The following is a 55,243-nucleotide window of genomic DNA, read 5'->3' on the forward strand; positions in this document are numbered from 1 at the left end:
CCGCGGACTCCAGACCGATGGAGATGCCGGCGAGGACGACGGTCGCGGGGCCGGTCAGCGAGGTCTTGCCGATGTCGCGGACCGGCCGGCGGTTGGTCTCCGTGAAATAGCCGGTCAACTGCTGGATGAGCGCGGCGAGCACGATGCCGATGGCCACCGCGACCAGCGCGAAGATCCGCGGGTCGCCGTCGTGGGCCCGGATGGCGTCGTCCCCGATGCCCTTCAATTCCGCGAAGCTCGACGGCAGGTAGGCGAAGACCGCGACGGCCACCAGGGCGAGCGAGATGACGGCCGAGACGAAGAAGCCACGGTTGATCGCGGTCATACCGCTGCGGTCGGCGCGGCGGGGGGCGACGGCGAAGATGCCGATCATCGCCGTGAGCACCCCGATGGCCGGGACGAGCAGCGGGAAGGCCAGGCCCGCGTCGCCGAAGGCGGCCTTTCCCAGGATCAGCGCGGCGACCAGGGTCACCGCGTAGGACTCGAAGAGGTCGGCGGCCATGCCCGCGCAGTCGCCGACGTTGTCGCCCACGTTGTCGGCGATGGTGGCGGCGTTCCGCGGATCGTCCTCCGGGATGCCCTGCTCCACCTTGCCGACCAGGTCGGCGCCGACGTCGGCGGCCTTGGTGAAGATGCCGCCGCCGACCCTCATGAACATCGCGATCAGCGCCGCGCCGAGGCCGAAGCCCTCCAGCACCTTGGGCGCGTCGGCCGCGTAGACCAGCACCACGCAGGAGGCGCCCAGCAGGCCGAGGCCGACCGTACACATCCCGACGACGCCACCCGTACGAAACGCGATCTTCATGGCCCGGTGGGAGACGGCCGTCAGGTCCTTCTCGGCCTCCCCCTCGACCGGCGTCGCCTCCCGCGCGGCCGCCGCGACCCGCACATTGCTGCGGACCGCGAGCCACATGCCGATATAACCGGTGGCGGCGGAGAAGAGCGCGCCGATCAGGAAGAAGACCGAACGCCCGGCACGCTGCGACCAGTTGTCCGCCGGCAACAGCATGAGCAGGAAGAACACCACCACGGCGAATATGCCGAGGGTGCGCAACTGCCGGGCGAGATAGGCGTTCGCGCCTTCCTGCACCGCCGCGGCGATCTTTCGCATGCTGTCCGTGCCCTCGCCGGCCGCGAGCACCTGCCGGACGAGCACCACGGCGACGACGAGCGCCGCGAGAGCGACGGCTCCGATCACCATCACCAGAGTGCGATTGCCTTGAGTCAGCTCGGCTGCGAGATTCTGCGTGAAGTCCACCTGTCCAGGGGTAAAAGGCCCCGCCATTCGTCCTCCTTGACGTTTGGCACATGGGCGCGCGACCGGACCGCGACCGCGGAACGGCCACCACGCTCAGGCGTCCTGAGCTCAAGATGGACGGATTGTAGGGAGCATGGCGAGATCAAAACAGAGCACGGCAAAGGGAATGAGCCTGCGTGAGTGAAGATCGAGTGAATGATCCGCCCGATATCCGACGGGCAAGGGAAGATCTGAAAGCGGAGATCACCGGGCGAACGTCAAAAGATCACGGGGAGCCCACCCGGGAGATCACCCGGAGGCCGCCCGCGGATCTCCGAAGAAGATCGGAAATCGACTCGCGGATCATGGCACACCGGTGAATTCGGCCAGGTGGAAAAGGCGCGCGGAGCCGACTCCGGGCGGAGAAGAGTTACGGAAAGTCGCGGGCGGCCCGCTACGGCATTCGACTGACGCCGGGCTACGAAACCGCGGCACCCGGGGTCGTCGGCCAGCTCATCCGGATCAGACCACCGGTCTCGTCCGCCGTCACCTCGACGTCGTCGACAAGGCCGCTGATCACGGCGAGGCCCATGTCGTCCTCGCCGTCGCCGCCCTCGTCCTGGGCGGATCCGGGGCGATGCGCGGCACCGCTCGCGGCGCTCACGGGCGCGGGCCTGGGCGCGTCGTCGCCGACCTCGATGGAGAACTTCTTCTCGTCCTCGATCAGCACGACCCGCACCGGGGCGGCCACGCCATGGCTGATGTGCAGGCCGACCGCGCGCGAGCACGCCTCACCCACGGCGAGCCGCAGCTCGTCCAGCACGGCCTCGTCGACCCCGGCCCGGCGCGCCACCGCGGCTGCCACCAGCCGTGCCGTCCGGACATGCTCGGGAAGGGCACTGAAGAGCAGTTCGACGGTGGCCATGCCATCCCCCTCGGTCATACGTGCCCTCTTCCCTCTTCTGGAAAAGGGCGAACTCGCGAGAGGGGCCGGGCTCACGAGCCCGGTACCCCCCGCGTGGCAGTCTTCCGGCGGCGACCGTCAGTCGGTCGCCTGCACCGCGTCATCGACCGAGGTGTGAATCGGGAACACCTTGGTGAGGCCGGTGATACGGAAGATCTTCAGAATGCGCTCCTGGTTGCAGACCAGGCGCAGCGAGCCCTCATGGGCTCGCACCCGCTTGAGGCCGCCGACCAGCACGCCGAGCCCGGTGGAGTCGAGGAAGTCGACGCCCTCCATGTCCACGACGAGGTGATAGCTGCCGTCGTTGACAAGCTCGACCAACTGCTCACGCAGCTTGGGCGCGGTGTACACATCAATCTCGCCACCGACCCGGACAACCGTACGGTCGCCTACGGTCTCGGTCGACAGGGACAGGTCCACGGATCCTCCAGCACCTTGCATCGAGCGGTCGCCCCCCATGGATCGGCAGCCGCGATGGCATTCAATCACTTACCAGCAGGCGTGCACGACGCCTTGGCGCCATTGTCCGTCACGCCAGTGACACACTCGGTGTCGATGGCCAACGATCAACTCCCGCCGGAGGCGGGCGTACATCCCGCTCCCCGGACAGTCCTCGACCGACTGACCGCCGGGGTCGACCGGGCTGCACGCATCACTCATACGGAGCACTTGCCCCCGCGCCCGGGGCGTCATGCCCCCTGGCCTGAGAAGATCCGGCCGGAAGTGGTCGACGCCATCCGGGCGACCGGTATCGAGCGTCCCTGGGCCCATCAGGCCCTCACGGCGGAGCACGCCCTGCGCGGCGAATCGGTCGTGGTGGCCACCGGCACCGCCTCCGGCAAGTCCCTCGCCTACCTCGCACCGGTCCTGAGCGCCCTCCTGGACGGCTCCGAGGCCCCGAACGGCCGGGGAGCCACCGCGCTCTACATCGCCCCCACCAAGGCCCTGGCGGCCGATCAGCGGCGCGCCGTACGGACCCTCGCGGCGCCCCTGGGCAAGGGCGTCCGCCCCGCCGTGTACGACGGCGACACCCCCGTGGAGGAGCGGGAGTGGGTGCGCCAGTACGCCAATTACGCGCTCACCAACCCCGACATGCTCCACCGCTCGATCCTGCCCGCCCACCCCAGGTGGTCCTCCTTCCTCCGCGCCCTGCGCTACGTCGTCATCGACGAGTGCCACACCTATCGCGGCGTCTTCGGCTCGCACGTCGCCCAGGTGCTGCGCCGGCTGCGCCGCGTCTGCGCCCGCTACGGCGCCGACCCCGTCTTCCTCCTCGCCTCGGCGACCGCCTCCGACCCGGCCACCGCCGCCACCCGGCTGACCGGGGTGCCCGTCGTGGAGATCACCGAGGACTCCTCCCCGCGCGGCGAGCTGGTCTTCGCCCTCTGGGAGCCGCCGCTCACCGAGCTCCACGGCGAGCGCGGCGCCCCCGTGCGCCGTACCGCCACCGCGGAGACCGCCGACCTCCTCACCGACCTGGCCGTCCAGGGCGTCCGCACGGTCGCCTTCGTCCGCTCACGGCGCGGCGCCGAGCTGGTGGCCCTGATCGCCCAGGAGCGCCTGGCCGCGGTGGACCGCTCCCTGCCCTCCCGGGTAGCGGCCTACCGGGGCGGCTACCTCCCCGAGGAGCGCCGTGCCATCGAGCGCGCCCTGCACTCCGGCGAGCTCCTCGGCCTCGCCGCCACCAGCGCCCTGGAGCTGGGCGTCGACGTCGCCGGCCTCGACGCCGTCCTCCTCTCCGGATACCCGGGCACCCGGGCCTCCCTGTGGCAGCAGGCCGGCCGCGCCGGCCGTACGGGCCGGGGAGCCCTCGCCGTCCTCGTGGCCCGCGACGACCCGCTGGACACCTACCTCGTCCACCACCCCGAGGCCCTCTTCCGGCAGCCCGTCGAATCGACCGTCCTCGATCCCGACAACCCCTACGTCCTCGCCCCCCATCTGTGCGCCGCCGCGGCCGAGCTGCCCCTCACCGAGGCCGACCTGTCGCTGTTCGGCCCCGAGACGCCCGGCCTCCTCTCCCAGCTCGAGGGCCGCAAGCTGCTCCGCCGCCGGGCCGCCGCCTGGCACTGGACCCGCCGCGAGCGCGCCGCCGACCTCACCGACATCAGAGGCGAGGGCGGCCGCCCCGTCCAGGTCGTGGAGGAGGGCACCGGCCGCCTGCTCGGCACCGTGGACGCCGGTGCCGCCCACACCACCGTCCACGAAGGCGCGGTCCACCTCCACCAGGGCCGGACCTATCTCGTCCGCCATCTCGACCTGGAGGACTCCGTCGCCCTCGTCGAGCAGGCCGACCCGCCCTACTCGACGACGGCCCGCGACACGACGACCGTCTCCATCCTGGAGACCGGTGCCGAGGTGCCCTGGGGCGACGCCCGGCTGTGCTTCGGCTCCGTCGAGGTCACCAACCAGGTGGTCTCCTTCCTCCGCCGCCGACTGATCACCGGCGAGGTCATGGGCGAGTCCAAGCTGGACCTGCCGCCCCGGACGCTGCGCACCCGCGCCGTGTGGTGGACCGTCACCGAGGACCAGCTCGACGACGCCCGGGTGGCCCCCGAGGCCCTCGGGGGCGCCCTGCACGCCGCGGAGCACGCCTCGATCGGCATGCTGCCGCTCTTCGCCACGTGCGACCGCTGGGACATCGGCGGTGTCTCCATCCCCCTCCACCCCGATACGCTCCTGCCGACCGTCTTCGTCTACGACGGCCACTCAGGCGGCGCCGGCTTCGCCGAGCGGGCCTTCCACACCGCCGCCCGCTGGCTCACCGCCACCCGGGAGGCGATCGCCGCCTGCGAGTGCGAGTCCGGGTGCCCGTCGTGCGTGCAGTCCCCCAAGTGCGGCAACGGCAACGATCCGCTCGACAAGAAGGCCGCCGTCCGCCTCCTGACGACCCTGCTGGCCGGCGCCCCGCCCGAGGCCCCACCTGACGGCCCGTAGGCCGCCAGCACCCACCGGACACCCCGTCAGCCCCCTGCACCCCTGCACCTCAGGGCCTCAGGGCCTCAGGGCCTCAGGGCCTCAGGGCCTCAGGGCCGGGCCCGCCCGGGAGCGGGCGCGGACGGTGTAAGGCCCCGCCCGCGCCGCCGCGGAGACCTCGGCGAACTCTCCGCTCACGGCACAGGTCACCACGCGCGCCCGTTGGGCCCCGGCCACCCGACGGGCCAGGCCGCAGGCCACCTCCTCGCCTCGCAGGGCGTGGTCCGCGGCCGCCAGCACCGCGAGGTCCGCCGCCCCTCCGGCACGGTGGCGGGCCACCACCGCCTGGCTCATGGCCATCAGTGCCGCGAACACCGCGCAGAACGCCGTCGCGGCCACCGCCACCCATACCGTCGCCACTCCCCCGTCACCCCACGGTCTCCTCCGCAAGGGCCACCGCCTCTCCGGAGAGCCGAACGGTCAGCGGACCCGGCCCGGCCGAGCGCACCACCACCTTCACCCGGACAAGATCGCCTTCCCGCGACACCGAGACCCGGGCGCCTTCCGGCGCGGCCGCCTCGGCCGCGGCGACCGTGGCGGACGCGGGGTCCGAACGGGCCGCCGCGCGGGCACCCGCCCGCGCCGCGTCCACGCACTGGATCTGCGCGGCGGCGGCCACCAGCCCCCAGATCAGCCCCATACCGAAGAGCATCAGCGTGGGCAGCACCACCGCGGCCTCCGCGGTGGCATAGCCGCCGTCAGAAGGGCGCATCGAGCGCCCTGCCGATCAGCGCCTGGAGCGCGGCGCTGACGGCGCCGCTCGTGACCACCTTGTAGAGCACGGCCGCGAGCGCACACGCCGCCAGCGTCCCGACGGCGTATTCGGCCGTCGTCATACCGGCCTCACCGTCCACCCGCCGCCAAGGCCGTCCCCCGGCCCACCCCCCGGTCCATCCCTTGGGCCACCACCGCACGACCATCACCGCCTCCTCCGCACGCGTCTCACGCATCGTCAATCCCCCTTCATCAGCGAACTCGCCAGCCCGATCACCACGGGCACCACACCGACCGTCAGGAACGCGGGCAGAAAGCAGAGCCCGAGCGGGGCCGTGGCCAGGACACCCGCGCGCCGCGCCCGTATACCCGCCGTCCTGGCCCGCTCCGCCCTCAGCCGGCCCGCGACCCTGGCCATGGGCTCCACCGCCGGGACGCCCGTGGCCTGGGCCCGCTCCAGGCAGCGCGCCAGTTCGCGTGCGCCCGGGCCGGGAAGACCACCCAGCCGGCTCCAGGCCGTGGCGGGCTCACCACCGAGTCGTACCTCCGCGGCGGCGTGCGCGAGCCGCTCGCCCACCGGGCCGGCCAACGACACCCCGACGGCCTCCGCGGCCTGTCCCGGTCCCGCACCCGCGGCGAGGCAGGCGGCCATGAGATCCGCAGCGAGCGGAAGTTGCCGCTCCACCTCTTTCGCCTCCAGCCGAACGCGCTCCGCGCCTGAGCCGCCGCCGATCGCGCCCACGACCTGCTTCCGTCGGCACGACCAGCGCCACATGCCGTAGGCGGCGACGATCCCCGTGACGCACCCCGCCACACCACCGACGAGGATGAACCCGGCGGCCCCCGCCCCCATGACGGACAATCGGTCCCTCATCGGAGGCAATCGCGCGGCCCGGCACCGCATTCGACCGCCCGATCGATCGAGGCCCTCCGGGCCGGGCGACGGGAAGAGCGCGGCGACCCGGCGGCGCCCGGCGCGCTCCCCACGGGCTCTGCGCGCAGCGGCCACCGTGGCCGTGAGCACCGCGCCGAACAGAACCCCCATCCACAGGCTGTGGATAACTTTTTCACTCCCACCACCCCAGACGCTCACGCCACTCCCCCTCCGGCCGCTCGTACGATCCGCCGCGTCCACATCAGCCCGGCCCATTCCAGAAGCCCTCCGAGCACCAGGCAGGCCAGTCCAGGGACCGTGTGCAGCAACACCCGCAGCGGCTCGGCGCCCAGGGCGCCACCCATCAGGAGCGCGAGCACGGGCAGAAGCGCCAGCATCGCCGCCGTCGAACGCGTGCCCGCCAATTGGGCGCGGAGCTCCTCCCTTTGGTCCCGCTCGGCGCTCAGCGCCCCCGCGACCTTGTCGAGACCGGCCGCCAGGCCCGCGCCGCCGTCGACCGCGACCTGCCAGCAGGCGGCCACGCCGTTGAGCCCCTCGGCCCCCGGCCGTCGGCCCACCGACCGCAAAGCCTCGGGCACGTCCCCGCCGAACCGCGCGGCCGCGGGGACGGCCGCCCATTGCTCTCCCAGCCCTCCGGCCGATGCCATGGCCAGGGCTTCATGCGGCTGTCGCCCGGCCCGCAGCTCGCCCGCGACCTCCCCGCACAGCTCGATCACCGCCGCCTCCCACCGCTCGCGCTCCCGCGCCGCGGCCCGCGCGGAGAGCCCGCGGCGCACGAGCGGCACGGCCACCGCCGCGACGAGCAGCGGCAGGAACGACTCGCCCCACAGCGCCACCGCACAGCCGACCGGAAGGCACGCAAGCTCCCGCCGTTCCCGCGCCGAACTCCGTAGCCGGGCCGTCCACTCACCGCTCCACGGCGGCATCCAGGGCCCGGAAGGGCCGACAGTCCCACCACCCGCGAAGAGCAGCCGGGCCCGCCGCACCTCCTGGCCCGGGCGCGACAGCGACCAGGCCACGGCCGCGGCACCCAGCACCACCGCGCAGGCCAGAGCCGCCTGCGGCACCACCCCCGCCCCCGTCATGCCGCTCCTCCGCCGCGCTCGCACAGCTCCACCAGCCGTGCCCAGCCGCGCGCCCGCTCGAAGCCGCGCGGCCCCCACACGGCCGCGGGGACGGTCGAGACGAACCCGGTCTCCCCACGGTCGAGCACATGGATCTCGGCGACCCGCCGCCTGCCGCCCCGCTCACGCACCAGGTGGATCACCACCGACAGTCCGGCCGCCAGTTGGCTGTGCAGCGCCGCGCGGTCCAGCCCGGCCGTCGACCCCAGCGCCTCCAGCCGGGCCGGGACATCGGCCGCCGCGTTGGCGTGGACCGTGCCGCAGCCGCCTTCATGACCGGTGTTCAGGGCACTCAGCAGATCGGTGACCTCAGGGCCGCGCACCTCACCGACGACCAGCCGGTCGGGCCTCATCCTCAGCGCCTGGCGCACCAGGTCCCGCAGGGTGACCAGGCCCATGCCCTCCTGGTTCGCGGGCCGGCTCTCCAGCCGCACCACGTGCGGATGGTCGGGGCGCAGTTCGGCGGAGTCCTCGGCCAGGACGATCCGCTCGTCCGGCGCGACCAGGCCCAGCAGGCAGGTCAGCAGCGTGGTCTTCCCGGAGCCCGTGCCGCCGCTGATGACGAAGGACAGCCGGGCGTCCAGGACGGCCCTCAGCAGCAACTGGCCGCCCGGCGGCACCGTGCCCGCCGCGACGAGGTCCTCCAAGGTGAAGGCGCGGGGCCGCACCACCCGCAGGGAAAGGCAGGTCGAGCCGACGGCGACCGGGGGCAGGACGGCGTGCAGCCGCGTCCCGTCGGGCAGCCGGGCGTCCACCCAGGGACGGGCGTCGTCCAGGCGGCGGCCGGCGATCGCGGCGAGCCGCTGGGCGAGTCTGCGCACCGCCGTCGCGTCGGGGAACCTCACCTCCGTGCGCTCCAGGCCGGCTCCACGATCCACCCACACCTGGTCGGGCGCGGTGACGAGGACATCGGTGACGTCGGGGGCGGCCAGCAGCCCTTCCAGGGGGCCGGTGCCGACGAGCTCGGAGCGCAGCCGGTCCACCACGCCGAGGACCTCGGCGTCGCCGAGCAGCCGCCCTTCCCGCCGCAGGGCCTCCGCGACCCGTGCGGGAGTCGGTTCCGCTCCGCTCTCCGCCAGCCGCAGTCGTACGGTCTCCAGCAGTTCGGTGCTCATACGGACGCCTCCTCGCCCCGGTCGGGCGTCTGGTCCCAGAATTCGGCGCAGAACCGGGAGAGCGGCCCTCTGTCGCCCGCGCCCGGCGGGCGGCCCGCTGCGAGTGCCGCCGGCAGGCCCGTCTCGGGGGCGAGCTCCCCGGCGAGGGGCAGCCCGAGCAGCCGGGCGATCTCGGCGCCGTCGAGCCCGGAGCCGCAGGGCCCGCGCACCACGACCCGGAGGTCGCCGAGCGCCTGCCCCACCGTCGCGACGACGCGGTGGGCCGCCGCGACGGCCCTGAGCTCGGCGGGAACCACCAGCAGGCCCGTGTCCAGCTGGCCGAGGGCCTCCAGCGCCGCCGGGTCGAGCCGGCGCGGCAGATCGACGACGACCACGCCGCTACGTCTCCGCGCGGCGGCGAGCACGGCACGCATGGCGTCGGGCGGCACACTCCCGCAGTCGCCCCGATCCCAGCTGAGCAGCCGGAGCGCGTGCAATTCGGGCAGAGACTCCTCGAGCGCCTGCCCGGCCACCCGGCCGCGTGAGTCGGCGAAGGCGGGCCAGCGCAGCCCGTCCGCCCGCTCACCGCCCAGCAGGACGTCGAGGCCGCCGCCGAGGGGGTCCGCGTCGACCAGCATGGTGCGCCGCCCCGCGCGGGCGGCCGCCAAGGCGAGGGCACAGGCCAGCGTGCTCGCTCCGGCTCCGCCCCGGCCGCCGATCACGCCCACGGTGCGGGCCGGGCCGGTGGCGCCTTCCACGGCGTCGGCGATGCGGTCGACCAGGCGGCCCTCGTCCTCCGGCAGCACCGCCACCCCGCGGGCGCCGATCTCCACGGCCCGGCGCCAGATGCCCGCGTCGTCCGGGTCCCTGCCCACGAGCACGGCGTGCTCGCCCAGGGATCCGAGTCCGGTGGCCGCGAACCGGTGGGCGCAGTCGTCCCCGATCAGCGTCAGCGGGGCGGCGGCGCCTCCTCTTCTTTCCGCACTTCCCCCCGCGCCTTCTCCCGTGCCCGCCGCCGGGCGCGGGAGCGTGCCATGGGCCACTTCGGGCAGGGCCCCCGCCGCCGCGCACAGTCGGAGCAGGTCGTCGAGCAGCCCTTCGTCCTCGGTGACGATCAGCGGTCCGCCGCCTCTGGCCCCGGTCTTCGGAGGCCATTCGGAACTGCTGGATCCGGCCACGGTGTCCTCCCCGTCCCCCTACGCGCTCTCGCTTCCGCGGACATCGCGGAACAGCGCGGGGAATCACCGTGCAACGAACGGGAAAATCATGTGGATCTTGGTGGAAAACTGTGGACAACCCATGCGTTGTGAATATCCCGGTCACCTATACCGGTGACTTCCGTAGAGCGGCACCCCGATTACGTAGCGTGACGTGTATGAAGGGTGGGAGAGCGGCGCACTTCGGGCCGCGCGGAGACGCTCGGGCGGAAGGGAGATCGGATGCCGGGCCCGGAAAAGTATCCGGACATGCGACGACCCCCGCCGGGGGGGAGAGCGGGGGTCGTCCCCACGGCCGACTCGGGGGGGGAGGAGTCGGGCCGGGTTAGACACGGTCGCGAACGATCCGTGACTTCCATGGTGTACCCGAGAGCCTTCTCAGGCAAACCCACACGCCTCAGCTTACGCCGAATGGAGGGCGCCTATGCTCGGGCGCGTGGAAAACCACTCGTTGTCTCGGACAGCCGCGTTCTTTGATCTGGACAAGACGGTCATTGCGAAGTCGAGCACGCTCACCTTCAGCAAGTCCTTCTACCAAGGCGGCTTGATCAACCGACGTGCCGTCCTGCGTACCGCATACGCGCAGTTCGTGTTCCTGGCAGGCGGTGCCGATCATGACCAGATGGAGCGGATGCGCGAGTATCTCTCCGCGCTCTGCCGAGGATGGAATGTCCAGCAGGTCCGCGAGATCGTGGCGGAGACCCTGCACGAACTCATCGACCCGATCATTTACGACGAAGCCGCCTCCCTCATCGAAGCACATCACACCGCCGGTCGCGATGTGGTGATTGTGAGCACCTCCGGCGCCGAGGTCGTCGAGCCCATCGGTGAACTCCTCGGCGCGGACCGCGTCGTCGCCACACGTATGGTCGTCGAGGACGGCGCCTTCACCGGCGAGATCGAGTACTACGCCTACGGCCCCACCAAGGCCGAGGCGATCCGCTCCCTGGCCGATTCCGAGGGATACGACCTGACGCGGTGCTACGCCTACAGCGATTCCGTGACGGACGTACCCATGCTGGAGACAGTGGGGCATCCGCACGCGGTCAACCCCGACCGCGCCCTGCGCCGCGAGGCCGTCGCCCGCGACTGGCCGATCCTCTCCTTCGACCACCCGGTGCGGCTGAAGCAGCGGGTGCCGGCCCTCTCCATGCCCTCCCGGCCGGCTCTGGTCGCGGCCGCGGCGGTCGGCGCGGCGGCCGCGACGGCGGGCCTGGTGTGGCTCGCCAGCCGACGGCGCGAGCCGGTCATCCGCATTGCCCGATTTTGATGCCAAAAGCAAAGATATACGCCCTGGCCTTCCGCTTCGGCGGTGACAGGAGTAGAAAGGAATCAACGGCCCGCGAGACCAGGGACATCCGAGAGGAAGCCCTTCACGCACCATGGCCCACGGACCGCGCATGAACGTCGGGCACCCACGCGACGCCGACCCGTCGATTACGGGCCAGCCGCACCAGGCATGGGCGAAGTCTCCAGCCTGATGGGCAAACATCGTGCACGCTTGGTAACCCGGCGAACATGCCAGCGGCGGTACCAGACTTGACCGGTACCGCCGCAACCCCTGTCCGGACCCCGCACCCCTCGCGGAGGCGGTCACCGCACCGCTCCGGGCCCGCAGCGGGGCCCGGCGGCCGGGTGGGGTCAGGCGGCGCCCCGCTGGAGCGCCTCGCACACCGCCACACTCTCGCGGACCCCCAGCTCGACCGCACGGCCGCAATGCGAGATCCAGGCCGCGACCCCTTCCGGAGTCCCCGACACATACCCCTCGAGCGCCGTCGCATAGGCCGTACGGCCCAACTCGGCGTGTCCCACCTCGGCCGGGCAGATCGACTTCGGGTCGAGGCCGCTGCCGACGAGCACGATCCGCTCGGCGGCCCGCGCGACCAGCCCGTTGCACGACCCGAACGGGCGCAGCGCGAGAAGTTCGCCGTGCACCACGGCCGCCGTCACCAACGCCGGGGCCTCGCTGCCCGCGAGGAGCAGACCGGCCAGGCCTTCCAGCCGCCCCGCCACCTCGCCGGCGCTCGGCAGCGGCAGCTCGATCTGCGGCTCGTCGACCGGCTCGCCCGCCAGCCGGGGCCGCCCCACCGTCTCATCGGCCCGGGCTCCGCTCGCCGCCACCAGATGCAGCCTGGCCAGCACCCGCAGCGGCGACTGCCGCCACACGCTCAGCAGCTGACCCGCCTCGGCCGTCAGTCGCAGGGCCGCGCCCACCGTCCGCGGCCCCCCCTCGACGCTGAAGTCGGAGCGGCGGCGCACTTCTTCGAGCTCCCAGTCGGCGCCGGACAGCGCCGCCGAGCCGCGCGCACCCCGCAGCGCGGCCTCGGAGGCGATCTCATTGCTGCGGCGGCGCATCACCCGGTGGCCGTAGACGCGGTCCACCGCCTTGCGCACGGAGTCCACGGAGTCGGCCACGCCCGGGAGCGAGCCCAGGGCGGCGAGCGGATCGGCTGTCGTACTCATGGGTAGACCCTACGCACTTCGGGTTCACACCCCTCGAAGGAGTGGTCTTCTTCACGCGCGGCTCTCACTTTCCGCGGCCATCACCCTACGCTTGGTGAACATGAAGATCGCTTTCGTAGGCAAGGGCGGCAGCGGCAAGACCACGCTGTCCTCCCTGTTCATCCGCCATCTCGCCGCAGACCGCGCCCCCGTCGTCGCCGTGGACGCCGACATCAATCAGCACCTCGGGGCGGCGCTCGGGCTGGACGACGAGGCGGCCGCCGCCCTGCCCGCGATGGGCGCCCAGCTCCCTTTGATCAAGGAGTATCTGCGCGGCACCAACCCCCGGATCGCCTCCCCGGAGACGATGATCAAGACGACACCACCGGGTGAGGGCTCCCGGCTGCTGCGGATCGACGAGGACAACCCGGTCTACGAGGCGTGCGCCAGGACCGTCCCGCTGGACGACGGCGACCCGGTCCGACTGATGGCGACCGGCCCCTTCACCGAGTCGGATCTCGGGGTGGCCTGCTATCACTCCAAGGTCGGCGCCGTGGAGCTGTGCCTCAATCACTTGGTCGACGGGCCGGGCGAGTACGTCGTCGTCGACATGACGGCGGGCAGCGACTCCTTCGCGTCCGGCATGTTCACCCGTTTCGACATGACGTTCCTGGTGGCCGAGCCCACCCGCAAGGGAGTGTCCGTCTACCGCCAGTACAAGGAGTACGCACGGGACTTCGGCGTCAGCCTGAAGGTCGTGGGCAACAAGGTGCAGGGCCCCGACGATCTGGACTTCCTCCGCGAGGAGGTCGGCGACGACCTGCTGGTGACGGTCGGGCACTCCGACTGGGTGCGCGCCATGGAGAAGGGCCGGCCGCCCCGCTTCGGGCTGCTGGAGGAGGCCAACCGCGCGGCGCTGCGCACCCTCCGGGAGACGGCGGACAGCGCGTACGAACTCCGGGACTGGCAGCGCTACACCCGCCAGATGGTGCACTTCCACCTGAAGAACGCGGAGAGCTGGGGGAACGCCCGCACGGGTGCCGACCTCGCGGCACAGGTCGACCCCTCTTTCGTACTGGACGAGCGGTGGGCCTCCGCCCCGCAGCCCGCCTGACCGGCCGGGCGGCGGGGAAGCCCGGCGCCCTTCGCTCATCCCGACACCCAGGGCCCGGAGCTCCGCGAGGAGCTCCGGGCCCTGCGCGTGCGGCCGGTCGGCCGACTCTTGGAAGGACACAGCCCACGTCCGTCTTCACGTGGGCGGTCGAACTCACGTGCACGCGCTAGGTAAAACCAGGAGAATGGCGAGCGGATAAAAGTACGCATTCACTCGATAGAAGGAACCGCGCCTTCATTCGACCGGTCGCTCTTCCTGCGATCTTTACTCTCCATTACGATTCGTTTACCGAGAGTTGAGACAGCCCCGCCATCGCAGCACTCCCGCCGCTGCACGCCGTGACCACGACCGCGCCCCCCGCGGCCGCGCCGCCCCGACGAAGACGGGAACGACCATGCACCCTCAGCCGTCGCGGACGCATGACTCCGCACAGCCACCCCCAGCCTCACGGCAACGCCCGACAGGCCCGGAGGACCCGCAGGGCTCGCCGCGCCGGCCCACCTGGCGGCAGGATCTCTCCGCCTCCGTGGTCATCTTCCTGATCGCCGTGCCCCTCTCCCTGGGCATCGCGCTGGCGACCGGCGCGCCGCTCCAGGCGGGGCTGATCGCGGCCGCGGTCGGCGGCATCGTCTCGGGACTGCTCGGCGGCGCGCCGCTCCAGGTCAGCGGGGCGGCCACGGGGCTGGTCGTGGTGACCGCGGAGCTGGTGCAGCGCTACGGCTGGCGGGCGACCTGCGCGATCACCGCCCTCGCCGGCCTGGTCCAACTCGCCCTCGGGGCCGCCCGGGTGGCCCGTGCCGCGCTCGCCGTCAGCCCCGCGATCGTCCACGGCATGCTCGCCGGCATCGGCGTCACGATCGCACTGGGACAGCTGCACGTCGTCCTGGGCGACAGCCCTAACAGCTCCGCGCTGGAAAACCTCGCGGCGCTGCCCGCCCAGCTGGCGGGCCTCCACCCGCCGGCCCTGCTGGTCGGGGCGATCACAGTGGCCGTGCTCATGGCCTGGCCCCATCTGCCCGGGCGCGCGGGCCGGCGGATCCGTACGGTCCCGGCGCCGCTGGCGGCCGTCGTCGTGGCCACCGCGGCGAGCGTCGGCATGGCCGTGCCCCGGGTCTCGCTGCCCCGCTGGGAGCTCCAGGCGCTGCCCGCTCTGCCGGACGGGCCGGTGCTCGGGGTCTTCGCGGCGGTCCTGACGGTCACCCTGGTCGCGAGCATGGAATCGCTGCTGTCCGCGGTGGCGGTGGACCGCCTGCGCGCCGGCCGGCCGGATCCGCACGGCGCCCCCGCCGATCTGGACCGCGAACTGGCCGGTCAGGGCGCGGCGAACGTGGTCTCCGGGCTGCTCGGCGGGCTGCCGATCGCCGGCGGCGCGATCCGCGGCGCGGCGAACGTCGAGGCCGGCGCCGCCACCCGGAAGTCCACCGTGCTGCACGGGGTGTGGGTCCTCGGCTGCGCGGGGCTGCTGGTCGGGGTCCTGGAGCTGATCCCGCTGGCCGCCCTGGCCGCCCTCGTCATGGCGGCCGGGGTGAAGATGGTCAGCTTTGCCCACATCAAGCATGTGCAGCGCCACCGCGAGTTCCCGATGTACGCGGCCACGCTCGGTGCCGTGGTGCTGTTCGGGGTGCTCCAGGGGCTCGCCGTCGGCATCGTGGTCACCGCTTTCCTCTCCTTGCGGCGCCTCACCCACACACGCATCACGGTCGACGAGGAGAAGGAGCTCCACATCGTCCGCGTCAGCGGACAGTTGACGTTCCTGGCGGTGCCCCGGCTGAGCCGGGCGCTGGCGCAGGTGCCCAAGGAGGCGAACGCCGTGGTGGAGCTGGGCGGCTCCTTCATGGACCACGCCGCATACGACGCCCTCCAGTCCTGGACGAACGCCCACCGGGCCCAGGGCGGTTGGGTGACGCTCAGGGGGCGGGGCGGGCAGCCGATCGCCGAGCCCGCCAGCGCCCACGCCTGCCGGCCCTGGACCCCCTGGCGCAATCACCACTGCACCCGTCCCCGATCGGCCGAGGGCGCCCCGGGCGGGCGGCAGTTGCTGGGCGGCGTGAGCGCCTTCCAGCGGAACACCGCTCCCCTGGTCAGGGACGAGCTGGCACGGCTCGCCCGTGAGGGCCAGCGCCCGACCCAGCTCTTCCTCACCTGCGCGGATTCCCGTCTGGTCACCAGCATGATCACCTCCAGCGGCCCGGGCGATCTCTTCACCGTGCGCAACGTCGGCAATCTGATGCCGCCCCCGGGCTCCGACGGCACCTGCGACTCGGTCGGCGCCGCCGTGGAGTACGCGGTGGAGGTCCTGCGGGTCGGCAGCATCACCGTGTGCGGGCATTCCGGCTGCGGGGCGATGCAGGCGCTGCTGGGATCGGCGGACCAGGAGCCCGGTGCGCAGCAGACCCCGCTCACCCGATGGCTGCGGCACGGCCGCCCGAGCCTGGCCCGCATGCGGCGGATCGGCAGGCTGGGCCGTGGTGAGGTCGCCCTGGCCGACCGGCCCGTGGCGGACGACGTCGAGCGGCTCGCGCTCGTCAATGTGATGCAGCAGCTCGACCACCTGATGGCGCACGCGTGCGTCGCCCGTAGGGTCGCGGAAGGGACGCTCCAGCTCCAGGGCATGTACTTCCATGTGGCCGAGGCCCAGGCATATGTGCTCGACAGCCGCTCGCGGACGTTCCAGGCCGTACGGCCCGAAGTGCTCGACACGGTCTGACCCGTGGAGTCCGGGCGGGAGGGTGTGCGAACGGGCCGGGCCCCGGCCCGCCGCCGTGCGGGACCCGCCTCCGTGCCCGTCCCCCGCACGCCTCCGACCTCGCACAACACCCGCATATACAGGTCTAAACCAATTTTTGACAACAACCCTTGTCAGGGTGTGCCCCGGGCTGATGAGCTATGGCCCGGGACACAACGGGCACCCTGGGAAAGGGAGATGTCGTGAGCAACGAAAGCCTGGCCAACCTCTTGAAGGAGGAGCGCCGCTTCGCGCCGCCTGCGGGCCTGGCCGCGGAGGCCAACGTCTCCGCGGAGGCGTACGAGCGGGCGAAGGCTGACCGGCTGGGCTTCTGGGCCGAGCAGGCCCGCCGCCTGAGCTGGGAGACCGAGCCGACCGAGACCCTGGACTGGTCGAACCCGCCGTTCGCCAAGTGGTTCGCCGACGGCCGGCTCAACGTGGCGTACAACTGCGTCGACCGCCATGTGGAGAACGGCCTGGGCGACCGGGTGGCCATCCACTTCGAGGGCGAGCCCGGCGACACCCGCACGCTCACCTACGCCGAGCTCCAGCGCGAGGTCTCCAAGGCCGCGAACGCCCTGATCGAGCTGGGCGTGGAGGCGGGCGACCGCGTCGCGATCTACCTTCCGATGATCCCCGAGGCCGTCGTCTCCATGCTGGCCTGCGCCCGCATCGGCGCCCCGCACTCGCTGGTCTTCGGGGGCTTCTCCGCTGACGCCCTGGCGACCCGGATCAACGACGCCGACGCCCGCGTGGTCATCACCGCCGACGGCGGTTACCGGCGCGGCAAGCCCTCCGCGCTCAAGCCCGCCGTCGACGAGGCCCTGACCCGCCCCGGCACCGAAAACGTCCGCAGCGTCCTGGTCGTCCGCCGCACCGGCCAGGAGGACATCGCCTGGACCGACGGCCGCGACGTGTGGTGGCACGACCTGGTCGAGTCCCAGTCCGACCAGCACACACCGCAGGCGTTCGACGCCGAGCACCCGCTGTTCATCCTCTACACCTCCGGCACCACGGGGAAGCCCAAGGGCATCCTCCACACCACCGGCGGCTACCTCACCCAGATCTCGTACACCCACCACGCCGTCTTCGACCTCAAGCCGGAGACGGACGTCTTCTGGTGCACGGCCGACGTCGGCTGGGTGACGGGCCACTCCTACATCGTCTACGGGCCCCTGAGCAACGGCGCGACCGAGGTGCTCTACGAGGGCACGCCCGACAGCCCCCACCAGGGCCGCTGGTGGGAGATCGTCCAGAAGTACGGCGTCACGATCCTCTACACCGCGCCGACCGCGATCCGGGCCGCGATGAAGTGGGGCGACGACATCCCCGCCAAGTTCGACCTGTCCAGCCTGCGGATCCTGGGTTCGGTGGGCGAGCCCATCAACCCCGAGGCCTGGGTCTGGTACCGCAAGCACATCGGCGCCGGCCGCACCCCGGTCGTCGACACCTGGTGGCAGACCGAGACCGGCGGCATCATGATCAGCCCGCTGCCCGGGGTCACCGAGACCAAGCCGGGCTCGGCACAGATCCCCCTCCCCGGCATCGCCGCCACCGTCGTCGACGACGACGCCCGCGAGGTCGCCAACGGCCACGGCGGCTATCTCGTCCTCACCGAGCCCTGGCCCTCGATGCTCCGCACCATCTGGGGCGACGACCAGCGCTACCTCGACACCTACTGGTCCCGCTTCGAGCACAAGTACTTCGCGGGCGACGGCGCCAAGAAGGACGACGACGGCGACATCTGGCTCCTCGGCCGGGTCGACGACGTGATGCTGGTCTCCGGCCACAACATCTCCACCACCGAGGTGGAATCGGCGCTCGTCTCCCACCCCAAGGTCGCCGAAGCGGCCGTGGTCGGCGCCACCGACCCGCAGACCACCCAGGCCATCTGCGCCTTCGTCATCCTCCGCGGCGACGCCGACGCGAACGAGGAAGGCCTCGTCGAGGAGCTGCGCGCACACGTCGGCAAGCAGCTCGGACCGATCGCCAAGCCCAAGCGGATCCTCCCGGTGGCCGAGCTGCCCAAGACCCGCTCCGGAAAGATCATGCGCCGCCTGCTCCGCGACGTGGCCGAGAACCGCACCCTCGGCGATGTGACGACCTTGACGGACTCCTCCGTCATGACCCTCATCCAAACCCAGCTCCCGGCCGCCTCCAGCGAGGACTGATCCGGGAAACCGCCTGGTCGGAGCACACACCAGAGCGCGTACATACGAAGGGCATCCGGCAACCCGCCGGGTGCCCTTCGCTCTTTCGGGCTAAGGTAAGTACTGGTCGCGTAAAGATCGCGACAAGAATCAGGGGCGCGCCGGGAAGTCTGGTCGGCACACAGCACACGTGTATCCAGTCGACCCCCAGGAGGTCCACCGCCGTGGCCGCGCCCAAGAACCGCCGCTCCGTCCTCCTCGGCCGGTTGCCGCTGCCCGAGCGGAATTACCTGGCCGACGCCCTGCGTACCGAGACCGTGGGCGGTGTGCTGCTGCTGGTGGCCGCCATCGCCGCGCTGCTCTGGGCGAACACCCCGATCCGCGACAGCTACGAGTCGGTCCGCGCGTTCCACTTCGGCCCCGGCTCGCTGGGCCTGCACCTCTCGCTCCAGCACTGGGCGGCCGACGGCCTGCTCGCCGTCTTCTTCTTCGTCGCGGGCATCGAACTCAAGCGCGAGCTGGTCGCGGGCGAGCTGCGCGACCCCAAGGCGGCCATCCTCCCGGTGGTCGCCGCGGTCTGCGGCATGGCCGTGCCCGCGCTCGTCTACTTCACGGTGGCCTCCACGGGCGGCGGCTCCACGGCCGGCTGGGCCGTACCCACCGCCACCGACATCGCCTTCGCGCTCGCCGTCCTGGCCGTGATCGGCACCTCGCTGCCGTCGGCCCTGCGGGCGTTCCTGCTGACGCTCGCCGTCGTCGACGACCTCTTCGCCATCCTGATCATCGCGGTCTTCTTCACCTCCTCGCTGAACTTCACCGCCCTCGCCCTGGCCGTCGTGGGCCTGGTGGTCTTCTGGCTGCTGCTCCGCAAGGGCGTCCGCGGCTGGTACGTCTACGTACCGCTGGGCCTCGTGAACTGGGCGCTGATGTACAACAGCGGCGTCCACGCGACGATCGCCGGTGTCGCGATGGGCCTGATGCTGCGCTGCCACCGTCACGAGGGCGAGGCGCACTCCCCCGGCGAGCACATCGAGCACCTCGTGCGCCCCCTCTCCGCGGGCCTGGCCGTACCGCTCTTCGCCCTCTTCTCGGCGGGCGTGGCCGTCTCCGGCGGGGCGCTGTCGGACGTCTTCACCAAGCCCGAGACGCTGGGCGTGGTCCTCGGTCTGGTGGTCGGCAAGGCGGTCGGTGTCTTCGGCGGTACGTGGCTGGCGGCGCGGTTCACCAGGGCGACGCTCAACCCCGACCTCAAGTGGCCGGACGTGCTGGCCGTCGCCTCCCTCGCCGGCATCGGCTTCACGGTGTCCCTGCTGATCGGCGAGCTCGCCTTCGACGGCGATCCGCTGATGACCGACGAGATCAAGGCCGCGGTGCTCATCGGCTCCCTGATAGCCGCGGTGCTCGCGAGCGTCCTGCTGAAGCTGCGCGACAACAAGTACCGGAAGCTCTGCGCGGACGAGGACCGTGACGAGGACCTCGACGGCATCCCCGACATCTACGAACAGGACAATCCGGAATACCACCTTCGGATGGCCGCGATCCTGGAGGCGAAGGCGGCCGAACACAGAAGGCTGGCGGAAGTCGCCGCCGGGCGCACCACCGGCGACGACGGTCCGGCATGATCTGAGAGTCTTTACATCCGCTGAAAGACCGCGGACGACGAAGCTGATGACGATGAGGGAGCAGCCGATGAGCGCAGCCGACGACGGTGCGGCGACCGGCACGGAGGCCGGCGCGGCAGCCGGTGCGATGGGCACGGACCGCAGCCTCGGCCAGCTGGTGGCGACGGCCACCACCGAGCTGTCCGCGCTGGTGCACGACGAGATCGCGCTGGCCAAGGCCGAGCTGCGGCAGGACGCGAAGCGGGTCGGCATCGGCGGCGGCGCGATCGCCGCGGCCGGCACGCTGGCGCTTTTCTCGCTGCCGGTGCTGAGCTTCGCGGCCGCGTACGGGATCCATAACCTCGGTCTCGGCCTGGCCTGGTCGTTCTTGATCGTCGGCGGTGCCTTCCTGCTGATCGCGGCGCTGCTGGGGCTGCTCGCGGTGGGCCGGTTCAAGAAGGTCAGCAAGCCCGAGAAGAGCATCGCTTCCGCGAAGCAGACCGCGGCGGTGCTGGGCACGGTAAAGCCGCATCCGCGGCCGCTCACAGGTACGGGTACGACGGACGCATCTGTGACACGCTCGACCGTATGACGGTGCCCGATTCCCCCGCAGCGCCCGCGTCCGACCCCGATCCCGGCGAGCCGGCCGTCCCGGCCCCGCCGGGTGGCTCGCCGAGCGGAGGCCCGGCCGTGACCGCCGGGCCGAGGGGTGCCGCCGCGTCCTCCCCGCCGCCGGCGCCCTCCCCCGCCTCGGTCGTCCGGGCCGAGGGGCCGTGGACCCACCGGGACGTCGCGGCGAACGGCGCGCGGTTCCATATCGCCGAGATGGGCGAGGGGCCGCTGGTGCTGCTGCTGCACGGCTTCCCGCAGTTCTGGTGGACGTGGCGGCACCAGCTGCCGGCGCTCGCGGAGGCGGGTTTCCGGGCCGTGGCGATGGACCTGCGCGGGGTGGGCGGCAGCGACCGCACACCGCGCGGCTACGACCCGGCGAACCTCGCCCTCGACATCACCGGCGTGATCCGCTCCCTCGGGGAGCCGGACGCCGCGCTGGTCGGCCATGACCTGGGCGGCTATCTGGCGTGGACGGCGGCGGTGATGCGCCCGAAGCTGGTGCGCAGGCTCGCGGTCTCCTCGATGCCGCACCCGCGCCGCTGGCGTTCGTCGATGCTGGCCGACGTCAAGCAGAGCGCGGCGGGCTCGTACATCTGGGGCTTCCAGCGCCCCTGGCTGCCGGAGCGCCGGCTCATCGCGGACGACGCGGCACTGGTGGGGCGGCTAGTGCGGGAGTGGTCGGGCCCCCGGATGCCGGACGACGAGGCGGTCGACACGTACCGCCACGCCATGTCGATCCCGTCGACGGCCCACTGTTCGATCGAGCCGTACCGCTGGATGGTGCGGTCGATGGCACGGCCGGACGGCCTCCAGTTCAACCGCCGGATGAAGCGCCCGGTGCGGGTGCCGACACTGCATCTGCACGGTTCCCTCGATCCGGTGATGCGCACCCGCAGCGCGGCGGGGTCCGGGGAGTACGTGGAGGCGCCCTACCGCTGGCGGCTGTTCGACGGACTCGGCCACTTCCCCCATGAGGAGGATCCGGTGGCGTTCTCGACGGAGCTGGTCAACTGGCTGAAGGACCCGGAACCCGACCGCTGAGACCCCGTCGGCGCACCGCCGAGCGCGACGGAACGTCCGTTCTCCGAACGGCCAATTGCCCGGCGCATAGGCCAATCGGTGGACCCCGGGGCGATTACCGACCTTTCGGCACGGGCAATGAGCTCTGTATGGGCTGGACGCACGACTACCGAGACGTGACGCAGGAGCGGGGCGCCGAGGGCGACGCCGCAGTGGCTGTGGGCGAGGTGGCCGAGAGGACGCGGGGTGAGCACGGGCCGATGGCCGGGCCCGACCCGCTCATCGGCATCCCGCGCATCATCCGCCGGCGCGCCCGCTGGGTGTCGGCGCGGCTGCGTCACCATCCGCGCGGCCGCTGACGGCTCGGCGGCGCTCCCACGAGCCGGACGGGTGCCCCACGGGGCACCCGCTCCCGGCCCGCCGAGGGGCCCGCACACGGCTCAGAGGGCGCAGCCCTGGGTGTTGACCCTCCCGGTGGCCGTACGTCCGCTGAGGGCGTCCTGCCGCACCTCGTCGGCCGTGAGGGCGTAGCCGGTGTCGGCGTCGTCGAGAGACTTCGCGAAGACCACGCCGTAGACCTTGCCGTCCGGGGTGAGCAGCGGGCCGCCGGAGTTTCCCTGACGCACGGTGGTGTAGAGGGAGTAGACGTCGCGGCGGACGTTGCCGCGGTGGTAGATGTCCGGGCCGTTGGCCTGGACGCGGCTGCGGATGCGCGCGGCGCGGACGTCGTAGGAGCCGTTCTCGGGGAAGCCCGCGACGATGGCGCTCCTGCCCGTCTCGGCGTCGGCCTCGGCGAAGTCGAGGACCGGCGCCCGGAGCTGCGGCACGTCGAGGACGGCGATGTCGCGCTTCCAGTCGTAGAGGACGACCTTCGCGTCGTAGTGCCTGCCCTGACCGCCGATCTGGACGGTCGGCTCGTCGACGCCGCCGACGACGTGGGCATTGGTCATCACCCGGTTCGGGGCGAAGACGAAGCCGGTGCCCTCTAGAACCTTGCCGCAGCTGGGCGCGGTGCCGACGACCTTGACGATGCTGCGCTGGGCGTCCGTGGCGACGGGGCTGGAGGCGAGCCTCGGGTCGGGCGCCGGCACGGAGGTGATGGGCTCGGTGGAGAAGGGCGCGAAGACCTGCGGGAAACCGTTCTGCGCGAGCGCGGTGCTGAAGTCGGCGAACCAGGTGTTGGCCTGCGCCGGGACGACCCGCGCGACGCCGAGCAGCACCTTGGAGTTGCGGACCTCCTTACCGAGGGTCGGCAGGGAGGTGCCGGCGAGCGCGGAGCCGATGAGCCAGGCGACCAGCAGCATCGCCAGGACGTTGACGAGCGCGCCGCCGGTGGCGTCCAGCGCGCGGGCGGGCGACCAGGTGATGTGGCGGCGGAGCTTGTTGCCCAGGTGCGTGGTCGCGGCCTGGCCGATCGACGCGCAGACGATGATGATCACGACGGCCGCGACGGCGGCCCACATGCCCGGGGTGGCCTCGCCCGTCGCGCTGTCCCAGATCAAGGGCAGCAGATAGACGGCGACCAGCCCGCCGCCGACGAACCCGATCACGGACAGCACCCCGACGACGAACCCCTGGCGGTAGCCGACGACGGCGAACCACACGGCGGCGACCAGCAGCACGATGTCCAGCACGTTCACCGGGAGATGCCTCGCAATGATGTTGTCGGCGGTGGCGTCGGCCCCGCGTGCGATGGGGCCTGGATCACCGTCTCATGCCCTTCAGGCCCGCCGGTCCAGCGGGACCTGCCGGGCCCGGTCCCAGGGCCGCTCCCAGCCCGCGTAGTGCAGGATCCGGTCGATCACGCCTGCGGTGAACCCCCATACGAGCGCGCCGCCGACCAGGAAGGCCGGGCCGGTGTGACCGCTGGGGTGCTTGGCCGTCGCCCGGTTCCCCGGGTCGGTCAGCTCGGCCACGGGCACGGTGAAGACGCGGGCGGTCTCGGCCTGGTCGACGGGGGCGACCGGGCTGGGCTCGCGCCACCAGCCGAGGACGGGGGTCACGACGAAGCCGCTCACCGGGATGTAGAGCCGCGGGAGCACACCGAAGATCTGCACCCCGGACGGGTCGAGGCCGGTCTCCTCCTCCGCCTCGCGCAGCGCGGCCCGCAGCAGTCCGCCGCCGGCCGGGTCACCGTCCTCGGGGTCGAGGGCGCCGCCGGGGAAGGACGGCTGGCCCGCGTGCGAGCGCAGCGTGCCGGAACGCTCCATCAGGAGCAGCTCGGGGCCCTTGGGGCCGTCGCCGAAGAGGACGAGCACGGCGGACTGCCGGCCGCCCTTGTCGGGGGGCAGGAAGCGACTGAGCTGGTGGGGCTCGATCGTCTCCGAGGCGCGGGCGACGGGCTCCAGCCACTCGGGCAGCCCTTCCGCGGTGATGGTGGCCCGCCGGCCGTACGTGCTCGTCATACGTGTCCCCTCGGCTGTGGTGCGGTCACTGGGCGCCTTTCGGAGCGGGACGCGGACGGCCCTCGGGCGGGCCCGGCGCGCCCGGCCCCTCCGGCACGTCATCGGGTGGTCATGCGGCTCCCAGGGGAGCGGCCGGCAGGCCCGGGTAGTCCGGCGGGGGCTTGAGCCGCTGGCCCGGAAGGCCGCCCTTCTCGTACTTCAGGAGCTTCCTGGCCTTGTCCGGGTCCGTCTCGCCCTCCCCGTAGGACGGGCAGAGCGGGGCGATGGGGCAGGCGCCGCAGGCGGGCCTGCGGGAGTGGCAGATGCGTCGGCCGTGGAAGACGACGCGGTGCGAGAGCATCGTCCACTCGCTCTTGGGGAAGAGGTCGCAGACCACGGCCTCGACCTTCTCCGGGTCCGTCTCGTCCGTCCACTTCCAGCGCCGGACGAGCCGCCCGAAGTGGGTGTCCACGGTGATCCCGGGAACGCCGAAGGCGTTGCCCAGCACGACGTTGGCGGTCTTGCGGCCGACGCCGGGCAGCGACACCAGGTCCTCCAGACGGCCCGGCACCTCGCCGTCGAAGCGGTCCCGCAGGGCGGTGGAGAGCCCTATGAGCGACTTCGCCTTGGCCCGGAAGAATCCCGTCGGCCGGATCAGCTGCTCCAGCGCCTCCGGGTCGGCGGCGGCCATGTCCTCGGGCGTCGGGTAGGCGGCGAAGAGGGCGGGGGTGGTCTGGTTGACCCGGAGATCGGTGGTCTGGGCGGAGAGGACCGTGGCGACCAGGAGCTCGAAGGAATTCTCGAAGTCGAGCTCGGGGTGGGCGTAGGGGTAGACCTCGGCGAGCTCGCGGTTGATACGGCGGGCGCGGCGGACGAGCGCGGTCCGGGACTCGGGCCTGGTGCCGGCACCGCTGCCCGTCCCGGCTCCGGTGTCCTTTCCGGTGCCGGTGCCGGTCTTGCCGCCGGTCTTGCCTCCGGCCTTACGGACGGCCGCGGCGCCGGCGGCGGCAGCCGTTCCGGAGGCGGTCCGGGGGGCGGTCTCGGCGCCGGCCGTCTTGGCGCCTCTGGTGGCTGCTGTCTTACCGCCGGCCCGGGTGGCTGCTGTCTTACCGCCTGTCCTGGGGGCGGCCTTCACGGATTCGGCGGATTTCCCGGAAGGAGAATCGGAAGAAGTCATTCCATCTCCCCGTTCGGCCGTCTTCGCCTCCGGCATTTTGGGCTCGCTCGCGGCTTTCGTCTTTTTCGCGGGCAGGCGTTCGCCCACAGCGGAATCCTGCGGCCGGGTCACCCTTCCGGCCCCCTTGCCCTGTGCTCTCACCGGCGTATTGGACACCCGGCCAGACTAAAGCCCGGCGCCGACATCCTGCCCGCGTGCGAGAAAACCGCAGCCCGATCGGACCCCTGCCGTAGGGCTTCCGACGACGATGCGCGACACTTGTGTTTGATCACACAGTTTTACCGACGGGCATCATGGGGACCACGGTCCTCTGTGCATGTCGACAAGGAGAGAACTCGTGGACGACGTTCTGCGGCGCGCCCCGCTTTTCGCGGCGCTCGATGACGAGCAGGCCGCTGAGCTGCGCGCCTCCATGGGCGAGGCGACCCTCGCGAGGGGCGACGCCCTGTTCCACGAAGGGGACCCCGGCGACCGGCTCTACGTGGTGACCGAGGGCAAGGTGAAGCTCCACCGCACCTCCCCGGACGGCCGCGAGAACATGCTGGCCGTCCTCGGCCCGGGTGAGCTCATCGGGGAGCTGTCGCTCTTCGACCCGGGACCGCGCACCGCCACCGCCACCGCCCTGACCGAGGTCAAGCTGCTCGGCCTGGGCCACGGCGACCTCCAGCCCTGGCTCAACGCCCGGCCCGAGGTGGCGACCGCGCTGCTGCGTGCCGTCGCGCGCCGCCTGCGCCGGACCAACGACTCGATGTCGGACCTCGTGTTCTCCGACGTCCCCGGCCGGGTCGCCAAGGCGCTCCTGGACCTGTCGCGCCGCTTCGGCGTGCAGTCCGAGGAAGGCATCCACGTGGTGCACGACCTCACGCAGGAGGAGCTGGCCCAGCTGGTCGGCGCCTCGCGCGAGACGGTCAACAAGGCGCTCGCGGACTTCGCCGGCCGTGGCTGGCTCCGCCTGGAGGCCCGCGCGGTGATCCTGCTGGACGTGGAGCGGCTCGCCAAGCGGTCCCGCTGACGCGAAGGGGGCGTACGCCCCCGGTGTGCCCGTAAGGGAACACACCCGTGAACGCATCGAAGGCCCCCACCGGGAACGGCGGGGGCCTTCGGCATGCGGTCACGGGTGCGAACGGTCGCACCATCCGAACGGTCACCTCACCGCGCGAACGTGCCGTAAAGGGCCGTGAGCAGGGCCAGCAGGCCCGTAAGGGCGGCCAGTGAGGGAAGGGGCCACCGGCCGCGTTCCAGGGCGTCCAGGCGGCTTTCATGATCGGCGAGCTGGCGGTCGCTCTGGTCGCTGCGCTGCACCAGCAGCGCGAGCGAGCCGTCGACCCGGGCGAAACCGGCCTCCATGGTGCCGCGCAGCCGCTCCAGCTCCAGGGCCACGGCCGCGGCGTCGTCCGCCGACGGCGAGCGGGGCAGAGGTGTCATGGGCGGCGCCGGTACCCGTCCGGACCCCTGTACGGGGTGGGGCCGTCGACGACGGCCGCGCCCGAGGGGCCGGTTCCGCGGTCCGGGTCCCGATCCCGGTCGACGAGAGCGATCAGCTCCTCGTCGCGGCGGGCTCCGGCGCCGGTGCGCAGCCATCCGGGCAGCAGCGCCTGGACGCCTGGCAGGGCCATGACTCGGGTCAGCCCGCCCGCGACGGCGAGGGCTCCGGCCACCCAGGGCAGGGCGGCGGGGACGCCCGACGCCTCGACGACGGCGGGCAGGACGAGCGCGATGCCGACCGCGGTCTGGAGGACCGTGCGGGCGGTGTGCTTCGCGGCTTCGGACATGGTGATGAGGTCCTTTCCCAGTCGTGTTCCCGAGAAGGGCCGGACGGACGCCCGGTAGGGCCCCGGTCGGGGCGGCGGAGGTCCGGCGCGGCCCGCTCGTCAGGAGCGCGGCACCTTCAGCCGGTCCCAGCTGACGCGGCCCGGTATCCCGTCGGCGTCCGCGCCCGAGAAGCCCAGCCGACGCTGCCAGGCGGCGTACGAGGCCCGGTCGGCGTCCGTCCACTCCGGGCCCGGCCCGACGGAGTACCGCCCGCAGCCCTCGGCGACCAGCCGGCGGCCCATCGCGGTGATCACCGCGCTCTCCCGCCCGTCGGCGAAGAACCCGGCCCCGGGGAAGGGCTCGTATCCCCCCGCGCCTCCCGGCTCCGGGGCGGGCGCGGGGCCCGGTCCGGCGGCCAGCCGGCGCGCGATCCGGTCCCGCATCCCCGGCATCGAGAAGGACGGATCGATCTTGCGGGCGGTCCACTCCTTGTGGCCGACGACGCTGGCCGCGCTCCAGCCGTGCGCCCGGCAGAGGGCGGCGGCGACGCGCTCCACGGTGGCCAGCTGGGCGTCCGGGTAGGGGTCGTCGCCGTCGCCGAGGTTCTCGATCTCGAAGCCGTAGAAGTGGACGTTGCCGTCGACAGCGTCGGGCCCCGGTCGGGACGGTGTGCGGGTCTCGGCGCAGACGGCCTGGTACGTCGCGTACGCGCCGCGGCCGGCGTGGTTCGTACGCCCGTACCCGACGAGGTGCGCGGCGCCGTCCTTGGTGAGGACGCCGATGCACAGCGGGCCGGGCAGGTCGTCCATGCCGTCGTAGCAGAGGTCGACGCTGTCCGTCCCGGCGGTGTGATGCAGCATCACACCGTTGACGGGCCCCCAGGGGCCCATGTGGTTGCGGTTGTGCGTGCGCCAGTCGCCGTGCTCGACGACTCGGACGCCTTCGGCGCGCAGGGCGGCGAGGAAGCCGTCCGCGGTGAGGGGTGTGGACATGCGGAACTCCCTTGCGAGAGGGGTCGGCGGAACGTCCCGTGCGCGCGCCCCGGAACCGGAGCGCGCGCACGGGACGCGGTGGTGAGGGCCGGAGGGGAGGCGCGGGAGAGCCTTTCGCGCTCCGGCGCGGGACTTAGGACTGCACGCCGTACAGCGCGCGCGGCGAGACCCAGATGGTGCTGTTCGCGTTGGCCTTCGCCTGGACCTGGAACTCGATCCTGGAGTCGAAGGGCACCCCGATGGGCGCGGTGAACTCCAGCGCCCCCTTGGCCGTCGGCCCCACCTGGTTGCCGTTGACGAGCAACCGGACCTCGCCGCCGGTGGTCGCGGCGATGTAGGCGTACAGCTTGGGGTGCTGGGTGAGCGCGTTGCCCCGGTAGAGCGTCGTCCAGGTCGTCTTGTTGGTGTTGTCCCACTTGCCGACGTCCTCGGTCGTGGGCAGCGGGTAGGTGAGGAAGGGACGCGCCAGACCGTGGTCCTTGGTGTCGTCCGCGACGACCACATTGCCCTTCACGTCGAACATGCGGACCGCCTGGACCCGGTTGTTCACGTGGTCGGTGGTGTAGACGCCGAACGCCAGGGTGCCGTCCTCGCGGCGCAGCAGCATCCCCTGCTGCGCCGTGCCGTCCGGGTGGTCGGGCCAGACCTGGCCCACGTAGAAGATGCTCGATCCGTCGGTGTCCAGGACCTGGAGGCTGCCGCCCTGGCCGATGACCACCCGGCCGCCGATGATCTCGTCCAGGGCGGGGCGGGTGTTGGCGCTGCCCATCAGCGAGCGGACCTGGCGTTCCAGTTCCCTGATGCGGTCCAGCAGGTCGAGCGGTATGGCCGCCATCAGAACCTCTCCAGGTAGAGCTTCGCGGTCTCGTACTGGCCGCGCGCGGGCGGTGTGACGGCGAGGCCGACGACCCGGTAGCGGTCGTTGGTGCCCTCGGCGTGCCACAGGTCGTGGACGCGCAGCCGGATCCCGGCGCCGAGCAGCGCCGGTGTCACCCGGCCGTCGACGCGGAGGGTGATCTCCGGGATGGTCTGCGGGCGGCGGGCGCGGGCGAGCTGGGCCCTGGCGAGCTCGTTCAGGACCTTCACGTCGGTGACGGCGCTGTGGTCGGACGAGCCGTCCAGGCGCGGCCAGCCCGCCTTGAGGTCGCTCTCGTCCGGGGGCACCGTGGAGACCGACGGAACGGACTTGGCCGTCTGGTTGCGGTTGGGGGACTCGCCCCGCGCGATCCAGAAGTTGGCCTGGAGGGTGGCGTCCTCGGGCAGGCTGTACGCCAGCACGGGCCCGGGCCGGTCGAGGACGATGTCCGTCTGCCCCACCGTGATGACCGGGTGGCCGAGCTGGAGGAGTTTGACGCGCCGGCCGGTCCCGGGATCCCGGTAGCAGTGGACGCGCCACTCGAAGCCGTCCTCCATGCCCGCCAGGCTGTCCAGGAGTTCGCGGCCCCGGCTGAGCTCGGTCAGGTCGACCTTACGGCTGCGGCGCACTCCGGAGACCTCGGTCCCGTAGACGATGCCGATATCCCCGCCGCGCGCCTGCTGCAGGTTGTCGATCAGACGGCGCGCGATGTCGAACTGGTCGCCCTCGAACGTGCCGCCGTCGAAGGTGCCGATGTCGGCGCGGTCCTGGCTCGGCAGGAAGATGCGGTGGTCCAGGTAGGAGTCGAACGTGCCCGCCTGGATCTGCACCTGCGTGCGGCCCCGTTCGTCTCCGGAGGGAGTGGACGTCCACAGGACGCCGCCCCACCAGATCTCGGCGCCGCGCTCCAGCCATACGGCCGTGCGCCCCGGCAGGAGCGCCGCCCTCGCGCGCGCGGCGAGTGCCGCGTCGGGCAGCGGGAGGGTGGCCGTCAGCGAACCGGTCTTGCCTATGTAGTCGTCGAACTGCACCTCCGTAAGGGAGAAGGCATCCATCACCTGGTCGGAACGCAAGTCGCAGAAGACGGCGCGGTAGCCGTCGGCGGGGGTCGTCATGAGGCGGACTCGTAGGTGCCCCAGAGGGTCAGGACGTCACCGGCCTTCCAGGCGTAAGGAGCGGTCTTGTCCCAGATGGCGGGCTTGCCGTCGGTCGCGCCGACGCTGTCCTGGATGCTGCGGACGACTCCTCCGTTGGCGGCGGACAGCATGGCGGTGCCGGACCACATGCGCGGGTTGCCGGTGGTGCTGCTGTCGTAGCCCAGGGCGTTGATGAAGCGCCCGTCGAGCTTCCACGGAGTGGCCGCGGGGGTGTACGGCAGCGAGAACGACCAGTTGGCGTTGGCGTCCTGGGCGGCGAGGTTCGTCGTGGTGCCGATCTTGAGGTAGATCCGCACGTGCACGGTGGTTCCGATCTTCGTGGCCGATCCGGCGAGCAGGCCGTTGCCGACGGCGGGCTGCACGGCGCCGATCTCGGCCCGCCAGACGGGCGTGTAGTCGCTCCACACGGCCGGGGCGGGGTAAGGGGACCACCCGGTGCCGTTCCAGCGCTCCAGGCCGTTCCCGGCGTCCCTGTACTGGCCCGGGTAGGCGCCGGCGAAGGTGGTCCCGCCGGCGAACGGGACGATGCCGCCCGCCGCGACGGTCGCACGGCGCCGGTCGACAAGGCCGGTGTTCCAGTTGATGCCGCCGTTGCCCGCCGAGGCGGCGACCGGGACCGTGACGGCGTACAGCGCGATCGACGCGAGCGGTGCCGCGGGGGCGACCGGAGCGGCGGCCGGGGTGCCCTTGACGATCTCGACCACGGCGCGGGACGCGGTGCCCGCGTCCTGCTGCTGGTCGTACACCCGCAGGACGACCAGGTCGATCCGCGGGTTGGCGGGGTCACCGTCGGCGAAGGTCAGGTTCTCGTAGTCGGTGACGACCACGGGATAGGCCCCCGCGGTCTCGCTGCCCTGGATCAGGGCGCGGCCGGGGGTGACCTGGGCCGTCATATTGCCGGACTTGACCACGGTGAGCCCCGAGATGACGTTCTTGCCGTCGGCGGAGCCGGGAATGACACCGTCCCGTGAGGCCAGCGGGCCCTGTGGGACGGCGGTGCCGGTCGGGGCCAGCCGTGTGTCGACCCGGGTCTGGCCGCCGTCGGCGTCCGAACGATTCTGCAACCACGCGCTGCGTACGGTCATGTCGTCCTCCGAAGTGTGGGTGAAGGGATGAAGGGGCGAGCGGCGGCCGAGGGAGGCACGCGGGCCCGCTCCGGCGCGGCTACCAGCGCGCGCTGCGCCAGCTGACGCCGACCGAGGCGCCCGGGTCGACCGGGCCGGGGGCCGCGCGGAACGCCAGCGACGTGGGCCCCGGGGCGAGCTGGAAGAGGTACTCGGGCAGGGAATCCGGCGTCGCCGTGAACAACCGGGAGGCCGTGCCGTTGAGCAGCACCGTGCCGGCCGAGGTGTCGACCGTAAGGACGTCGGTGTCCGCCAGGGTGATGTCGTACTGGAGCTTCGCGCCGTCGGCGACGCGGGTCAGGGACGGCAGGGTGACGGGGCCGCGGAATTCGATGACCGGGGCCGTCGGGGCGTCGCCCTCGTTGGTGACGGTGATGTTGCCGGTGGCTCCGGCGACACCCCAGTCCAGCGGCCAGTCCAGGCCGGGCTCCCAGCTGAGGCCCGGCTCGGGCGCGGGCAGACCGGTCCGCGCGGTCCACTCGGCGACGTCGTAGCGGCGCGGGTCGGAGCAGGTCCACTGGAGCGTGACCTTGGCCGCGCCCTGTGTCGCGTACGTGCGGTCCGTGGGCACCACGCGCTGGCTGACGCGCGCCCGGCAGGCGAGTGTGCGTCCGTGCAGCCTTACGGCGAGCCATTGTTCGGCGCTGTTGACGCCCGTGGCTCCCAGGAAGTCGCCGATGACGGCGTCGGCCCGGGAGACGTCGTCGGGCAGCAGCCAGACGGTCGCGGAGACGGTCCTGGGCTGCGCCCACTGGGCGCCGGGCCAGGCGCCGTGCTGGTCGGGCCTGAGGACGTCCCCGGAGTCGAGCGCGGGGAGGTCGGCCCAGCCAGTGAGGCCGCTGGCGGCGATCTCGTACGGGGTGCCGGGGCCGAGCAGCAGTCCGGCCCACTGGATCTGCCCGTCGAGGGTGATCAGTGAGCCGGGTGAGCCGCTCGTCGTGTCCAGTTGTGCAACGGTCATGGATTCCGCCTTCCTCACCCTCCGGCACGCGCGAGGAACAGCAGGTCCTCCGCGGTGCCGTAAGGGCCTCTGTGCGCGACTTCTTGGTAGTGGTCGATGCGCCGGGTCCGTCCGCCGCCCCGGGCGGCCCGCGCGTGCGCGGCCGTACGGGCCAGCAGCCGCTCCAGCTTCGACAGCGGCAGCACGGCCTCGGCCTCGCCCGCCTCGGCGACGAGCACGGGCCGGCCGCCCTTCCGGGCGGGGACGATGCCGCCGTGGGCGAGTTCGGGGATGCGGGGGAGGTCGACGCCGAACTTCTTGCCGAACAACGAGAAGCTGATCGAGTTCAGCCCGTCGATGATCATGTTGGCGAAGGAGATGATGCCGCTGACGGGGCCCTTGATGACGCCGAGGACGGTCTGCGCGGCGCTCTTCATGAAGTCGCCGATCCCGCCCAGGGTGCGCGTCATGGCGTCCTTGACCTTGCCGAAGGCGCCGGGCACGGTCTTGGTGATCCAGTCGAGCGCGGGCTGGACGGACTTCCGGATCCCGTTCCAGGCGGCGGAGACGATGCCGGTGAGCACCTTGACGTACAGCTCGACGAGCCTGCCGTAGGCCGCGAAGTACTTCTCCACCAGGCCGAAGAGGACGGACATGACCTTCTGCCCGGTCTTCGACTCCAGGGCCGTGGTGATCAGTTGCTCGATGAAGGGGGTGAGCAGGCCGATCACCAGCCCCCAGGGGCTCGCCTTCATGGCGACGTTGATCGCCTTCATCGCCCCCGAGCCGAGCTTGAGCCCGCCGCCGATCAGCCGCGAGAAGCGGTTGCCGGTGGCGGCCCCCTTGCCCGCGCGGGAGAGGTCGCCGGCGGTCCGCCCGGCGGCCGTCCTGACATCCCTGGCCTGGCGGCCGGCGGCCCGTCCGGCCGCTCTGAGCTTGCGCAGGGCCGGGTCGGCGGTGGCCGCCGCCCTCCCGAGGCCGCCGGCGGCGCCGGCCGCGCGGCCGGCCGCCCCGGTGAACTCCGTGACCCTGGGACGGGCCTGGTCGAGGGAGCGCTTGACGCCCTCGACGGTCCGGCCGCCCGCGGCCACCGCCCTGCGGACCGCGTCGAGCGCCTGGCCCGACTGGCCGAGGGCGCTCCTGAAGCCGGTGAACGCCCCTCGGGACCCGGCGATCAGCGCGACAGCGCTTGCCATGGTCGTCCTCCTTTCTCAGCGCTTCCTCCGTGCCCGCCCGGCGCCTCTCCCGCGCCGGGCGGGCACTCGCGGCCGGTCAGCCACGGGCCTTGGCCAGGAACATCAGCGCGGCGGCCGTCCGGCGCGGGTCGCTGTCCCGCGCCGCGTAGTAGTTCTCGATGCGGAACCCGTCGCCGCCGCCCTGTGCCGCCGCCGCCCGCGCGGTGGCGCGGGCCTGCGCGGCCGTACGGGCCAGCAGCCGGTCCAGCTTGGACAGCGGCAGCACGGCCTCGGCCTCGCCCGCCTCGGCGATGATCGTCGGCACGCCGCCGCTGCGCGGCATGACGACGCCGCCCTCGGCCAGGCGCGGGATCTTCGGCAGGCTGACGCCGAACGTCTTGCCGCCGACGAGCGGCACCCAGCCGGGGATCGACACCTTGATGCCGTTGAGCTTGCCGATCGCCATGTTGATGAGGTCGATTACGGCATTGAGCGGCCCCTTGACCGCGCCCTTGATCCCGTCGAATGCCTTCTGGGCGATGCCGGACAGGCCCTTCCAGGTGTTGGAGAGCGCGTCCTTGACACCTCTGAACACCTTGGGAATGGCCTCGCCGATCCATTTGGCGACGGGCTCGATGGCCTTTCTGATGCCGTTCCAGACGGTGCCGATGATCCGGCCCGTGGCCCTCATCAGCGGCCCGACGACCTTCATGACGGCGCCGATGACCTTGCCGACGACCTCGAAGGCCGTCTTCATGATCCGCTGCATGGTCCGGGACTTGGCCGCCATCGCGACGACCTTCTCGATCAGCGGGGCCAGGAGGCCGAGGAGCATGCCGATGACATTGCCCTTCATCTCCTTGTTGAGGCCCTTCATGCCCCCGGAGGCATTCCTGAGACCACCCTGGAACTTCCCCATCGAGCCGCCGCTGGTGCCGGCTTCCTTGCCGACCTTGGAAACGGACCTGGCCGCCTGATCGGCGTTCGTCCGCAGCGTTCTGAGTTCGCGGGCCGCCTGCTGGGAACCGGTGCGTACCCGTCCGACGCCGGTGCCCGCGCTGCCCGCCTTCTGGCCGAGGTCCTTGGCGGCGCGCTCGGCGTTGGAGAGGCCCGTGCGGAATCCGCGGAGGGAGCCGGTGGCCCTCCCGAGGGACCGTACTAGTGACATGTGCCGTCCATTCCTCTGCCGTCCGTTCCTCTAGGGCTGGGCGCCGGGTACGGCCGCATCAGCTGCCGCCCTGGGGGCCGCCACCGGCACCGCCGGTCAGGTTCGACTCGAGCTGTGCCACACGGGACGTCAGCCCCGCGATGGCCGTATCGGCGGTTCGCGCGGACTCGGTGAGCGTCCGGAGTTCGGAGTTGGTGGGCCGGCGGCCCCGCTCTCCGCGCTGACCCCGGGCACCCTGGCGGCCCTCGCGGCCCTGGCGGCCGCGCTCACCGGCAGCGCCCGCCTCACCGCGGGCGCCCCTTTGGCCCTGTTGGCCACGCCGCCCGTCCGGGCCTCTCCGCCCCTCCGGGCCTTGCGGTCCCGGCGGGCCCTGAGGTCCCCGCGGCCCCGGCGCGCCGGGGGCCCCACCGCCGGTCCCGGGGGCACCTCGCGTGAGCAGGCCCCAGCGGTTGTACTCGAGGTTGAAGCGCTTCATGATCGCTTCCTCGAGGTTGATGATCGCGGGCGCCTCGAGCTTGATCGGGGTCCAGCCGGCGCTGATGCCCTTCACCTCGACGGCGAGGGCGGTGACCGCGTTGTTCAGGCCGTTGATCTCGCCCTTCCAGCCGGTGATCTCGAAGGGTTTGAAACCGACCGCGTCCGCGAACCACTTCGCGTTCGCGGCGTCCTCCTTGGCCTTGTCCTCCCTTTCCTTCTGCGCGTCCCGGGCGTCGAGGATTTTCCCGAGGGACTCCTCCTGGAGAAACCCGCCCTTGTCAGGCTTGTCGGCCTTCTCGGCGAGCAGTTTCCTGATCTCGTCGTCGTCCATTTCGGCCTCCTCTTGGGGAGCGCCAACTCGGCACGGACATAGGCGCGTTCCTTACCGCCCACGGTTGGAGCGGTTAGAATCACGCCTTCGGATCCGCACCGAGCGAGCGGAGTACACGTGCTTCTGGTCCTGGGCGGCGTCCTGTTCCTCGCTTCCGCGCCGATAGCCGTCATCACTCTCGTCTTCGGCCGCCAGGACCGACGGCTGAGGAAGAGGGGCGTCACGGGGGAGGCGGTCTGTCTGGAGCGCATCTACCGGGACTCCTCGACGCCGGTCTACGTCTCCTGCCGCTTCTCCCCCGGTGGATCCCGGGAGGTGGAAGCCACGGTCGCGTCGCCCCGGCCCGCCCCCCGGGTGGGCGATTCCTTCACCGTCGTCTTCGACCCCGCGGATCCGGCGGTCGCCCAGAGCGAGGACGGGCTGCGGCACCCGTTCGCCTCGGTGGTGACGGCCTGCTCGACGGCCGTCCTCGTGGCCGGGCTGCTGCTCGGCGGGGCGGGGGCGCTGTACGAGCTGTAGCCGGGCGAACGGAACGTACGGGCACCCGGCCGCCGGTCAGCTGAAGAACAGCCGCAGTTCGCCCGGTGAGGGCCCACGGGTGGGCACGGCAGCATCCCCGTGCTCCCGCTCCCGCTCCTGGTCCTGGTCCGGGCCCGGGAAGTCCTCGTCCTCGGCGTCCCCCGGCCGCGGCACGGGTTCCGGATAGTCCGGCCGTTCCTCGTCCGGGTCACCGTTGATGACCGACGTCATCCAGTTCGCGGCGGCGAGGTGGTCGGTGATCGCGGCGAGGAGGTGCTCGGCGGCACCCCACTCGACGGCCTCACCGTGCAGCCGCCGGTTGACCGAGCTGTCCCGGGGCAGGTGCGCGATCAGCACCGACAGCCGCCGCGCGGAGAGCCGGCCGCGGTGCCAGTCGAGAACGTCGACCCCGTAGTGGCGGAGCAGATCGGCTTCCAGAGCCTCGGCGTGTTCGTCGACGAACGCGTCGAGGCTCAGTCTTCCCCCAGGCCGAGCCCGGTCTCCTTGCCGTACGCCTCCAGGATCGCGGAGATGTCCTGCATCGTCAGGTCGTGCCGGACGAGGCGGCTGAACTGCTCGCCGCCCAGCAGCAGCCCGAGCAGGCCGTCGATGTCGTCGTCGGCCAGGTCGCGCAGCTCGCGCGCGGTCTGCCGGGTGAGTTCGGTCGGCAGCTCGAAGGTGTCCTCGTCGAGCCGGAAGGTCCAGCTGCGGCCGAGCGCCTCCAGGCGCTGTGCGCGTGCCGCGTTGACGTCGAAGGAAGCCATGGTGGGTCCAACTCCTCTGGAGGGCTGTAAGGGGGGGGTAGGAGGGTCGCCCGCCCCCGCCGAGGCGGGGGCGGGCGACCGGGTGCGTCCTGAGGGTTACGCGTACGCCTTGTCCTTCATGAGGATCGTGGCGAGCGGCGTCTTGCCGTCCTCGACGGCCAGAGCGGTGAAGGTGACACCGAGCTTGATGGCGCCGGTACGGGTCAGCGCGATCTCCTCGGTCTCGGTCACCTGGCCGCGCGGGATGACGAACCGGTACGTGATGTCCTTACCGTCGACGAACTCGATGCCGAGCTGCCGCTCGTCCTGCTTGGGCGAGGACTGAAGGCCGAAGCTGAACTGGTCGGCCGGGGCCGGGCTGCCGGCCAGGGGCGTGGCCTTGTCGCCGCCCATGAAGAACGACAGCGTGTCCTTGTTCATCTGGAGCAGCTGGAACTTCACGGTCAGGTCCCGGTCGGAGAAGATGAACCGCGCCGGGCTCACCGACTGCCAGGTGTCCACCGGGTCGATCTTGTCCTTCTTGTTGAACTTGATGCCGTCGGTGGTGGTGTAGCCCAGGTCGACCCAGTCGGGACCCCAGGTGGCGTCGATGGTGGCCGGGGCCGGCTTGTTGAGGTCGGCGACCAGGATGCGGCCGGTGCCGGCCACGCGGATCTCGGAACCCTTGCTGCCTGCCATGTGAACTCCTCTGTCGATTCTGCGGATTCTGTCGGCTTTGTCGATTCCGCCGGTTCCGGCGGAGTGATGGACATGACGAAGGCCCCGCCGGTCTCCGGCAGGGCCCGTATCGGGGGTGTGCGGCGCCTCGGACGATGGGCCGGGCCGCCTCAGGCGAGACGGATCAGCAGCCGCACGGTCGAGAGGTAGCGGTTACCGGCCGGGCGGTTGTAGTCGGGCAGCCAGCGCGGCCCGTCCGCCTCGACGACGTCGGTGACGTACGCCGTGCCGTAGCTCGTACCGCGCGCCTGGAGGAGCGCGGCGCGGGCGGCGAGGGCGACGCCGTGCGCGGTGGTCTTGTCCGGCCCGTAGACCTCGAGGTCGACCAACGGCTCGTCGAGGTGCCGGTCGTCGACCCACGCGCCGCCGGTCCTGGAGACCAGAACGGCCTTCTGGGTGCCGTCGAAGCCGCCCGGCGGACGGTTGTCGACGACGACGCCGGTGAGCTCGGTCCGGTTCTTCAGGTGGTCCACGACGAGGCGTTCCACGTCGGGGAAGGCGATCGGGGCATCACTCACATGCGTGCTCCTTACCGGAGAGTTGAGGTGAGGTGGTGCGGTTGACGCGGGGCGCCCGTACGCCTGGATGGAGGGAGGGGGCGTACGGACGGAAGGCCGCGCACATGCGAAACGGCGGGCCGCCCAAGGGTGTTGGGCACAGCTCCGCCGCTGCGATAAGTGTGAACGAGAACGCGCGAGCGCGCAACCAGTAACCGGGGGCGGATTTTCGGGCGGCCTCGCAGGCGCGCCCCGCGCGCATGCCCGGAACAGCGAAAGGCCCCCGCCGCATCGAGCGATGCGACGGGGGCCGGGAGGGGCGGACGGCCCCTCACTACTCCTGTGTTCTTCTGCCAGCGCGCATGTTCGCGCGCCTTTCTGTCAGTGCCTGCGTTCGCGCGCCCCTCTGCCAACGCGTGCGTTCGCGCGCCTTTCTGTCAGTGCCTGCGTTCGCGCGCCTTTCTGTCAGCGCGTGCGTTCGCGCGCTCTCCTGTCAGCGCGTACGTTCGTGGGCGCGCCGGGTGTTCCGCTCGGCCGCGAAGATGTCCTCCAGGCGGAACAGCTGCGCCCGCCCGCGCTTCCCCACGGCCCGCAGGTGCCCCTGCTGGACCCACTTCCGTACGGTCGCAGTGGACACCCCCACCTCCTGCGCGGCCGGCTCGGCCGTCAGCAGCCCGGCGGTCATCGCGCCGCCCCGAGTGCGGCCCGCAGGGTGTCGGCGGGCAGGGCGGGGCGCTCCTCGCCCTCGCGCCCGGTCAGCGCGGCCCATTCCTCCTCGGGCCAGCTGTGCCGGTGCTCCGCGCCGGTCGCGCAGCCACAGGCCGCGTCCCCGCACCGGCAGGCCGGGTTGACGCACAGGACGGCCTGCCGGGCCGGGAAGAGGCGCAGGGACACCGAGTCGCACAAGGGGCAGCGGCCGTCCACGCGGAAGAGCGGCTCCGCCTCGCCCAGCGCCCGGCCGCAGCGCCCGGACATGCGCCGGGCCTCGCTCAGGACGTGCTCGGCGAGCACGGCGTCCACGCCGGGGGCATCCAGCAGCCCGGCGATGCGGCGCAACCGCTCGGGGACCGGGGCCTTGCGGGGCCGGCCCTGGCCGAGGCGCTCGCGGACGGCTTCCTCCAGCTCGATGACGCCGTCGGTGACGTCCCTGATGGCGTCGGAGACGTCGAGCCGCAGAGGCGCGGAGCCGCCGCCCGCGGGCCCGCCGCGCGGGGTGCGCGAGGGGCGCGGGCCGGTGCGGCCCGGGGCGAGTTCGGCGAGCAGCTCGGGGAACTGACGCCCGAGCAGGTCGAGCCAGACGCGGGTGTGGACAGCTGCGGTGCTGATCTCGTTCATGACGGAGACCCTTCACGGCCGTTGCTTTCGAGCGGGCCGCCGCGGACGACGCCGAACCGGGTGGTCGCGAGGTCCGCGGCCGGTGGCCGCTGCTCGACGTTCGGATGGTGCGGTGGTGAATGCGGTAATTGCAGGCGCGCAACGCTGGACCCCTTCCGCCGGCGCGGCCGGAGGGAGCCGGGCGCGCGCCGCCGGGCAGGAACCCGGGGCGAAGGAGGGTGGATGACGTGGATGAAGTGAGCGGGATCAGGGAAGAATTGCCGAACAGTCTTCGAACATATTTGCGAGCTCGAATGAATTTTTCCACGTTGCGCGCACGCGCGCAACAACAATTTTCTCCACAGGGCCTCCACAGCCCACCTGGAGCCGTAGGGCACCGCGATCCCTCGCGCACATTTCGCACGCGCACGCGCGTTAGTCTGGTGCGCGGATGGAGGGAGCGGGTTTGCGATGAAGGACACCCTGGAGGAGTTCGCAGCCTGGATGGAGGGCCTGATGAGGTCCCGCGGCTACGACATCGATCATCCCCGAGGCGGCGGCCGGTCCAGGATCGCCGACGACGCCGGGGTCCACCGCGCGGCCGTCACCCGGCTGTTGCAGCGACAGAGCATGCCCGACCTCGCCACCATGCGCGGGCTGGCGCGGGCCCTGGACGTACCCGTGCGGGACGTGCTGATCAAGTCCGGCAAACTGACGGAAGCCGATCTGCCGCTACCCGTGACGTACGCTCAGAACAGGGCAGCGGACAGCCGGGGGATCACTCTGGAGGAGGCCGCCGAACTCCTCGGGATTCCCGATGAGAGGCGCGCGCTCTTCCTCCAAGTGGCGGCACCGTTCCTGCCGTCGGGGGAGGGGAACGCTCAGCGACGGAAGGCAGCAGGCCACGGCTGAGGGGAAGGCAGGGGGCACGCATGGGCACAGATCAGGGGATATCGGAGCATCACCGCCCCGCCGACGGGCCGGACGAGCCAGGCGCCGGCCGCCCCCGACCCATCACCCTCGACTCCGGAGAACTCGCCGGACTACTCCTGGAGATGGGCCGCGCCGCGACCGAGGGCGAGCTCGGCGTCTACCCCCGCGACGAGCTGGAGCGCGCCCGCGAATCGGGCTACGCGCAGGGCTGGCAGGACGCCATGCGCTATGTGGCCGAGCAGGGCGGCGCCGACCCGCAGCACACCACGCTCGCGGATGTCATCGCCCTCATCGACTCCCCCCTTCCGTCCCCCCGGGCCAGCGATCTGCGCGCCCAGGAGCCGCTGATGCCGCACCGCAAGCGCAAGCCGGGGGGCGACCAGCGCTCGGGATGAGCTGGTGAGCCCTCGGACGAACGGGCCGCCCCGGACGGAACGGCGCGCCCTCGCGCCTTACGGCTCACTCCGACCTGAACGGCGCTTTCTCGCGCCTTACGGCTCACCCCGACCGGAACAGCGCTTCCTCGCGTCTTACGGCGTCAGATCAGCCCGTGCTCCCCCAGATAGTCCAGCTGCGCCCGCACGGACAGCTCCGCCGCGGGCCACAGGGACCGGTCGACGTCCGCGTAGACGTGGGCGACCACCTCGGCCAGCGTGCGGTGGCCGCTCTCCACGGCGGTCTCCACCTGCGCGAGCCGCTTCGCCCGGTGGACCAGGTAGTAGTCGATGGCGCCCCGGGCGTCGGTCAGCACGGGCCCGTGGGCGGGCAGCACCAGCTCCACCCCCTCCTCGACGACGAGGGCCCGCAGCCGGCGCAGCGAGTCCAGGTAGTCGCCGAGCCGCCCGTCGGGATGGGCGACGACGGTCGTGCCCCGGCCCAGGACCGTGTCGCCGGTGAGCAGCGCCCGGTCGGCGGGAAGGTGGAAGCACAGGGAGTCCGCGGTGTGGCCGGGGGTGGAGATGACGTGCAGCTCCAGGCCGCCGGTGGTGATCACGTCCCCCACGCCGAGCCCCTCGCCCCCCAGACGCAGCGCCGGGTCCAGCGCCCGCACCCGCGTCCCGGTGAGCTCCGCGAAGCGGGCCGCGCCGTCCGAGTGGTCGGGGTGGCCGTGGCTGAGGAGGGTGAGGGCCACCCGCTTGCCCGCCGCCTCGGCGGTGGCGACGACGGCCCGGAGGTGGGTCTCGTCGAGCGGGCCGGGGTCGATGACGACGGCGAGGTCGGAGTCGGGTTCGGCGACGATCCAGGTGTTGGTGCCGTCGAGCGTCATCGCGGACGGGTTGGGCGCGAGCACACAGGTCGCCCGGGCGGTCGCGGGACCGCCGGGCGCGCCCTCGCGGGGCCGGCCGGGGAGATCGGTCGCGGATGTCATGAGTCGGCCTCCGAAGGTCCCGGAACGGTGTGGTGGGCGGCCACGTGCTTGGTGAATTCGTCGTGCCCGGGCCAGCTCAGCACGATCTCGCCCTCGACGAGGCGCGCTCGCGCGAGTACGGGCGTGAGATCCCGCTCACCCGCCGCGGCGAGGGCCTCCCCCACCGAGCCGTAAGGGAGGAGGGACCGCAGTGTGGAGATGGTCGGCGGCATCATCAGCAGGTCGCCCCGGTCGTAACCGGCGGCGGCCTCGGCCGGGCTGATCCACTCGACGCGATCGGCCTCCGTGGAGGCGTTGCGGGTGCGCTGCCCCTCCGGGAGGGCGGCCACGAAGAACCAGGTGTCGTAGCGGCGCGGCTCGAACTCCGGGGTGATCCAGCGGGCCCAGCCGCCGAGGAGGTCGCTGCGCAGGACCAGGCCGCGCCGGTCGAGGAAGTCGCCGAAGGCCAGCTCCCGGCTGACCAGGGCGGCCCGGTCGGCCTCCCAGCCGGCGTCGGTGGTGTCCGCGACGACGGTGCCGGGCGTGGGCCCGGCCAGCAGCACGCCGGCCTCCTCGAAGGTCTCCCGGACGGCGGCGCAGACGATGGCCTGGGCCACGGCGGCGTCCACGCCCAGGCGGGCGGCCCACCGCTCGCGCGAAGGCCCGGCCCAGGGCACGTCGCGCGCGTCCCGCGGGTCGACCGAACCCCCCGGATACGCGTACGCGCCTCCGGCGAAGGCCATGGAGGCGCGTCTGCGCAGCATGTGGACGGCGGGGCCGCCCTCTCCGTCACGGAGCAGCAGCACCGTGGCCGCGCGGCGCGGCGCCGCGGGCTGGAGCTCACCGTTCGTGAGCGCTCTGATCCGGTCCGGCCACTCCGGCGGGTACCACTGGCCGTTCGAAGTCGACATGGCCGGATGCTATGCGCTCACGCGCGGATGTTCGAGGGGAACCGGCCCGTACCGGCCGCCTCGGAGGATCAGTCCCGGACCTCGACCAGGAACTCGACCTCGACCGGCGCGTCCAGCGGCAGCACCGCGACGCCCACGGCGGAGCGCGCGTGCACGCCCTTCTCGCCGAAGATCTCGCCCAGCAGCTCGCTCGTGCCGTTGAGGACACCGGGCTGGCCGGTGAAGTCCGCGGCGGAGGCGACGAAGCCGACGACCTTCACCACGCGGACGATCTTGTCGAGGTCGCCGACGACGGACTTCACCGCGGCCAGACCGTTGAGCGCGCAGACCGCCGCGAGCTCCTTGGCCTGCTCGGCGCTGACCTCGGCGCCGACCTTGCCGGTCACGGGGATGGCACCCTTGACCATCGGCAGCTGGCCCGCCGTGTAGACGTACGCGCCACTGCGCACGGCCGGCTGGTAGGCGGCCAGCGGCGGCACGACGTCCGGCAGTGTCAGGCCGAGCTCGGCCAGCCGTGCCTCGACGGCACTCACGCCTTCTCCCGCTTGAGGTAGGCCACCAGCTGCTCCGGGTTGTTCGGGCCCGGAACGACCTGGACGAGCTCCCAGCCGTCCTCGCCCCAGGTGTCCAGAATCTGCTTGGTCGCGTGCACGAGGAGCGGCACGGTCGCGTATTCCCACTTGGTCATGGGCCCGACTGTAATGCCTGACACCGGCAGCCTCGTGCGTAGCCCGCTCGGCGACTGGTTAGGCTCCGATTCATGAGCAGGCTCCATGTCGTCAGCGGCAAGGGCGGAACCGGTAAGACCACGGTGGCCGCGGCCCTCGCGCTCGCCCTCGCCGCCGAGGGCAGACGCACCCTTCTGGTCGAGGTCGAAGGACGGCAGGGCATCGCCCAGCTCTTCGAGACCGAGGCGCTGCCCTACGAGGAGCGCAGGATCGCGGTCGCCCCGGGCGGCGGCGGTGAGGTGTTCGCCCTGGCGATCGACGCCGAGCGGGCCCTCCTCGACTACCTCCAGATGTTCTACAAGCTCGGCAGCGCCGGGCGCGCCCTCAAGAAGCTCGGCGCGATCGACTTCGCGACGACCATCGCGCCGGGCCTGCGGGACGTCCTCCTTACGGGCAAGGCGTGCGAAGCCGTCCGCCGTAAGGACCGAGCGGGCCGTTTCGTCTACGACCACGTGATCATGGACGCGCCGCCCACGGGCCGGATCACGCGCTTCCTCAACGTCAACGACGAGGTCGCCGGGCTGGCCCGGATCGGCCCCATCCACAATCAGGCGCAGGCCGTGATGCGGGTACTCAAGTCGCCCGAGACCGCAGTGCACTTGGTGACTCTCCTGGAGGAGATGCCGGTCCAGGAGACCGTGGACGGCATCGCCGAGCTGCGCGCGGCCCAGCTGCCGGTGGGCGGCATCGTGATCAACATGGTGCGCCCGGAGATCCTGGACGAGGCCGCGGTGGAGGTCGCCGCGAACGGCGCCCGCGCGGAGGTCGCCGAGACGCTCCGGTACGCCCTGGAGCGGACGGGACTCGGCGGCAACCGGCACCCGGGCCTCGCCGAGTCGCTGGTCGACCCGCTGGTGACCCAGGCCCGCGAGCACACCGAGCGGCTGGCCCTGGAACGCAGCGGCCGCACCGAGATAGCCGGGCTCGGCCTGCCCACGTACGAGCTTGAGCTCCTGGGCGACGGCATGGACCTGGCGGGGCTCTACCGCATGGCACGGGAACTGCGGAAGCAAGGAGTGGCGCGTTGACCCTGCCGGACCAGGCGAACGGCCTCGACAAGGCGGCCGTCCTCGACATCGACCCCGTACTGGACAACCCCCGCACCCGCATCGTGGTGTGCTGCGGCTCGGGCGGCGTCGGCAAGACCACGACCGCGGCGGCGCTCGGCCTCCGCGCGGCCGAGCGGGGGCGGAAGGTCGTCGTCCTCACCATCGACCCGGCCCGCAGGCTCGCCCAGTCGATAGGCATCGACGCCCTCGACAACGTGCCGCGCCGGGTGCCCGGGACGGACACCTCCGCGGGCGGCGAGCTGTACGCCATGATGCTCGACATGAAGCGGACCTTCGACGAGATCGTCGAAGCGCACGCCGACGTGGAGCGCGCCCGCGCCATCCTGGAGAACCCCTTCTACCAGTCCCTGTCGGCCGGCTTCGCGGGCACACAGGAGTACATGGCCATGGAGAAGCTCGGCCAGCTCCGCGCCCGCGACGAGTGGGACCTGATCGTCGTGGACACCCCGCCGAGCCGCTCCGCGCTCGACTTCCTGGACGCGCCGGGGCGCCTGGGGTCCTTCCTGGACGGCAAGTTCATCAAGGTGCTGATGGCACCCGCGAAGCTCGGCGGCCGGGCGGGGATGAAATTCCTGGGCGTCGGCATGTCCGTGATGAGTGGTCCCCTGAACAAACTGATGGGGGCCCAGCTGCTGCGTGACGTACAGACCTTCGTGGCGGCGATGGACACCATGTTCGGCGGATTCCGTACCCGCGCCGACGCCACGTACCGGTTGCTCCAGGCCCCCGGGACGGCCTTCCTCGTCGTCGCGGCGCCGGAGCGGGACGCCCTGCGCGAGGCGGCGTACTTCGTGGAGCGGCTGGCCGCGGAGCGGATGCCACTGGCGGGGCTGGTGCTCAACCGGGTGCACGGCAGCGGGGCCGCCCGGCTCCCCGCGGACCGGGCGCTGGCCGCCGCGGAGGCGCTGCTGGACGGTGCCGGAGGGCAGCCCTCGGCCACCGTCCCGGCCCCCTCGGCGCCCCCGGGAGAAGGGGCGGGCGGGGCCGGGGAGGCGACGACCTCGGGGGATACGAGGCGTACATCGGATACGTCAGAAAATCTTGACGGTGGCGGCATTGTGGATCGTGACAGCGGGCAAGCTGGCTCACGTACCGTTGACGCCCCGGGTACCGGCACTCCCACGGTCCCGCACCCTTCCGAGGGCACTCCCGAAAGCACTCCTGAGAGCAGGGGCCTCCCCCAGCCCGCCTCACCAGGAGACTCCACCGCACGGCTGACCGCCGGTCTGCTCCGGCTGCACGCCGAGCGGATGCGGGTGCTCGCACGCGAGCGCCGCACGCGTGACCGTTTCACCGCGCTGCACCCCGAGGTCGCGGTGGCGGAGGTCACCGCCCTGCCGGGTGATGTGCACGACCTGGCGGGACTGCGGGCGATCGGCGAACTGCTGGCCGCCCAGCCCGCTGCCGCGACCGTGGAGGGCGCCGTCGCGCACTCCGGCACGACCGGAGCCGCCACAGAGGTCACCGGCGACGCCGTGGGCACGTCGGACGGTGATGCCGGGCAGTGATGCCGGGCGGTGTCGACGGGCCGTGTCGTCAGGCCGCGTTGCCGGAGCGACATCAGAAGCGTGGCACCAGGACAGCGACGCCAGGACAGTGGCATCGGAACAGCGGCATTGGAACAACGACATCGGACGGCGCCACCGCGCACGGAGCCGATCCGAACCGGCCTCGCCGATCCGCACCGCCCGCCCGGAAGGCCATCCGGCCCGAGGCCCGGCCGACGGGCCCGGTCAGCCGACCGCGGCGTACGCGCCGTACTCCTCGTCGCCCAGCGGCAGAATGCCGGCGCCCCGCTCGTATTCCGTGCGGGCGGTCTCCAGGAGCCTGCGCCAGGAGGTCACCGTCGGGCGGCGCCTGAGCAGCGCGCGTCGCTCACGCTCCGTCATACCGCCCCACACACCGAACTCCACGCGGTTGTCCAGCGCGTCCGCGAGGCACTCGGTGCGCACCGGGCACCCGGTGCATACCGCCTTGGCCCGGTTCTGCGCTGCGCCCTGAACGAATAGTTCATCCGGATCGGTAGTGCGGCAGGCTGCCTGCGCACTCCAGTCGGTTACCCAGCCCATGCTGGCGCCGTCCTCTCCCGAATCGAGGCTCCCCCACGGCGGCAGCGGCATATTCACCGTTGCCAGTTGAGGACGTTACGGAAGGCGGACAGGGGGCAACACCCCCTTCGGGCCCAATCTTGGATGGCCCGAACGGACTATGCGTATGCGGCAGATCACCCAACGGAGTGACGTGGCGACATCACCGACCAACCCCTGCATATCGGGGCAGTTCACTCTCACCACGGCGGGCATGGGGTGACACAGACGGCAATACGGACACGTCTCATCACTCACAAGAGTGAGGTCGAAGGTGGTGCCGAATGGCACCGCAGTGACTGGCGTGAAACAGCGTAGGCGAACACACGGGCGTCTGTCCGCCGAATGAGAACGTAGGCTTCCCCCCATGGCTAAGAAGCGCTCGGGCGAGGGTCACAGCAAGACCCGGCAGGCCGCGAAATTCCTCGGTGTCAGCGTGCTCTCCGGAGCGGTTCTGGCGGGGCTGGCCCTGCCTGCGGTCGGTGCCTTCGGGCTCGTGGCGAAGGAGTCCGTCGAAGGGTTCGACGAGATCCCCGCCAGCCTCAAGACCCCACCGCTCAGTCAGCGCACCATCATCCTCGACGCCCAGGGCGGCGAGATCGCCAAGGTGTACTCCCGTGACCGCACGGTCGTGCCCCTGAACGAGATCTCCCCCTATATGCAGCAGGCGATCGTCGCCATCGAGGACGCGCGGTTCTACGAGCACGGGGCGGTCGACCTCAAGGGCGTACTCCGCGCCGTCAACAAGAACGCCCAGTCCGGCGGCGTCTCCGAGGGCGCGTCCACCCTCACCCAGCAGTACGTGAAGAACATCTTCGTGGAGGAGGCGGGCGACGACCCCGACAAGGTCGCCGTCGCCACCCAGCAGACCCTCGGCCGGAAGGTCAAGGAGCTGAAGTACGCCATCCAGGTCGAGAAGGAGCTGGGCAAGAAGAGAATCCTCAACAACTACCTGAACATCACCTTCTTCGGACAGCAGTCCTACGGGGTGGAGGCCGCCGCGCAGCGCTACTTCAGCAAGCGCGCCAAGGACCTCACGCTGGAGGAGTCCGCGCTGCTGGCCGGCATCGTCCAGTCGCCGAGCCGCTTCGACCCCGTGAACGCTCCCAAGGAAGCCACCAAGCGCCGCAACACCGTGCTCCAGCGCATGGCCGACCTGAAGAACATCACGCCGGCCGAGGCCGCCGCCGCCCAGGCCAAGCCGCTGAAGCTCAAGATCACCCGACCGAAGAGCGGCTGCATCACGGCCGTCGACGGCGCGGGCTTCTTCTGCGACTACGTCCGTGAGACCTTCCTCCAGGACCCCGTCTTCGGCAAGACCAAGGAGGCGCGTGCCAAGCGGTGGAACGAAGGCGGCATGACGATCCGCACGACCCTGGACCCGCAGACCCAGAAGTCGGTGCAGAAGTCGATCAGCGATCACGTCTACCAGAACGATTCGGTGGCCACCGCGGTATCGATCGTCGAGCCCGGCTCCGGCAAGGTGCTCGGTATGGGGCAGTCCCGCCCGTACGGCTTCGGTGAGAACCAGACGCAGATCAACTTCTCCGCCGACCACGCCCAGGGCGGGTCGAACTACGGATTCCAGACCGGTTCGACCTTCAAGCCGATCCTCGCGGCGGCCGCCCTGGAGGAGGGTTTCTCGCCGAACAAGACTTACTCCTCCCCCTTCCGGATGGCCTATCCGGACGAGGTCGAGACGTGCAACGGCACCTGGCGCAACGGCGGCGGGGAGATGGTCAACAACGAGAACCGGAGCGAGGTCGGCCCGTACGGGATGCGGGAGGCCACGGCGAAGTCGGTCAACACCTACTTCATCCAGATGATCGGCGACACCGGCACCTGCCCGGTGACCAAGATGGCGTCGAAGCTGGGCCTCAAGCCCGCCTCCGGCAAGAAGATGGACCAGGTGCCGTCGATCGCCCTCGGCACGCAGGGCATGTCCCCGCTGCGGATGGCCTCCGCCTACGCCGCGTTCGCCAACGGCGGCAAGTACTGCACCCCGGTCCTGATCACCTCGGCGACCGGCCCCAACGGCAAGAGCATCAACGTGCCGAAGACGCAGTGCTCGCGCGCCATGTCCGAGCAGACCGCCGACACCGTCAACACCCTGCTCAAGGGCGTGGTCGAGGACGGTACGGGCAAGGAGGCCGGCCTCGGCGGCCGGGACAGCGCGGGCAAGACGGGCACGACGGACGGCCGTAAGGCCGCCTGGTTCGTCGGCTACACCCCGAACATGGCCGGCGCGGTCTGGGTCGGCGGCCCCGGTAAGGACGTCGAGATGGAGAACATCAGCATCGGCGGCGTCTACCACGACAAGGTCTACGGCGGTGACACCCCGGGTCCGATCTGGCGTGACGCCATGGCGGGCGCGCTGGAGGGCAAGCCGGCGCCGTCCTTCGACACCGTGCCGGTGGCGGACGCGGACCGCGGGCAGGGTTCGGAGAAGGCGGGCCCGGGCCGTGGCCGGGGCAAGCCGGGCGCCGGTGGCAACAAGCAGGGCGGCGGCAAGCGGAACCAGCCGCCCGGGCCGGGGATCGTCGGCGGGAACTGACCGCCGGGCCCACGGCGCGTAAGGACGCCGGGGCCCACGGCGCGTAAGAAATAAGGAGGGGCGCCCGGACCGAACGGTCCGGGCGCCCCTCCTCTTATCTGTTCGTCTGCGGAAGGCCCGGGTCCCGGCTCCCAGGTCCCAGGTCCCGGCTCCCGGCTCCCGGCTCCCGGGTCAGCCGGCGAGGAGCTTCTTCACCTCGGCGGAGATCCGGCCGCCCTCGGCACGCCCGGCCACCTTCGGCTTCAGGATCTTCATGACGGCGCCCATGGCGCGCGGGCCCTCGGCACCGCCGGCCTTGGCCTCGGCGACGGCCTCCGCGACGACGGCGGCCAGCTCCTCGTCCGACATCTGCTGCGGCAGGTAGGTGGCGAGGATCTCGCCCTCGGCGCGCTCGCGCTCCGCGGACTCGGCGCGACCGCCCTTGTCGAACGCCTCGGCGGCCTCACGGCGCTTCTTCGCCTCGCGCGTGATCACCTTCAGCACCTCTTCGTCGGACAGCTCACGAGAGGTCTTGCCGGCGGTCTCCTCGTAGGCGATGGCGGAGAGCGTGAGGCGGAGCGTGGAGGAGCGCAGCTCGTCACGCGCCTTGATGGCGGTCGTGAGGTCGTCGTGAAGCGTGGACTTGAGCGTGGTCATGCCGCAATCTTCGCACTGCGGGACGCGGTATGCGCCGCATTAACGGCCGGTGCGCCGGGACAGGCGCGCCGTCGCGCGGACAACTCCCCTGCCGTCGGGGCCCGTCCGGGCCCCGCGGGCCGCCCGGGGAAGCGGACCGGGGTCACCGGCGCCCCGGCGGTCTGCGACCATGGGCACCATGCGCGCGCGATACGGAGTACCCCTGGGAATCACGGCGGCCGGCGCGGCAGGCATCGCCTACGCCGCCGGCTTCGAGGTCCGTTCCTTCCGCCTCCGGCGGATCACCGTCCCCGTGCTGCCGCGGGGGATGCGGCCGCTGCGGGTGCTCCAGGTCTCGGACATCCACATGGTCGGCGGCCAGCGGAAGAAGCAGCGCTGGCTCCAGTCGCTGGCCGGTCTGCGCCCCGACTTCGTCATCAACACCGGCGACAACCTCTCCGACCCCGAGGGCGTGCCGGAGACCCTGGACGCGCTCGGTCCGCTGATGGAGTTCCCCGGCGCGTACGTCTTCGGCTCGAACGACTACTACGGCCCGAAGCTGCGCAACCCGGCCCGCTACCTCTTCGAGAAGGCCAGCGGCCGGCACGGGCTGAACGGCAACGCACCGGCGGTCGGCGTGATCCACAACCCCTGGGAGGAGCTGCGCGACGGCTTCGACGCGGCGGGCTGGGTCAACCTCACGAACACCCGGGGCAACCTCAAGGTCGAGGGCTACGACATCGCCCTCACCGGGCTCGACGACCCCCACATCAAGCGCGACCGGTACGCGGAGGTGACCGGCGGCCCCCAGGAGGACGCGGACTTCTCCCTGGCCGTCGTGCACGCCCCGTACCTCCGGGTGCTCGACGCCTTCACCGCCGACCGCTACCCCTTGATCCTCGCGGGCCACACGCACGGCGGTCAGCTCTGCATCCCCTTCTACGGGGCGCTGGTCACCAACTGCGACATCGACACCAAGCGGGTCAAGGGCCTCTCCACCCACCAGGCCGGCGGCCACCGCTCCTACCTCCACGTCTCGGCCGGCTGCGGCACCAACCGCTACACCCCGGTCCGCTTCGCCTGCCCGCCGGAGTCGACGCTCCTGACTCTCGTTCCGAGGGACTGAGGCGGGGGGCCGAAAGGGTTCCGGAACGGGGAAGGGCGCGCTGACCTGGGGAGCCTCGCCGAGTGCGTCCCCGGGGAAGCGCCCGGCGAGGCCCGGCCGGAATGCCCCGTCCCGGCCCGGCCCGGAAGATCCTGATCCGAAAGATCCCGATCCGGAAGGTTTCCGAAGCCACCCGTACGGTGTAGGGATGCTCGAACCGACCTCCTCCACCGCAAATCGGCACAGCACGCCCGACACGGCGGCCGTTCCCACGGCCGCCGCCCCGGCTGTCCCGGCCGGCCGCCGCCCCTTCGCGGCCGCTTTCCGCGCCCTCGTGGCCCTGGCCGCGCTCACCGGCATCGTCCTGGACTCGATCGACTCCGACGACCTCGGCAGGCTCTTCAGCTACTTCACGATCCAGTCCAACATCCTGGTGGCGGTCTCCTTCGCCTGGGCGGCCCACCGCGCCTGGACAGCGCGCCCGCCGCTGTCCCCGCGGATCACGGGCGCGGCGCTGCTCTTCATCTCCATCACGGGCCTGGTCTTCCATTTCGTGCTCTCGAACGACTCCAGCGGCTTCTCCATGACCAGCGAGCGCACGCCCCTGGAATCGATCGCGAACCAGCTCCTCCACACGGTGACCCCGCTCGCGGCCGCCTTCGACTGGCTGGTGCTCACCGCGCCCGGCGGCTTCCTCCTGCGCCACGCCTGGCAGTGGCTGGCCTACCCCCTCCTCTACCTCCCGTTCGCCCTGATCCGCGGCGCGCTCCTCACCCCCGGGACGGAAGGCCGCTACCCGTACCCCTTCCTGGACGTCGATCTCCAGGGCTACGGCGGCATCGCCGTGAACGCCGTCGTCTTCGGCCTGGCCTTCTACGCACTGGCCCTCGCCCTGGTCTTCCTCGACCGCGTACGCCCCCACCTGCGCGGCCCCCGGAATCGGATTTCGCCTCTGGGCTCCGGTCCGCTAAAGTAGAGCTCGTTGCGCCGGGGACTGCGAGAGCAGGGCCTGAAGCAACAATCGGGGTGTAGCGCAGCTTGGCAGCGCGCTTCGTTCGGGACGAAGAGGTCGTGGGTTCAAATCCCGCCACCCCGACAGCTGAAACACCAGGTCAGGCCCGGTTTCCTCTGAGAAGAAACCGGGCCTGACCTGCTTTTCCGCATGCCTGTGGAATGAGCGCGGAGTGGATCAAGGAAGGCGGAGCCGGAGCTCCGCCCTCTCCTGCCGCTACCGCAGGCTCCCGGCACCCATCGAGGGCGGCTACCGGTGACCTGGGGCACATTCCTGAGCATGGGCTCCGGCAACATGCCCCACAGCGCCATCGCGCTGATCAAACGGATGCCTCTTGGCCGTCCATGAGCTGCTGGATCGCGGACAGGATCCCCTCCACAGCGTTGGGCTCGGCCGCCAGGGCGGCCAGGGAGACCGAGGGCCAGCCGTTGTAGCCCTTCTCCCGTTGCGCCTCCAGTTTCTGTTCCAAGCCGGGAACGGGCGGTAGGGAATCCGCGAAGGCGGCCGCGCCCTTGAGGCTGAGGTGATGGTTGATCGATCCGAAGCTGAAGGAGAGTTCATCCTTCGCGGGGTTGGCGTACAGGGACAGCGTCCAGATCGGCACCTGTCGGCCGGCGACGCGATAGTAGACGGACATACTCGGATACTTGGCCGTACCGCCTTCCAGCCGCCCCCTGGCGGTTGCGTGATCCAGGAGCGCCCTCGCCGCCCTCAGCACAGCCGGGTCAAGTCGCTTCTGCATTTCCTCCTCCATGTCGGCACGTGTGGTCCTCTGCGTGGTGCGACGGCCGGAGGGAGATTTCGCCACCGTGGCGATCTCCCCGTGGATGCGGGGAACGAGGACGCGGAGGTCTCCGGCTCCTCGGTACTGGGTCAGCTCGACCGCGTATACGTCGGTCTGCCGCATCTGCCGGTTCAGGAATTCGACGATCGCCCGCAGCTCCAGCGGGATTCTGTCCGCGACGAACAGCAGCCGCATTTGTCCGACGGCCAGCCGTTCCTCGACCATCGACCAGAAGTCTTCCGGGGAGCGGTCGCCGAGCAGTTCCCCGTACGCCTCTTCCAGGGGCCGGCCGTCCGCGACGCAGGTTTCCTCGAAAGAGCGCTGGAGCAACGCCCCAGGCCAGTAACGCGCCCCGTTCGCGGCGTAGTCGAGCATCTGCCCCACCACCTCGCGTCGGATGCGCGTATCGTTCGCCCGCTTGACCTCCACGAGCGTCGGCACCCCGTCGGCGTCGACGAAGAGGTGGTCCAGCCAGTAAGTCGGGCCGTTCTCCGCGCTCGTCGGAACGCCCATCTCGCGCGCCACCAGTACCAGTCGCAACGGCTGGCCGTCGGACAGCGAGCCGAAATCCAATACCCGCGGATGACGCGCGAGAAGCTCCTGGAACTCTGCCTCGGTCTCGAATCCGGCCGGCTCCAGAGCCTGCAGCTCGCTCCCCAGAACGAATACCGGCTGATCGGTCACTTACTCCCCCGCCCCGTGAACGGTCTCGCGACCGTGGTCATGATTGCTTCCATATCGATTGATAGCGGAAGCCCCCTGACAACAGCGAATCCGCCCAGTCCTCGCCGTTTGGGCGGTGGGTGGTCTGGTCAGCGGCGTCGGGGGCGGTATCCAAGTCTCCTACGGAGTCAGGCCCATGGCCGCCCGGCGCTCGGGGCCGGTGGCGCTCGCCGCCCTCGCGGCTCGCGGTGGAGTTATCCACAGGCTGGGGCGCTCCTCGACACGTTGTCGGTCCGGCGGCGCAGAATGGGGTCATGACTGAGAGCAACGGGTCCAAGCTGAGTGACGGGGCCGCGGAGGTCGGCGCGGGCGCGCCGCGCGCGGCGAGTGAGGCCATGCCGGACTGGGAGAAGCGCTTCCGGGCGCCGCGGGTGGGGCTGCCGAAGTGGGCGGAGGACGCCCCGGACCGCTCGCTGTTCGTCTCGAACGTGACGGGCACCTTCGAGCTCTACGCCTGGGACCGCGCGACGGGCGAGCAGCGCCAGGTGACGGACCGGCCGAACGGCACGACGGGCGGGCTGCTGTCGCCGGACGGCGAATGGATCTGGTGGTTCTCCGACAAGGACGGCGACGAGTTCGGCGTGTGGATGCGCCAGCCCTTCCACGGCGGACCGGACGAGCAGGCGACGCCCGGTCTCGCCCCCTCCTACCCCGGCGGCCTGGACCTGGGCCGGGACGGCACCGCGGTCGTCGGCCGGTCCACGGACGAGGGCGGCTCGACCGTCCACGTCGCGCGCCCGGGTGCCGCCCCCGTGGAGATCTACCGCCACGAGGAGTCAGCCGGCGTCGGCGGCCTCTCCCACGACGGCACCCTGATCGCCATCGAGCACACCGAGCACGGCGACGCCATGCACTCGGCGATCCGCATCGTCCGCGCGGACGGCACCACGGTCGCCGAGCTCGACGACACCCGGGGCGGCACCGAGGAGCTCGGCCTCGCCGCCATGGGCTTCGCCCCCGTCGACGGCGACTCCCGGCTGCTCGTCGGGCACCAGCGGCGCGGCCGCTGGGAGCCCATGCTGTGGGACGCGGCGACGGGCGAGGAGACGGCCCTCGACATCGACCTGCCCGGCGACCTGGACGCCGACTGGTACCCGGACGCGTCCGCACTGCTGGTCGAGCACAGCTTCCAGGCCCGCAGCGAGCTCTGGCGGTACGACCTGGCCGACGGCACCCTCTCCCGCGTGGAGACCCCGGAGGGCACCGTCTCCGGCGCGCTGGCGCGCCCGGACGGGTCGGTCGAGTTCCTGTGGTCCTCAGCCGCCAAGGCACCCGTCGTGCGGTCCACGACCGGCCAGGTCGTGCTGGACCCGCCGCCGGCGCCCGGCGGCGTGGGCCGGGCCCCCGACTCGGTGCCGGTGAGCGACGCCTGGGTGGACGGGCCGGGCGGCAAGGTCCACGCCCTGGTGCAGAAGCCGGCGGGCGAGGGCCCCTTCCCGACCGTCTTCGACATCCACGGCGGCCCGACCTGGCACGACAGCGACGCCTTCGCCGCCGGCCCGGCCGCCTGGGTGGACCACGGCTTCGCGGTCGTGCGCGTCAACTACCGGGGCTCGACCGGCTACGGCAGGGCGTGGACCGACGCCCTCAAGCACCGCGTCGGCCTGATCGAGCTGGAGGACATCGCAGCGGTCCGCGACTGGGCCGTCGCCTCCGGCCTCGCGGACCCGGAGCGGCTGGTCCTGGCCGGCGGCTCGTGGGGCGGATATCTGACGCTGCTGGGGCTGGGCACCCAGCCGGACGCCTGGGCGCTGGGCCTGGCGGCCGTGCCCGTGGCCGACTACGTGACGGCCTACCACGACGAGATGGAGGCCCTGAAGGCACTGGACCGCACGCTGCTGGGCGGCACCCCGGAGGAGGTGCCGGAGCGCTTCGCCGCGTCGTCACCTCTGACGTACGTCGACGAGGTCCGCGCCCCGGTCTACATCTCGGCGGGGATGAACGACCCGCGCTGTCCCATCCGGCAGGTGGAGAACTACGTCGAGCGGCTGGAGCAGCGCGACCACCCCATGGAGGTCTACCGCTACGACGCGGGGCACGGCTCCCTGGTGGTGGAGGAGCGGGTCAAGCAGCTCCGGCTGGAGATCGCCTTCGCGGAGCGGCACCTGGGGGTCGGACAGCGGTCGGAGTAGACCGGTCGGCCGGTC

At 71.8% G+C, this 55,243-nt stretch carries 55 protein-coding genes, 1 tRNA gene and 1 pseudogene (1 of these 57 running past the window's edge); 20 read left to right on the forward strand and 37 right to left on the reverse strand.

Going from position 1 to position 55,243, the window contains the following annotated elements:
* The 3 genes from LUZ64_RS27175 to bldG all read right to left on the reverse strand — a co-directional run.
* Positions 1-1,285 carry the 5' portion of a sodium-translocating pyrophosphatase gene (locus LUZ64_RS27175; RefSeq protein ID WP_095584031.1) on the reverse strand. Its footprint begins 1,109 nt before the window's first position, so the window shows 1,285 of its 2,394 coding nt (coding positions 1-1,285); its start codon is at positions 1,283-1,285; the stop codon falls past the left edge of the window.
* A 430-nt stretch (positions 1,286-1,715) separates the two neighbouring features.
* Positions 1,716-2,162, reverse strand: a complete 447-nt coding sequence (locus LUZ64_RS27180; protein ID WP_095584042.1) for an ATP-binding protein — start codon at positions 2,160-2,162, stop codon at positions 1,716-1,718.
* Positions 2,163-2,279: 117 nt separating this feature from the next.
* Complete coding sequence (gene bldG, locus LUZ64_RS27185; protein ID WP_095584030.1) at positions 2,280-2,621, reverse strand: anti-sigma factor antagonist BldG; 342 nt, start codon at positions 2,619-2,621, stop codon at positions 2,280-2,282.
* Between the two features lie 54 nt (positions 2,622-2,675).
* Here bldG and sftH point away from each other — a divergent pair, with 54 nt between their 5' ends.
* Positions 2,676-5,135: a DEAD/DEAH box helicase gene (sftH, locus tag LUZ64_RS27190; protein WP_095584029.1), complete on the forward strand. Its 2,460-nt coding sequence runs from the start codon at positions 2,676-2,678 to the stop codon at positions 5,133-5,135.
* 81 nt (positions 5,136-5,216) lie between these two features.
* Here the strand turns inward: sftH and LUZ64_RS27195 are convergent, their stop codons facing one another.
* From LUZ64_RS27195 to ssd, 7 genes are all read right to left on the reverse strand, one after another.
* Entirely contained in the window at positions 5,217-5,534 is a 318-nt protein-coding gene (locus LUZ64_RS27195; protein ID WP_095584028.1) for an Rv3654c family TadE-like protein, read from the reverse strand.
* A 7-nt stretch (positions 5,535-5,541) separates the two neighbouring features.
* On the reverse strand, positions 5,542-5,886 hold the full coding sequence (locus LUZ64_RS27200) for a TadE family type IV pilus minor pilin (RefSeq protein ID WP_095584027.1): 345 nt from the start codon (positions 5,884-5,886) through the stop codon (positions 5,542-5,544).
* Positions 5,873-6,094 (reverse strand): DUF4244 domain-containing protein, encoded by a 222-nt coding sequence (locus LUZ64_RS27205; protein ID WP_232390392.1) that lies wholly within the window; start codon positions 6,092-6,094, stop codon positions 5,873-5,875. The genes LUZ64_RS27200 and LUZ64_RS27205 overlap by 14 nt, the downstream gene beginning before the upstream one ends.
* 32 nt (positions 6,095-6,126) lie before the next feature.
* Positions 6,127-6,762 carry a type II secretion system F family protein gene (locus LUZ64_RS27210; protein ID WP_308251442.1) on the reverse strand — a complete coding sequence of 212 codons (636 nt, stop codon included), beginning with the start codon at positions 6,760-6,762 and terminating at the stop codon, positions 6,127-6,129.
* A 215-nt stretch (positions 6,763-6,977) separates the two neighbouring features.
* Positions 6,978-7,868, reverse strand: a complete 891-nt coding sequence (locus tag LUZ64_RS27215) for a type II secretion system F family protein (RefSeq protein WP_095584026.1) — start codon at positions 7,866-7,868, stop codon at positions 6,978-6,980.
* Positions 7,865-9,022 carry a TadA family conjugal transfer-associated ATPase gene (locus LUZ64_RS27220; protein ID WP_095584025.1) on the reverse strand — a complete coding sequence of 386 codons (1,158 nt, stop codon included), beginning with the start codon at positions 9,020-9,022 and terminating at the stop codon, positions 7,865-7,867. Before LUZ64_RS27220 ends, LUZ64_RS27215 begins: the two co-directional genes overlap by 4 nt.
* Complete coding sequence (gene ssd / locus LUZ64_RS27225) at positions 9,019-10,179, reverse strand: septum site-determining protein Ssd (RefSeq protein ID WP_095584024.1); 1,161 nt, start codon at positions 10,177-10,179, stop codon at positions 9,019-9,021. The genes LUZ64_RS27220 and ssd overlap by 4 nt, the downstream gene beginning before the upstream one ends.
* A gap of 463 nt (positions 10,180-10,642) precedes the next feature.
* Here ssd and LUZ64_RS27230 point away from each other — a divergent pair, with 463 nt between their 5' ends.
* Positions 10,643-11,488, forward strand: a complete 846-nt coding sequence (locus LUZ64_RS27230; protein WP_095584023.1) for an HAD family hydrolase — start codon at positions 10,643-10,645, stop codon at positions 11,486-11,488.
* 371 nt (positions 11,489-11,859) lie between these two features.
* On the opposite strand, the gene LUZ64_RS27235 is transcribed toward LUZ64_RS27230, so the two are convergent.
* A complete protein-coding gene (locus tag LUZ64_RS27235; protein ID WP_095584022.1) occupies positions 11,860-12,681 on the reverse strand; it encodes a Fic family protein in 822 nt (273 codons plus the stop codon).
* Between the two features lie 100 nt (positions 12,682-12,781).
* On the opposite strand from LUZ64_RS27235, the gene LUZ64_RS27240 reads away from it, so the two are divergent.
* The 7 genes from LUZ64_RS27240 to LUZ64_RS27270 all read left to right on the forward strand — a co-directional run bounded on the left by LUZ64_RS27240 (position 12,782) and on the right by LUZ64_RS27270 (position 22,241).
* A complete protein-coding gene (locus LUZ64_RS27240) occupies positions 12,782-13,774 on the forward strand; it encodes an ATP-binding protein (protein WP_095584021.1) in 993 nt (330 codons plus the stop codon).
* 394 nt (positions 13,775-14,168) lie between these two features.
* Positions 14,169-16,481, forward strand: a complete 2,313-nt coding sequence (locus tag LUZ64_RS27245) for a SulP family inorganic anion transporter (RefSeq protein ID WP_095584020.1) — start codon at positions 14,169-14,171, stop codon at positions 16,479-16,481.
* Positions 16,482-16,702: 221 nt separating this feature from the next.
* On the forward strand, positions 16,703-18,670 hold the full coding sequence (gene acs, locus LUZ64_RS27250; RefSeq protein WP_095584019.1) for an acetate--CoA ligase: 1,968 nt from the start codon (positions 16,703-16,705) through the stop codon (positions 18,668-18,670).
* Positions 18,671-18,873: 203 nt separating this feature from the next.
* Positions 18,874-20,271, forward strand: coding sequence for a Na+/H+ antiporter NhaA (gene nhaA, locus LUZ64_RS27255; protein WP_095584018.1), 1,398 nt, complete (start codon positions 18,874-18,876; stop codon positions 20,269-20,271).
* Between the two features lie 67 nt (positions 20,272-20,338).
* Positions 20,339-20,842, forward strand: a complete 504-nt coding sequence (locus LUZ64_RS27260; protein WP_372472032.1) for a phage holin family protein — start codon at positions 20,339-20,341, stop codon at positions 20,840-20,842.
* On the forward strand, positions 20,839-21,903 hold the full coding sequence (locus LUZ64_RS27265) for an alpha/beta fold hydrolase (protein WP_232390374.1): 1,065 nt from the start codon (positions 20,839-20,841) through the stop codon (positions 21,901-21,903). Before LUZ64_RS27260 ends, LUZ64_RS27265 begins: the two co-directional genes overlap by 4 nt.
* Positions 21,904-22,031: 128 nt before the next feature.
* Positions 22,032-22,241: a hypothetical protein gene (locus LUZ64_RS27270; RefSeq protein WP_095584016.1), complete on the forward strand. Its 210-nt coding sequence runs from the start codon at positions 22,032-22,034 to the stop codon at positions 22,239-22,241.
* Positions 22,242-22,322: 81 nt separating this feature from the next.
* Here LUZ64_RS27270 and LUZ64_RS27275 read toward each other — a convergent pair whose 3' ends face one another.
* The 3 genes from LUZ64_RS27275 to nth all read right to left on the reverse strand — a co-directional run bounded on the left by LUZ64_RS27275 (position 22,323) and on the right by nth (position 25,443).
* Positions 22,323-23,522, reverse strand: coding sequence for a MarP family serine protease (locus LUZ64_RS27275; protein ID WP_095584015.1), 1,200 nt, complete (start codon positions 23,520-23,522; stop codon positions 22,323-22,325).
* A gap of 81 nt (positions 23,523-23,603) precedes the next feature.
* On the reverse strand, positions 23,604-24,287 hold the full coding sequence (locus LUZ64_RS27280; protein ID WP_095584014.1) for an NUDIX hydrolase: 684 nt from the start codon (positions 24,285-24,287) through the stop codon (positions 23,604-23,606).
* Between the two features lie 109 nt (positions 24,288-24,396).
* Complete coding sequence (gene nth, locus LUZ64_RS27285; RefSeq protein WP_232390375.1) at positions 24,397-25,443, reverse strand: endonuclease III; 1,047 nt, start codon at positions 25,441-25,443, stop codon at positions 24,397-24,399.
* Positions 25,444-25,780: 337 nt separating this feature from the next.
* Here nth and LUZ64_RS27290 point away from each other — a divergent pair, with 337 nt between their 5' ends.
* Positions 25,781-26,455 carry a Crp/Fnr family transcriptional regulator gene (locus tag LUZ64_RS27290; RefSeq protein WP_030367278.1) on the forward strand — a complete coding sequence of 225 codons (675 nt, stop codon included), beginning with the start codon at positions 25,781-25,783 and terminating at the stop codon, positions 26,453-26,455.
* 137 nt (positions 26,456-26,592) lie between these two features.
* On the opposite strand, the gene LUZ64_RS27295 is transcribed toward LUZ64_RS27290, so the two are convergent.
* The 10 genes and pseudogenes from LUZ64_RS27295 to LUZ64_RS27340 all read right to left on the reverse strand — a co-directional run bounded on the left by LUZ64_RS27295 (position 26,593) and on the right by LUZ64_RS27340 (position 35,415).
* Entirely contained in the window at positions 26,593-26,868 is a 276-nt protein-coding gene (locus tag LUZ64_RS27295) for a hypothetical protein (protein ID WP_095584012.1), read from the reverse strand.
* Between the two features lie 143 nt (positions 26,869-27,011).
* Positions 27,012-27,215, reverse strand: a pseudogene (locus LUZ64_RS27300) (hypothetical protein); the annotation flags it as partial.
* A gap of 99 nt (positions 27,216-27,314) precedes the next feature.
* Positions 27,315-28,187 carry a peptidoglycan-binding protein gene (locus tag LUZ64_RS27305; protein ID WP_095584011.1) on the reverse strand — a complete coding sequence of 291 codons (873 nt, stop codon included), beginning with the start codon at positions 28,185-28,187 and terminating at the stop codon, positions 27,315-27,317.
* Between the two features lie 133 nt (positions 28,188-28,320).
* Complete coding sequence (locus tag LUZ64_RS27310) at positions 28,321-29,022, reverse strand: hypothetical protein (protein ID WP_095584010.1); 702 nt, start codon at positions 29,020-29,022, stop codon at positions 28,321-28,323.
* On the reverse strand, positions 29,022-30,158 hold the full coding sequence (locus LUZ64_RS27315; RefSeq protein ID WP_095584009.1) for a hypothetical protein: 1,137 nt from the start codon (positions 30,156-30,158) through the stop codon (positions 29,022-29,024). The genes LUZ64_RS27310 and LUZ64_RS27315 overlap by 1 nt, the downstream gene beginning before the upstream one ends.
* Positions 30,155-31,285, reverse strand: a complete 1,131-nt coding sequence (locus LUZ64_RS27320; protein WP_095584008.1) for a hypothetical protein — start codon at positions 31,283-31,285, stop codon at positions 30,155-30,157. Before LUZ64_RS27320 ends, LUZ64_RS27315 begins: the two co-directional genes overlap by 4 nt.
* Before the next feature lie 79 nt (positions 31,286-31,364).
* The gene (locus tag LUZ64_RS27325) at positions 31,365-32,285 is read right to left on the reverse strand and encodes a phage distal tail protein (RefSeq protein WP_095584007.1); all 921 of its coding nucleotides are present in this window, start codon (positions 32,283-32,285) and stop codon (positions 31,365-31,367) included.
* A gap of 14 nt (positions 32,286-32,299) precedes the next feature.
* Positions 32,300-33,460, reverse strand: coding sequence for a hypothetical protein (locus tag LUZ64_RS27330; protein WP_095584006.1), 1,161 nt, complete (start codon positions 33,458-33,460; stop codon positions 32,300-32,302).
* 76 nt (positions 33,461-33,536) lie between these two features.
* Positions 33,537-34,607: a phage tail family protein gene (locus LUZ64_RS27335; protein ID WP_095584005.1), complete on the reverse strand. Its 1,071-nt coding sequence runs from the start codon at positions 34,605-34,607 to the stop codon at positions 33,537-33,539.
* A 58-nt stretch (positions 34,608-34,665) separates the two neighbouring features.
* Positions 34,666-35,415, reverse strand: coding sequence for a hypothetical protein (locus LUZ64_RS27340; protein WP_095584004.1), 750 nt, complete (start codon positions 35,413-35,415; stop codon positions 34,666-34,668).
* A 117-nt stretch (positions 35,416-35,532) separates the two neighbouring features.
* Here LUZ64_RS27340 and LUZ64_RS27345 point away from each other — a divergent pair, with 117 nt between their 5' ends.
* Positions 35,533-35,934 carry a DUF3592 domain-containing protein gene (locus tag LUZ64_RS27345; RefSeq protein ID WP_095584003.1) on the forward strand — a complete coding sequence of 134 codons (402 nt, stop codon included), beginning with the start codon at positions 35,533-35,535 and terminating at the stop codon, positions 35,932-35,934.
* A 36-nt stretch (positions 35,935-35,970) separates the two neighbouring features.
* Here LUZ64_RS27345 and LUZ64_RS27350 read toward each other — a convergent pair whose 3' ends face one another.
* The 6 genes from LUZ64_RS27350 to LUZ64_RS27375 all read right to left on the reverse strand — a co-directional run bounded on the left by LUZ64_RS27350 (position 35,971) and on the right by LUZ64_RS27375 (position 39,247).
* The gene (locus tag LUZ64_RS27350) at positions 35,971-36,291 is read right to left on the reverse strand and encodes a hypothetical protein (RefSeq protein ID WP_095584002.1); all 321 of its coding nucleotides are present in this window, start codon (positions 36,289-36,291) and stop codon (positions 35,971-35,973) included.
* A gap of 116 nt (positions 36,292-36,407) precedes the next feature.
* Positions 36,408-36,698, reverse strand: coding sequence for a hypothetical protein (locus LUZ64_RS27355; RefSeq protein WP_095584001.1), 291 nt, complete (start codon positions 36,696-36,698; stop codon positions 36,408-36,410).
* 96 nt (positions 36,699-36,794) lie between these two features.
* The gene (locus tag LUZ64_RS27360) at positions 36,795-37,376 is read right to left on the reverse strand and encodes a phage tail tube protein (protein ID WP_095584000.1); all 582 of its coding nucleotides are present in this window, start codon (positions 37,374-37,376) and stop codon (positions 36,795-36,797) included.
* Positions 37,377-37,525: 149 nt separating this feature from the next.
* The gene (locus LUZ64_RS27365; protein WP_095583999.1) at positions 37,526-37,933 is read right to left on the reverse strand and encodes a hypothetical protein; all 408 of its coding nucleotides are present in this window, start codon (positions 37,931-37,933) and stop codon (positions 37,526-37,528) included.
* 472 nt (positions 37,934-38,405) lie between these two features.
* The gene (locus LUZ64_RS27370; protein WP_095583998.1) at positions 38,406-38,597 is read right to left on the reverse strand and encodes a helix-turn-helix domain-containing protein; all 192 of its coding nucleotides are present in this window, start codon (positions 38,595-38,597) and stop codon (positions 38,406-38,408) included.
* Positions 38,594-39,247, reverse strand: coding sequence for a hypothetical protein (locus tag LUZ64_RS27375; RefSeq protein ID WP_211305138.1), 654 nt, complete (start codon positions 39,245-39,247; stop codon positions 38,594-38,596). The genes LUZ64_RS27370 and LUZ64_RS27375 overlap by 4 nt, the downstream gene beginning before the upstream one ends.
* Positions 39,248-39,697: 450 nt before the next feature.
* On the opposite strand from LUZ64_RS27375, the gene LUZ64_RS27380 reads away from it, so the two are divergent.
* Positions 39,698-40,138 (forward strand): helix-turn-helix domain-containing protein, encoded by a 441-nt coding sequence (locus tag LUZ64_RS27380; RefSeq protein ID WP_087927028.1) that lies wholly within the window; start codon positions 39,698-39,700, stop codon positions 40,136-40,138.
* Between the two features lie 20 nt (positions 40,139-40,158).
* The gene (locus tag LUZ64_RS27385; protein ID WP_143593406.1) at positions 40,159-40,554 is read left to right on the forward strand and encodes a hypothetical protein; all 396 of its coding nucleotides are present in this window, start codon (positions 40,159-40,161) and stop codon (positions 40,552-40,554) included.
* A gap of 143 nt (positions 40,555-40,697) precedes the next feature.
* Here the strand turns inward: LUZ64_RS27385 and LUZ64_RS27390 are convergent, their stop codons facing one another.
* The 4 genes from LUZ64_RS27390 to sp36 all read right to left on the reverse strand — a co-directional run bounded on the left by LUZ64_RS27390 (position 40,698) and on the right by sp36 (position 43,106).
* Entirely contained in the window at positions 40,698-41,528 is an 831-nt protein-coding gene (locus LUZ64_RS27390; protein ID WP_095583996.1) for an MBL fold metallo-hydrolase, read from the reverse strand.
* Positions 41,525-42,418, reverse strand: a complete 894-nt coding sequence (locus LUZ64_RS27395; protein WP_095583995.1) for an NUDIX hydrolase — start codon at positions 42,416-42,418, stop codon at positions 41,525-41,527. Before LUZ64_RS27395 ends, LUZ64_RS27390 begins: the two co-directional genes overlap by 4 nt.
* Before the next feature lie 68 nt (positions 42,419-42,486).
* The gene (locus tag LUZ64_RS27400) at positions 42,487-42,951 is read right to left on the reverse strand and encodes a RidA family protein (RefSeq protein WP_095583994.1); all 465 of its coding nucleotides are present in this window, start codon (positions 42,949-42,951) and stop codon (positions 42,487-42,489) included.
* On the reverse strand, positions 42,948-43,106 hold the full coding sequence (gene sp36, locus LUZ64_RS27405) for a Sp36 family protein (RefSeq protein WP_003967454.1): 159 nt from the start codon (positions 43,104-43,106) through the stop codon (positions 42,948-42,950). The genes LUZ64_RS27400 and sp36 overlap by 4 nt, the downstream gene beginning before the upstream one ends.
* 72 nt (positions 43,107-43,178) lie before the next feature.
* Here sp36 and bagA point away from each other — a divergent pair, with 72 nt between their 5' ends.
* Together bagA and bagB are read left to right on the forward strand one after the other, a co-directional pair.
* Positions 43,179-44,174, forward strand: coding sequence for an ATPase BagA (gene bagA, locus LUZ64_RS27410; protein ID WP_095583993.1), 996 nt, complete (start codon positions 43,179-43,181; stop codon positions 44,172-44,174).
* A 2-nt stretch (positions 44,175-44,176) separates the two neighbouring features.
* A complete protein-coding gene (gene bagB / locus LUZ64_RS27415) occupies positions 44,177-45,724 on the forward strand; it encodes an ATPase BagB (protein ID WP_211305139.1) in 1,548 nt (515 codons plus the stop codon).
* A 225-nt stretch (positions 45,725-45,949) separates the two neighbouring features.
* On the opposite strand, the gene LUZ64_RS27420 is transcribed toward bagB, so the two are convergent.
* Positions 45,950-46,285 (reverse strand): WhiB family transcriptional regulator, encoded by a 336-nt coding sequence (locus LUZ64_RS27420; protein WP_184743573.1) that lies wholly within the window; start codon positions 46,283-46,285, stop codon positions 45,950-45,952.
* 385 nt (positions 46,286-46,670) lie between these two features.
* On the opposite strand from LUZ64_RS27420, the gene LUZ64_RS27425 reads away from it, so the two are divergent.
* On the forward strand, positions 46,671-48,857 hold the full coding sequence (locus tag LUZ64_RS27425; protein ID WP_095583990.1) for a transglycosylase domain-containing protein: 2,187 nt from the start codon (positions 46,671-46,673) through the stop codon (positions 48,855-48,857).
* Positions 48,858-49,028: 171 nt separating this feature from the next.
* On the opposite strand, the gene LUZ64_RS27430 is transcribed toward LUZ64_RS27425, so the two are convergent.
* Complete coding sequence (locus LUZ64_RS27430) at positions 49,029-49,493, reverse strand: GatB/YqeY domain-containing protein (protein ID WP_095583989.1); 465 nt, start codon at positions 49,491-49,493, stop codon at positions 49,029-49,031.
* A gap of 178 nt (positions 49,494-49,671) precedes the next feature.
* Between LUZ64_RS27430 and LUZ64_RS27435 the strand changes: the two genes are divergently transcribed.
* From LUZ64_RS27435 to LUZ64_RS27445, 3 genes are all read left to right on the forward strand, one after another.
* Positions 49,672-50,598: a metallophosphoesterase gene (locus tag LUZ64_RS27435; RefSeq protein WP_095584038.1), complete on the forward strand. Its 927-nt coding sequence runs from the start codon at positions 49,672-49,674 to the stop codon at positions 50,596-50,598.
* A gap of 187 nt (positions 50,599-50,785) precedes the next feature.
* A complete protein-coding gene (locus tag LUZ64_RS27440) occupies positions 50,786-51,553 on the forward strand; it encodes a Pr6Pr family membrane protein (RefSeq protein ID WP_095583988.1) in 768 nt (255 codons plus the stop codon).
* Between the two features lie 46 nt (positions 51,554-51,599).
* Positions 51,600-51,673 (forward strand) — tRNA-Pro (locus LUZ64_RS27445).
* A gap of 235 nt (positions 51,674-51,908) precedes the next feature.
* Here LUZ64_RS27445 and LUZ64_RS27450 read toward each other — a convergent pair.
* On the reverse strand, positions 51,909-53,057 hold the full coding sequence (locus tag LUZ64_RS27450; protein ID WP_095583987.1) for a PDDEXK family nuclease: 1,149 nt from the start codon (positions 53,055-53,057) through the stop codon (positions 51,909-51,911).
* Positions 53,058-53,350: 293 nt separating this feature from the next.
* Between LUZ64_RS27450 and LUZ64_RS27455 the strand changes: the two genes are divergently transcribed.
* A complete protein-coding gene (locus LUZ64_RS27455; protein ID WP_095583986.1) occupies positions 53,351-55,228 on the forward strand; it encodes a S9 family peptidase in 1,878 nt (625 codons plus the stop codon).
* The last annotated feature ends 15 nt before the right edge of the window (positions 55,229-55,243 follow it).

The organism is Streptomyces albireticuli (genome assembly GCF_021228125.1).
Taxonomy (GTDB): domain Bacteria; phylum Actinomycetota; class Actinomycetes; order Streptomycetales; family Streptomycetaceae; genus Streptomyces; species Streptomyces albireticuli.

What these genes read in the sequence shown, in the direction of transcription:
- LUZ64_RS27335 (WP_095584005.1), bottom strand. Translation starts at nt 34,607, where the DNA reads ATGTCACTAGTACGGTCCCTCGGGAGGGCCACCGGCTCCCTCCGCGGA.
- LUZ64_RS27375 (WP_211305138.1), bottom strand. Translation starts at nt 39,247, where the DNA reads ATGAACGAGATCAGCACCGCAGCTGTCCACACCCGCGTCTGGCTCGAC.
- LUZ64_RS27280 (WP_095584014.1), bottom strand. Translation starts at nt 24,287, where the DNA reads ATGACGAGCACGTACGGCCGGCGGGCCACCATCACCGCGGAAGGGCTG.
- LUZ64_RS27430 (WP_095583989.1), bottom strand. Translation starts at nt 49,493, where the DNA reads ATGACCACGCTCAAGTCCACGCTTCACGACGACCTCACGACCGCCATC.
- LUZ64_RS27265 (WP_232390374.1), top strand. Translation starts at nt 20,839, where the DNA reads ATGACGGTGCCCGATTCCCCCGCAGCGCCCGCGTCCGACCCCGATCCC.
- LUZ64_RS27180 (WP_095584042.1), bottom strand. Translation starts at nt 2,162, where the DNA reads ATGGCCACCGTCGAACTGCTCTTCAGTGCCCTTCCCGAGCATGTCCGG.
- LUZ64_RS27380 (WP_087927028.1), top strand. Translation starts at nt 39,698, where the DNA reads ATGAAGGACACCCTGGAGGAGTTCGCAGCCTGGATGGAGGGCCTGATG.
- LUZ64_RS27200 (WP_095584027.1), bottom strand. Translation starts at nt 5,886, where the DNA reads ATGCGCCCTTCTGACGGCGGCTATGCCACCGCGGAGGCCGCGGTGGTG.
- LUZ64_RS27320 (WP_095584008.1), bottom strand. Translation starts at nt 31,285, where the DNA reads ATGACCGTACGCAGCGCGTGGTTGCAGAATCGTTCGGACGCCGACGGC.
- LUZ64_RS27270 (WP_095584016.1), top strand. Translation starts at nt 22,032, where the DNA reads ATGGGCTGGACGCACGACTACCGAGACGTGACGCAGGAGCGGGGCGCC.
- LUZ64_RS27240 (WP_095584021.1), top strand. Translation starts at nt 12,782, where the DNA reads ATGAAGATCGCTTTCGTAGGCAAGGGCGGCAGCGGCAAGACCACGCTG.
- LUZ64_RS27305 (WP_095584011.1), bottom strand. Translation starts at nt 28,187, where the DNA reads ATGTCCACACCCCTCACCGCGGACGGCTTCCTCGCCGCCCTGCGCGCC.
- LUZ64_RS27260 (WP_372472032.1), top strand. Translation starts at nt 20,339, where the DNA reads ATGAGCGCAGCCGACGACGGTGCGGCGACCGGCACGGAGGCCGGCGCG.
- LUZ64_RS27310 (WP_095584010.1), bottom strand. Translation starts at nt 29,022, where the DNA reads ATGGCGGCCATACCGCTCGACCTGCTGGACCGCATCAGGGAACTGGAA.
- LUZ64_RS27235 (WP_095584022.1), bottom strand. Translation starts at nt 12,681, where the DNA reads ATGAGTACGACAGCCGATCCGCTCGCCGCCCTGGGCTCGCTCCCGGGC.
- LUZ64_RS27385 (WP_143593406.1), top strand. Translation starts at nt 40,159, where the DNA reads ATGGGCACAGATCAGGGGATATCGGAGCATCACCGCCCCGCCGACGGG.
- LUZ64_RS27455 (WP_095583986.1), top strand. Translation starts at nt 53,351, where the DNA reads ATGACTGAGAGCAACGGGTCCAAGCTGAGTGACGGGGCCGCGGAGGTC.
- LUZ64_RS27435 (WP_095584038.1), top strand. Translation starts at nt 49,672, where the DNA reads ATGCGCGCGCGATACGGAGTACCCCTGGGAATCACGGCGGCCGGCGCG.
- sp36 (WP_003967454.1), bottom strand. Translation starts at nt 43,106, where the DNA reads ATGACCAAGTGGGAATACGCGACCGTGCCGCTCCTCGTGCACGCGACC.
- LUZ64_RS27355 (WP_095584001.1), bottom strand. Translation starts at nt 36,698, where the DNA reads ATGGCTTCCTTCGACGTCAACGCGGCACGCGCACAGCGCCTGGAGGCG.
- sftH (WP_095584029.1), top strand. Translation starts at nt 2,676, where the DNA reads ATGGCATTCAATCACTTACCAGCAGGCGTGCACGACGCCTTGGCGCCA.
- LUZ64_RS27360 (WP_095584000.1), bottom strand. Translation starts at nt 37,376, where the DNA reads ATGGCAGGCAGCAAGGGTTCCGAGATCCGCGTGGCCGGCACCGGCCGC.
- LUZ64_RS27295 (WP_095584012.1), bottom strand. Translation starts at nt 26,868, where the DNA reads ATGACACCTCTGCCCCGCTCGCCGTCGGCGGACGACGCCGCGGCCGTG.
- LUZ64_RS27425 (WP_095583990.1), top strand. Translation starts at nt 46,671, where the DNA reads ATGGCTAAGAAGCGCTCGGGCGAGGGTCACAGCAAGACCCGGCAGGCC.
- nth (WP_232390375.1), bottom strand. Translation starts at nt 25,443, where the DNA reads ATGACTTCTTCCGATTCTCCTTCCGGGAAATCCGCCGAATCCGTGAAG.
- LUZ64_RS27440 (WP_095583988.1), top strand. Translation starts at nt 50,786, where the DNA reads ATGCTCGAACCGACCTCCTCCACCGCAAATCGGCACAGCACGCCCGAC.
- LUZ64_RS27245 (WP_095584020.1), top strand. Translation starts at nt 14,169, where the DNA reads ATGCACCCTCAGCCGTCGCGGACGCATGACTCCGCACAGCCACCCCCA.
- LUZ64_RS27325 (WP_095584007.1), bottom strand. Translation starts at nt 32,285, where the DNA reads ATGACCGTTGCACAACTGGACACGACGAGCGGCTCACCCGGCTCACTG.
- LUZ64_RS27420 (WP_184743573.1), bottom strand. Translation starts at nt 46,285, where the DNA reads ATGGGCTGGGTAACCGACTGGAGTGCGCAGGCAGCCTGCCGCACTACC.
- LUZ64_RS27205 (WP_232390392.1), bottom strand. Translation starts at nt 6,094, where the DNA reads ATGGTCGTGCGGTGGTGGCCCAAGGGATGGACCGGGGGGTGGGCCGGG.
- LUZ64_RS27220 (WP_095584025.1), bottom strand. Translation starts at nt 9,022, where the DNA reads ATGAGCACCGAACTGCTGGAGACCGTACGACTGCGGCTGGCGGAGAGC.
- LUZ64_RS27315 (WP_095584009.1), bottom strand. Translation starts at nt 30,158, where the DNA reads ATGACGACCCCCGCCGACGGCTACCGCGCCGTCTTCTGCGACTTGCGT.
- LUZ64_RS27330 (WP_095584006.1), bottom strand. Translation starts at nt 33,460, where the DNA reads ATGGCAAGCGCTGTCGCGCTGATCGCCGGGTCCCGAGGGGCGTTCACC.
- LUZ64_RS27230 (WP_095584023.1), top strand. Translation starts at nt 10,643, where the DNA reads ATGCTCGGGCGCGTGGAAAACCACTCGTTGTCTCGGACAGCCGCGTTC.
- LUZ64_RS27395 (WP_095583995.1), bottom strand. Translation starts at nt 42,418, where the DNA reads ATGTCGACTTCGAACGGCCAGTGGTACCCGCCGGAGTGGCCGGACCGG.
- LUZ64_RS27215 (WP_095584026.1), bottom strand. Translation starts at nt 7,868, where the DNA reads ATGACGGGGGCGGGGGTGGTGCCGCAGGCGGCTCTGGCCTGCGCGGTG.
- LUZ64_RS27390 (WP_095583996.1), bottom strand. Translation starts at nt 41,528, where the DNA reads ATGACATCCGCGACCGATCTCCCCGGCCGGCCCCGCGAGGGCGCGCCC.
- LUZ64_RS27210 (WP_308251442.1), bottom strand. Translation starts at nt 6,762, where the DNA reads ATGAGGGACCGATTGTCCGTCATGGGGGCGGGGGCCGCCGGGTTCATC.
- LUZ64_RS27370 (WP_095583998.1), bottom strand. Translation starts at nt 38,597, where the DNA reads ATGACCGCCGGGCTGCTGACGGCCGAGCCGGCCGCGCAGGAGGTGGGG.
- LUZ64_RS27340 (WP_095584004.1), bottom strand. Translation starts at nt 35,415, where the DNA reads ATGGACGACGACGAGATCAGGAAACTGCTCGCCGAGAAGGCCGACAAG.
- bagA (WP_095583993.1), top strand. Translation starts at nt 43,179, where the DNA reads ATGAGCAGGCTCCATGTCGTCAGCGGCAAGGGCGGAACCGGTAAGACC.